This is a genomic window from Allobrachymonas denitrificans DSM 15123 (genome assembly GCF_900110225.1).
In the GTDB taxonomy this organism is placed as follows: domain Bacteria; phylum Pseudomonadota; class Gammaproteobacteria; order Burkholderiales; family Burkholderiaceae_C; genus Brachymonas; species Brachymonas denitrificans.
The window spans coordinates 229,058-272,278 of record NZ_FOCW01000002.1 but is presented as its reverse complement, the minus strand read 5'-3'; the positions used below and the strand labels follow the sequence as shown (position 1 = coordinate 272,278).

40 protein-coding genes and 1 other RNA gene (1 of these 41 running past the window's edge) are annotated in these 43,221 nt (G+C 64.8%); 21 read left to right on the top strand and 20 right to left on the bottom strand.

Annotation, left to right across the window (positions count from 1 at the left end; genetic code table 11):
- The coding region (locus BMW28_RS07695; protein WP_143280560.1) for a transposase at window positions 1–230 on the top strand (230 nt) is incomplete at its 5' end.
- Between the two features lie 231 nt (window positions 231–461).
- Here the strand turns inward: BMW28_RS07695 and ssrA are convergent.
- The 6 genes from ssrA to ompA form a co-directional block, all read right to left on the bottom strand.
- Window positions 462–848: a transfer-messenger RNA gene (ssrA, locus tag BMW28_RS07690) on the bottom strand.
- A gap of 97 nt (window positions 849–945) precedes the next feature.
- Window positions 946–2,127: a hypothetical protein gene (locus BMW28_RS07685; protein ID WP_143280559.1), complete on the bottom strand. Its 1,182-nt coding sequence runs from the start codon at window positions 2,125–2,127 to the stop codon at window positions 946–948.
- Window positions 2,128–2,239: 112 nt separating this feature from the next.
- Window positions 2,240–2,743, bottom strand: a complete 504-nt coding sequence (locus BMW28_RS07680; protein ID WP_143280558.1) for a hypothetical protein — start codon at window positions 2,741–2,743, stop codon at window positions 2,240–2,242.
- Entirely contained in the window at window positions 2,740–3,423 is a 684-nt protein-coding gene (gph, locus tag BMW28_RS07675) for a phosphoglycolate phosphatase (RefSeq protein ID WP_091816148.1), read from the bottom strand. Before gph ends, BMW28_RS07680 begins: the two co-directional genes overlap by 4 nt.
- Window positions 3,424–3,525: 102 nt before the next feature.
- Window positions 3,526–4,263 (bottom strand): bifunctional 2-polyprenyl-6-hydroxyphenol methylase/3-demethylubiquinol 3-O-methyltransferase UbiG, encoded by a 738-nt coding sequence (gene ubiG / locus BMW28_RS07670; RefSeq protein ID WP_091816145.1) that lies wholly within the window; start codon window positions 4,261–4,263, stop codon window positions 3,526–3,528.
- A gap of 100 nt (window positions 4,264–4,363) precedes the next feature.
- Window positions 4,364–4,951 carry an outer membrane protein OmpA gene (gene ompA, locus BMW28_RS07665; RefSeq protein ID WP_091816142.1) on the bottom strand — a complete coding sequence of 196 codons (588 nt, stop codon included), beginning with the start codon at window positions 4,949–4,951 and terminating at the stop codon, window positions 4,364–4,366.
- Window positions 4,952–5,213: 262 nt separating this feature from the next.
- Here ompA and gyrA point away from each other — a divergent pair, with 262 nt between their 5' ends.
- The 10 genes from gyrA (at window position 5,214) to lapB (ending at window position 17,950) form a co-directional block, all read left to right on the top strand.
- Window positions 5,214–7,889: a DNA gyrase subunit A gene (gene gyrA / locus BMW28_RS07660; protein ID WP_091816140.1), complete on the top strand. Its 2,676-nt coding sequence runs from the start codon at window positions 5,214–5,216 to the stop codon at window positions 7,887–7,889.
- A 77-nt stretch (window positions 7,890–7,966) separates the two neighbouring features.
- Entirely contained in the window at window positions 7,967–8,536 is a 570-nt protein-coding gene (locus BMW28_RS07655; protein WP_091816137.1) for a DUF2059 domain-containing protein, read from the top strand.
- 16 nt (window positions 8,537–8,552) lie between these two features.
- Window positions 8,553–9,689, top strand: a complete 1,137-nt coding sequence (serC, locus tag BMW28_RS07650) for a 3-phosphoserine/phosphohydroxythreonine transaminase (protein WP_091816133.1) — start codon at window positions 8,553–8,555, stop codon at window positions 9,687–9,689.
- Between the two features lie 32 nt (window positions 9,690–9,721).
- Window positions 9,722–10,810 (top strand): prephenate dehydratase, encoded by a 1,089-nt coding sequence (pheA, locus tag BMW28_RS07645; RefSeq protein WP_091816130.1) that lies wholly within the window; start codon window positions 9,722–9,724, stop codon window positions 10,808–10,810.
- 21 nt (window positions 10,811–10,831) lie between these two features.
- Complete coding sequence (locus BMW28_RS07640; RefSeq protein WP_091816127.1) at window positions 10,832–11,716, top strand: prephenate dehydrogenase; 885 nt, start codon at window positions 10,832–10,834, stop codon at window positions 11,714–11,716.
- Window positions 11,717–11,726: 10 nt separating this feature from the next.
- The gene (locus BMW28_RS07635) at window positions 11,727–13,829 is read left to right on the top strand and encodes a bifunctional 3-phosphoshikimate 1-carboxyvinyltransferase/cytidylate kinase (RefSeq protein WP_091816125.1); all 2,103 of its coding nucleotides are present in this window, start codon (window positions 11,727–11,729) and stop codon (window positions 13,827–13,829) included.
- 223 nt (window positions 13,830–14,052) lie between these two features.
- Window positions 14,053–15,738 (top strand): 30S ribosomal protein S1, encoded by a 1,686-nt coding sequence (gene rpsA / locus BMW28_RS07630; protein WP_091816122.1) that lies wholly within the window; start codon window positions 14,053–14,055, stop codon window positions 15,736–15,738.
- Between the two features lie 170 nt (window positions 15,739–15,908).
- A complete protein-coding gene (locus BMW28_RS07625) occupies window positions 15,909–16,226 on the top strand; it encodes an integration host factor subunit beta (protein WP_091816119.1) in 318 nt (105 codons plus the stop codon).
- A gap of 203 nt (window positions 16,227–16,429) precedes the next feature.
- Window positions 16,430–16,786 carry a LapA family protein gene (locus BMW28_RS07620; RefSeq protein ID WP_091816116.1) on the top strand — a complete coding sequence of 119 codons (357 nt, stop codon included), beginning with the start codon at window positions 16,430–16,432 and terminating at the stop codon, window positions 16,784–16,786.
- 3 nt (window positions 16,787–16,789) lie between these two features.
- Window positions 16,790–17,950, top strand: a complete 1,161-nt coding sequence (gene lapB / locus BMW28_RS07615) for a lipopolysaccharide assembly protein LapB (protein ID WP_091816114.1) — start codon at window positions 16,790–16,792, stop codon at window positions 17,948–17,950.
- Window positions 17,951–18,048: 98 nt separating this feature from the next.
- On the opposite strand, the gene BMW28_RS07610 is transcribed toward lapB, so the two are convergent.
- Together BMW28_RS07610 and BMW28_RS07605 are read right to left on the bottom strand one after the other, a co-directional pair.
- Window positions 18,049–18,798 (bottom strand): SIMPL domain-containing protein, encoded by a 750-nt coding sequence (locus BMW28_RS07610; RefSeq protein ID WP_234970067.1) that lies wholly within the window; start codon window positions 18,796–18,798, stop codon window positions 18,049–18,051.
- Between the two features lie 54 nt (window positions 18,799–18,852).
- Window positions 18,853–19,182, bottom strand: a complete 330-nt coding sequence (locus BMW28_RS07605) for a hypothetical protein (protein WP_091816109.1) — start codon at window positions 19,180–19,182, stop codon at window positions 18,853–18,855.
- A gap of 264 nt (window positions 19,183–19,446) precedes the next feature.
- Between BMW28_RS07605 and ompR the strand changes: the two genes are divergently transcribed.
- Window positions 19,447–20,184: an osmolarity response regulator transcription factor OmpR gene (gene ompR, locus BMW28_RS07600; protein ID WP_091816107.1), complete on the top strand. Its 738-nt coding sequence runs from the start codon at window positions 19,447–19,449 to the stop codon at window positions 20,182–20,184.
- A 137-nt stretch (window positions 20,185–20,321) separates the two neighbouring features.
- Complete coding sequence (locus BMW28_RS07595) at window positions 20,322–21,794, top strand: sensor histidine kinase (RefSeq protein WP_091816104.1); 1,473 nt, start codon at window positions 20,322–20,324, stop codon at window positions 21,792–21,794.
- A 99-nt stretch (window positions 21,795–21,893) separates the two neighbouring features.
- On the opposite strand, the gene ispF is transcribed toward BMW28_RS07595, so the two are convergent.
- Both ispF and ispD read right to left on the bottom strand, forming a co-directional pair.
- Window positions 21,894–22,397 (bottom strand): 2-C-methyl-D-erythritol 2,4-cyclodiphosphate synthase, encoded by a 504-nt coding sequence (gene ispF, locus BMW28_RS07590; protein ID WP_091816102.1) that lies wholly within the window; start codon window positions 22,395–22,397, stop codon window positions 21,894–21,896.
- A gap of 40 nt (window positions 22,398–22,437) precedes the next feature.
- Window positions 22,438–23,190: a 2-C-methyl-D-erythritol 4-phosphate cytidylyltransferase gene (gene ispD, locus BMW28_RS07585; RefSeq protein ID WP_234970066.1), complete on the bottom strand. Its 753-nt coding sequence runs from the start codon at window positions 23,188–23,190 to the stop codon at window positions 22,438–22,440.
- 251 nt (window positions 23,191–23,441) lie between these two features.
- Between ispD and mfd the strand changes: the two genes are divergently transcribed.
- The 4 genes from mfd to BMW28_RS07565 all read left to right on the top strand — a co-directional run bounded on the left by mfd (window position 23,442) and on the right by BMW28_RS07565 (window position 29,778).
- Entirely contained in the window at window positions 23,442–27,074 is a 3,633-nt protein-coding gene (gene mfd / locus BMW28_RS07580) for a transcription-repair coupling factor (protein WP_091816096.1), read from the top strand.
- Window positions 27,075–27,193: 119 nt separating this feature from the next.
- Window positions 27,194–27,913 carry a response regulator transcription factor gene (locus tag BMW28_RS07575; RefSeq protein ID WP_200785756.1) on the top strand — a complete coding sequence of 240 codons (720 nt, stop codon included), beginning with the start codon at window positions 27,194–27,196 and terminating at the stop codon, window positions 27,911–27,913.
- Window positions 27,914–27,924: 11 nt separating this feature from the next.
- A complete protein-coding gene (locus BMW28_RS07570) occupies window positions 27,925–28,701 on the top strand; it encodes a hypothetical protein (RefSeq protein WP_091816093.1) in 777 nt (258 codons plus the stop codon).
- Between the two features lie 9 nt (window positions 28,702–28,710).
- Window positions 28,711–29,778, top strand: a complete 1,068-nt coding sequence (locus BMW28_RS07565) for a sensor histidine kinase (protein WP_091816090.1) — start codon at window positions 28,711–28,713, stop codon at window positions 29,776–29,778.
- Window positions 29,779–29,856: 78 nt separating this feature from the next.
- On the opposite strand, the gene BMW28_RS07560 is transcribed toward BMW28_RS07565, so the two are convergent.
- The 8 genes from BMW28_RS07560 to BMW28_RS07525 all read right to left on the bottom strand — a co-directional run bounded on the left by BMW28_RS07560 (window position 29,857) and on the right by BMW28_RS07525 (window position 35,446).
- On the bottom strand, window positions 29,857–30,384 hold the full coding sequence (locus BMW28_RS07560; RefSeq protein ID WP_091816088.1) for a nitrous oxide reductase accessory protein NosL: 528 nt from the start codon (window positions 30,382–30,384) through the stop codon (window positions 29,857–29,859).
- Between the two features lie 6 nt (window positions 30,385–30,390).
- Window positions 30,391–31,017: a nitrous oxide reductase accessory protein NosL gene (locus tag BMW28_RS07555; RefSeq protein WP_091816085.1), complete on the bottom strand. Its 627-nt coding sequence runs from the start codon at window positions 31,015–31,017 to the stop codon at window positions 30,391–30,393.
- Window positions 31,018–31,174: 157 nt separating this feature from the next.
- Window positions 31,175–32,182 carry a hypothetical protein gene (locus tag BMW28_RS07550; RefSeq protein WP_091816083.1) on the bottom strand — a complete coding sequence of 336 codons (1,008 nt, stop codon included), beginning with the start codon at window positions 32,180–32,182 and terminating at the stop codon, window positions 31,175–31,177.
- Entirely contained in the window at window positions 32,183–32,860 is a 678-nt protein-coding gene (locus BMW28_RS07545; protein ID WP_091816080.1) for an ABC transporter ATP-binding protein, read from the bottom strand. It lies immediately after the preceding gene.
- A 10-nt stretch (window positions 32,861–32,870) separates the two neighbouring features.
- Window positions 32,871–34,007, bottom strand: coding sequence for an ABC transporter permease (locus tag BMW28_RS07540; protein WP_091816077.1), 1,137 nt, complete (start codon window positions 34,005–34,007; stop codon window positions 32,871–32,873).
- Window positions 34,004–34,288 carry a hypothetical protein gene (locus tag BMW28_RS07535; protein ID WP_091816075.1) on the bottom strand — a complete coding sequence of 95 codons (285 nt, stop codon included), beginning with the start codon at window positions 34,286–34,288 and terminating at the stop codon, window positions 34,004–34,006. Before BMW28_RS07535 ends, BMW28_RS07540 begins: the two co-directional genes overlap by 4 nt.
- On the bottom strand, window positions 34,288–34,896 hold the full coding sequence (locus BMW28_RS07530) for an SCO family protein (RefSeq protein WP_091816072.1): 609 nt from the start codon (window positions 34,894–34,896) through the stop codon (window positions 34,288–34,290). The genes BMW28_RS07535 and BMW28_RS07530 overlap by 1 nt, the downstream gene beginning before the upstream one ends.
- 169 nt (window positions 34,897–35,065) lie before the next feature.
- Window positions 35,066–35,446, bottom strand: coding sequence for a DUF2946 family protein (locus tag BMW28_RS07525; protein WP_091816069.1), 381 nt, complete (start codon window positions 35,444–35,446; stop codon window positions 35,066–35,068).
- A 250-nt stretch (window positions 35,447–35,696) separates the two neighbouring features.
- Between BMW28_RS07525 and BMW28_RS07520 the strand changes: the two genes are divergently transcribed.
- The 3 genes from BMW28_RS07520 to BMW28_RS07510 all read left to right on the top strand — a co-directional run bounded on the left by BMW28_RS07520 (window position 35,697) and on the right by BMW28_RS07510 (window position 39,388).
- A complete protein-coding gene (locus BMW28_RS07520; RefSeq protein WP_091816066.1) occupies window positions 35,697–36,827 on the top strand; it encodes an NAD(P)/FAD-dependent oxidoreductase in 1,131 nt (376 codons plus the stop codon).
- Window positions 36,828–36,882: 55 nt separating this feature from the next.
- Entirely contained in the window at window positions 36,883–37,584 is a 702-nt protein-coding gene (gene serB / locus BMW28_RS07515; RefSeq protein ID WP_091816233.1) for a phosphoserine phosphatase SerB, read from the top strand.
- A 223-nt stretch (window positions 37,585–37,807) separates the two neighbouring features.
- Window positions 37,808–39,388, top strand: coding sequence for a mechanosensitive ion channel (locus tag BMW28_RS07510; RefSeq protein WP_091816064.1), 1,581 nt, complete (start codon window positions 37,808–37,810; stop codon window positions 39,386–39,388).
- A 182-nt stretch (window positions 39,389–39,570) separates the two neighbouring features.
- On the opposite strand, the gene BMW28_RS07505 is transcribed toward BMW28_RS07510, so the two are convergent.
- On the bottom strand, window positions 39,571–40,635 hold the full coding sequence (locus BMW28_RS07505; RefSeq protein ID WP_091816061.1) for an NAD(P)H-dependent flavin oxidoreductase: 1,065 nt from the start codon (window positions 40,633–40,635) through the stop codon (window positions 39,571–39,573).
- Window positions 40,636–41,005: 370 nt separating this feature from the next.
- Here BMW28_RS07505 and BMW28_RS07500 point away from each other — a divergent pair, with 370 nt between their 5' ends.
- Window positions 41,006–41,569 (top strand): redoxin domain-containing protein, encoded by a 564-nt coding sequence (locus BMW28_RS07500; RefSeq protein ID WP_143280557.1) that lies wholly within the window; start codon window positions 41,006–41,008, stop codon window positions 41,567–41,569.
- Here the strand turns inward: BMW28_RS07500 and ppc are convergent, their stop codons facing one another.
- On the bottom strand, window positions 41,570–43,221 hold the 3' portion of the coding sequence (gene ppc / locus BMW28_RS07495; RefSeq protein WP_091816056.1) for a phosphoenolpyruvate carboxylase. It continues 1,165 nt past the right edge of the window; 1,652 of the gene's 2,817 nt are visible here — the last part of the coding sequence; its start codon lies beyond the right edge, outside the window; its stop codon occupies window positions 41,570–41,572. It abuts the gene before it with no gap.

The window sequence follows — 43,221 nt, the reverse complement described above, 5'->3', positions numbered from 1 at the left end:
ACCCGTTGCATCCGTTGTACAGCCAGTTCAACAAGAAGATCGGGGCGATCCGCTTCAAGGTGGAACAGGCGTTCGGGACGATGAAACGCAGGTTCAATCTGGCGCGGGCGCGGTACTTTGGGACAGCAAAGGTGCAGGCGCAGATGTGTTGGGCGGCCTTGGGGATGAACCTGCTGAAGGCGCACCGCAAGTTGAAAGCGATGGAGCTTGCGGGGGTAGGTGCGCCCTGAGAGGGCAAATGGAGCTCCCAAAGTGGCTCACAGCCACTTCGGGGGGCATGAAATCATGCAAAACGCGACAAAATCAGCATGATTCTTGCTTCGGCCGGATGATCGGCGAGGTTATGCAGCGGTCTTGACTTCGCAGGGGTGGCGCTCGCGAGGCCAGGCCCGAAAACCGCGCCAACACTGGGGGAACGGGCAAAAAAAATCCCAACCGATGAGGGTTGGGATTTTGGGTATTGGTGGAGCTGGCGGGATTTGAACCCGCGTCCACAAGCCTTCTTCGTCCGGTTCTACATGCGTAGCCAGCTGATTTGATCTCACCCGTCATGCCGCGCAGTGGCACGCTGCACAACAGGCCAGTCCCCTTGAATCTCGCCACACGTCAAGGAACACGACGCATGGCCAGTCAATGTGAATTAACCTTGCAGCCGGGATCGGTCAGCTTGCGCCAACCAACCCTTGCCCAGCCCATTGACCGACTGTTGCAAGGCCCGCTGGATTAAGCAGCGAGTGCGAAACGTTCGTCGTTTGCAGTTACTTTTTTGAATCGAGATTAACGAGCGTGACCCAAGCTCGACATGCTCCGCAACGCTTCCGAACCCATGTCGAAACCAATGCAGCCCCAAGAGGGTGAATTGTACGTGACCCTGTCGCTGCTGTCACCCCTGTCCTGACAGTTGCTTGCAAGCCTTGCATCCTGTCATGCCTGCCGGCAACACGGTCAGGGTGCCAGGCCGTGCATCTGCGCAAACGCCTCCCGCTCACGCACCACATCCTGGCGCGTCACACACTGTGGCAGGGACGACGCCCTGGCAGCATGCTGCTGACGCCAGTTGCGCACACTCGCACTCTGGTAGGGATCGGCAATGGTGTATCCCACACGGTCGGAACAATTGCCCCCCCCTGCATCACACTGCCGCAAGGTGCTGGCATAGATCACCCGCCCGTCCCGCGTGATGCCCGGAAAGGCGCTCGCCATCAGCCGTTCCCCCGGCCGTGACGCTGGCGGTGCCAGATTGAAGGCCTGCTTCAGCGCACGGCTGTACCACCAGATCTGCCCGCGATACTCGTACGCCAGATCGCCGCCCTGCCCCGCCTTGCCGGGAAAGCCGAACACCGTCTTGCCACTGGCATGCGCAAACGCATCACGCAGCTCACAGCCCTTGCCATCCTCGCCAAAGCCGAACACGCGCATGGTCGCCTTGCCCTGCACCGGCATCTGGGGCATGGCCGCATACTCTCGGCCATCCACCGAAATCATGGGCAAGGCATACATGCTGCCATCCACCCGCACGCGGTCACGGCACAGGTACTGCGTCCCCGTGTCAGCCGTCACGCGCTGCTGCTGCACATCCACCGTGATCGTCCGTGTGGACAATGCGCCCTGCCCCTGCGTTTCGTCATCACCACCCGCATTGGGCCAGCTGAACGATCGGATGCGGATCTCGCCGGGGCGACTCCCCGGCAATTCCGCTGCCGCCGCGTAGAAGCCCGTCATGCCGCCACGGAACAAAGGGCGTGCCTTGCCCTGCTGCTGCAGCACATCCGCCAGGCGGTAGTGCTCGCCCGTCATGTCCACCAGATAGCGCCAGCTGCCCTGCACCGGAAAAGCCTCGTTGGACAAGGGCGTGCGATAGCCACGCACCACCGTCCCTGCAAAGGCCGGCAACTCCATCACGCTCACATTGCCCAGTTGCGCGCCGGAATAGGAGCGCAACACGAAGCGGCCATCCGGACTAATCCGCTCATAGCTGCCCAGCGCGGCCACAGTCTTGCCCGCCGCATCACGCGACACGCCGGCAACATCGCCCGTCAGTTCGACAAAGGTACTCGGAGCGATGCAGGCCTGCGGCGAAACCGCTCCCTGCGCAGCGACGGCGCCCGTGGTACCTGCGAGGAGCATGCCCAGCATCCAGTGACGCAACACAAAGGCTCCCGCATGGGCATTCCATGCCGCACCTTGCACGGCTGCTGCGCTACCAGACATCCGTACAGACACCCGCGATTCGTCCATGTCAGTCCGCCTTCTGTTCCACCGTACGCATCATGCGAAGCCGGATCCCCTGCCGCCAGTACGGCATGGGCATGGCCGCCACCAGCGGCCGCGGGTGATAGCCCCCCTTGCGCACCACCCAGGCCGTGGGAAAGTGGCGATAGGCATCCTGCTGCACCAGGCTCTCGCTGCACAAGGGCACGCTTCCGGCCAACGCCTCTGCGGCAGCCGGCGTCTGCTGGCGCAAGCGCTGCAAGGCCTGCATCACCTCGCCCGCCGGCACGCGATGGTCATGCACGGGCACCAGCTTCAGTCCCTCCTGCCGCGCCACCAATTGCACCTGATCCGCATGCACGGCAGACAGCACCATGCGTGGCGACCAGACATACAGCAGAACCGGTTGTGTGCCCGACTGCTGCTGCAGGGCCTGCCACTGCGCCTCATCCAGACAGGACTCGGCCCGGATGGCCGGCGACATCAGGACGGCGGCACTGGCCAGAACCCCGGCTACCCACTGACGAGTCATGCCGCGCACACCATGCCCAGCACATCCAGCGGCTGCGCCGCCTCGGCCTGCGCACCCCAGCTGGAAATGTCATGCTCACCCAGATAGCCCCAGGCAGCAGCCACGCAGGGCATGCCGGCAGCCCGCGCCGCCTCCATGTCGCGCCGGTCGTCGCCCACGTACAGGCACGCCTGCGGCGGCAAGGCCAGACGCCGCGCCGCCTCCAGCAGCGGCTCCGGATGCGGCTTGGCATGCGGCGTGGTATCTCCACCAACCAGCACAGACGCGCCCTGCAGCAAGGGCATCTGCCGGCACATCGGCACGGCAAAGCGCTCGGTCTTGTTGGTAACCACGCCCCAGGCCAGCCCGCGCTGCTGCAGGTGTTCCAGCAAGGCCTCGATGCCGTCAAAGGCATATGTGTTGTCCAGCAGATGGGTCTCGTAGCTGCGGAAGAACTCCTCGCGCATCTCGGGAAACAGCGGATCCTCGGGCGTCATGCCGAAGGCGATGCCCAGCATGCCACGCGCTCCGGCACCAGCCATCGGACGGTAGGTATCCAGCGGCAACGAGGGCATGCCCCGTGCCGTGCGCATGCGATCCACCGCCGCCCCCAGATCGGGCGCACTGTCCACCAGAGTGCCATCCAGATCAAAAAGAACGGCGCGAATACCGGGAAAAAACGGAATGCCGGATTTATCCATGGATTAACATCGAATATCAAACTCGGGCGAATCAGGATAATCCCTGCCCCAAAACGGTAATTTGACACACCACCCTGAAAATCATGATGGTGGGTGCGCGATTCAAGCCGGTTTGCGGCACGCCAGCATGTAGTTGACGTCGATGTTGTCACTCAGCCAGTAGCGCTGCGTCAGCGGGTTGTAGTGCAGGCCGCGCGTGGCCGCTGGCACCAGACCGGCCAGGCGGCACTCGCGCATCAGCTCGCTGGGCTGGATCATGCGCGCATACTCGTGCGTGCCACGCGGCACCAGGTTGAGCAGATACTCGGCCGCCACAATGGCCAGCAGAAAGGCCTTGGGATTGCGGTGAATGGTGGAAAAGAACACCCAGCCGCCCGGCTTGACCGCTTCGGCGCAGGCGCGCACCACCGAACCGGGGTCAGGCACATGCTCCAGCAGCTCCATGCAGGTCACCACATCGAACTGGCCGGGCTGCTCACGCGCCAGATCTTCCGCACTGATCTGGCGATAGCTCACATTGTTCACACCCTCTTCCAGGGCGTGCAGTTGCGCCACGCGCAGGGATTCTTCCGCCAGATCAATGCCCGTCACCTGGGCACCCACCTGGGCCATGGACTCAGACAGGATGCCCCCGCCACAGCCCACATCCAGCACGCGCAAGTCCTTCAGGCGCTGGAATTCCTGCACCCAGCCCAGCCGCAGCGGGTTGATGGCATGCAGCGTGCGCAGCACCCCGTCACGATCCCACCACTGATGGGCGAGGTCGCCGAATTTGGAGATCTCGGCCTGATCCACGTTGGCAGCAGGCGCGGCAGAAGAAGTGATGTCCGTGTTTTCCATGAGGCCGATTGTGCCTCAAAAGCAGGCGCCCGCCTGCCCGGAGCAGGCAATAAAAAAGCCCCGCCAAGCGGGGCTTTTTGCGTCTGCGGAAGCAGAAGGATTAGCGGGTGCCAACCACTTCGATTTCCACGCGACGGTTCTTGGCGCGGCCTTCGGCAGTCTTGTTGGTAGCAACAGGCTGCTTCTCGCCCTTGCCTTCCACGTACACGCGCTCGGCAGCGATGCCCTTGGAAACCAGGTAGTTCTTCACGGCGTTGGCACGACGGATGGACAGAGCCTGGTTGTAGGCGTCGGAACCGATGGAGTCGGTGTGGCCGGTGGAGATGATGGCTTCGATGTTCAGGCCCTGGATCTTGCTCACCAAGTCATCCAGCGTGGCCTTGCCAGCCGGCTTCAGCACGGACTTGTCGAAGTCGAAGAAAGCGTCAGCAGCGTAGGTCACCTTGGCTGCAACAGCTTCGGGTGCCTTGGGAGCTTCAGCAACCGGAGCGCCGCAAGCCGGGGAAGCGGCAGTAGCGGGGGTCCAGTAGTTGTCTTGCCAGCACAGTTCGTTCGTGCCGTTCATCCAGATCAGGTTGCCGTGGTTATTGCGCCAGTTGTCACCGGTAACGGTAGACGGAGCGGCAACAGCAGCACCTGCCATGGCGACAGTTGCGAACAACACAGCTACTTTATTCAGTTTCTTCATGTTTATCCTCTTGATAAATACCACAGCAGGAGCTGCACGATTATGCGAGTTTCGGATGCGGTTGAGCGTAACCCGTCGAGCCGATTGTGCCACAGCACGCATTCACTGTAACCGCACTCCACGCGCTGCGCGCAGGGGCCTTCCTGAAATCACGCTCTTTGTTGCATCATTGCCACATGGGCTGCAGCAATGCCCTCAAATATACCTCATCCCGTGTGCAGCTAAAATGTCATATTCCCACGAATAATCGGCCCTTCTACGCATGACTGAATTCGCCAAAGAAACGCTGCCCATCAGCCTCGAAGAGGAGATGCGCCGCAGCTACCTGGATTACGCCATGAGCGTGATCGTGGGGCGTGCCCTACCCGACGCACGCGATGGTCTCAAGCCGGTGCACCGCCGCGTCCTGTTCGCGATGCACGAGCTCAACAACGACTGGAACAGGCCCTACAAGAAGTCGGCCCGTATCGTCGGTGACGTCATCGGTAAATACCACCCGCACGGTGACAGCGCTGTCTACGACACCATCGTGCGCATGGCGCAGGACTTCTCCCTGCGCCACATGCTGGTCGATGGCCAGGGCAACTTCGGCTCGGTCGACGGCGACAGCGCCGCGGCCATGCGTTACACCGAGATCCGTCTGGCCAAGATCGCGCACGAGATGCTGGCCGACATAGACAAGGAAACGGTCGACTTCGGCCCCAACTACGATGGCAGCGAGCAGGAACCCCTGGTACTGCCGAGCAAGCTGCCCAACCTGCTGATCAACGGCTCCGCCGGTATCGCGGTGGGCATGGCCACCAACATTCCGCCGCACAACCTCAACGAGGTGGTGGATGCCTGCCTGCACATGCTGGCCCACCCGGATGCCAGCGTCGATGACCTGATCGAGATCATCCCGGCGCCTGATTTCCCCACCGCCGGCATCATCTACGGCATCCAGGGCGTGCGCGAAGGCTACCGCACCGGCCGCGGCCGCGTGGTCATGCGTGCGCGCTGCCATTTCGAGGATATCGACAAGGGCCAGCGCCAGGCCATCATCGTCGACGAGCTGCCCTACCAGGTCAACAAGAAGACACTGCAGGAACGCATCGCCGAACTGGTGCACGAGAAGAAGATCGAGGGCATCAGCCACATCCAGGACGAGTCCGACAAGTCGGGCATGCGCCTCGTGATCGAACTCAAGCGCGGCGAACTGCCCGAGGTGGTACTGAACAACCTGTACAAGCAGACGCAGTTGCAGGACACCTTCGGCATCAACATGGTGGCGCTGGTCGATGGCCAGCCCAAGCTGTGCAACATCCGCGATCTGGTCAGCATATTCCTGCAGCACCGCCGCGAGGTGGTCACGCGCAGGACGATCTTCAACCTGCGCAAGGCACGCGACCGCGGCCACGTGCTGGAAGGCCTGGCTGTTGCACTGGCGAACATCGACGAATTCATCCGCATCATCCGCGAGTCCCCCACCCCGCCGGTGGCCAAGGCCGAGCTGATGGCTCGTAGCTGGGACAGCTCGCTGGTGCGCGAAATGCTCACCCGCGCCCGCGAGGACGGCTCGGTGGTTTCCGCCGACGACTACCGTCCCGAAGGCCTGGGCCGCCAGTACGGCCTGCAGGGCGATGGCCTGTACCGCCTGAGCGACGTGCAGGCGCAGGAAATCCTGCAGATGCGCCTGCAGCGCCTGACCGGTCTGGAACAGGACAAGATCGTTGCCGAATACAAGGACGTGATGGCCGAGATCGAGGATCTGCTCGACATCCTGGCCAAGCCCGAACGCGTCAGCACCATCATCAGCGACGAGCTGACTGCCGTGAAGAACGAATTCGGCCAGACCAAGGTGGGCGCACGCCGCAGCCAGATCGAGCACAACGCCCAGGAACTGGGTACCGAAGACCTGATCACCCCGACCGACATGGTGGTGACGCTCTCGCACACCGGCTATATCAAGAGCCAGCCGCTGTCCGAGTACCGCTCCCAGAAGCGTGGCGGCCGCGGCAAGCAGGCCACCACCACCAAGGACAACGACTGGATCGACCAGCTGTTCATCGCCAACACGCACGACTACATCCTGTGCTTCAGCAACCGCGGCCGCCTGTACTGGCTCAAGGTATGGGAAGTGCCGACCGGCAGCCGTGGCTCGCGTGGCCGCCCCATCGTCAACATGTTCCCGCTGGAAGACGGCGAGAAGATCACCGTGGTGCTGCCGCTCACCGGCGACATGCGCACCTTCCCGGCGGATCACTATGTGTTCATGGCCACTGCCCAGGGTACGGTCAAGAAGACGGCGCTGGACGAGTTCAGCAACCCGCGCAAGGCCGGCATCATCGCCGTGGGCCTGGATGATGGCGACTACCTGATCGGTGCCGCCCTCACCGATGGCGAACATGACGTGATGCTGTTCAGCGACGGCGGCAAGGCCGTGCGCTTCGACGAGAACGACGTGCGTCCCATGGGCCGCCAGGCCCGCGGCGTGCGTGGCATGACGCTGGAAGAAGGCCAGAGCGTGATCGCCATGCTGGTGGCCGGCGACGAGTCGCAAAGCGTGCTGACCGCCACCGAAAACGGCTACGGCAAGCGCACCAGCATCGTCGAATACACGCGCCACGGCCGTGGCACCAAAGGCATGATCGCCATCCAGCAGAGCGAACGCAACGGCAAGGTCGTTGCCGCCACGCTGGTGCATGCCGACGACGAAATCATGCTGATCACCGACCGTGGCGTGCTGGTCCGTACCCGCGTGGCGGAAATCCGCGAACTCGGCCGCGCCACCCAGGGCGTGACGCTGATTGCGCTGGACGAAGGCGCGCAGCTGATCGGCCTGCAGCGCATCGTCGAGAACGATGCTGCCGAGGACCAGAACGGTTCGGAATCCGATGACATGGACGCCGATGCCAGCCCCGATACCGAAGCGGACGACACAACTACACCGGACGCATGACAATGCTATGCTCATAGGCAAAGAGGGTTGTCATCCGGCAGCCCTGCCTGAGCACTTTTGAACGAAAGACCCCCCCCATGAAGCAAGCCCGTTTCCTGTCCTTCCGTTCCGCCACCGCCGGCTGCGCGCTGGCCTTGGCCGCGCTCGCCGTGAGTGCACCGGCCCAGGCACAGGACGCCACCCGCAAGGAGCTGGCCACCCGCATCGTCAACCTGCAGAAGGCACACGACATGGATGCGCTGATCGGCCAGCTGGCCAACTCCGCCACGCAGACCGTGGTGTCGACCTGGCTGCCCAAGCTGGACCAGGTGCCGCAGGCCCGCCAGAAGGCCGCTGCAGACCAGCTGGATGCCGAACTGAAGAAGTTCAACGAAGACAACATCCGCACCATCAAGAACCGCAACGAGCGCGTGAGCCTGGACGTGCTGGTGCCGGCCTATGCCGAGCGCTTCACGGCCGACGAACTGCGTCAGCTGGTGGCCTTCATGGAATCGCCCGTGATCAAGAAGTACTACGCCGCCAACCCGCAACTGGCCAACATGCTGGCCCAGAAGCTGGTGGATGCCACCCGCGCCGATGTGGAAGCCCGCATCAAGGCCTTCGACACGCGCGCTGCGCAGATCATCGGCAACGCCTCCAAGAAGTAATCCCCTGCCCCGAGCCATGACAGATTCCGCGCTTCGTCCGTACAACTTCTCCGCCGGCCCGGCTGCCATTCCCGAGCCCGTGCTGCGGCGCGCCGCTGCCGAGATGCTCGACTGGCCCTTCCCCGATGGCCGCCGCAGCGGCATGGGCGTGATGGAGATGAGCCACCGTGGCGAAGCCTTCGGCATCATCCTGCAGCAGGCACTGGACGATCTGCGCGAACTGCTGGCGATTCCGGACAACTTCCGCATCCTGTTCATGCAGGGCGGCGGCCTGGCCGAAAACGCCATCGTGCCGCTCAACCTGAGCCATGGCGAAGCCGCCAGTTTCGTCGTCACGGGTGGCTGGAGCCAGAAAAGCCATGCGGAAGCCGGCAAGTTCTGCCAGGCACGACTGGCGGCCAATGCCGCTGTGCAGGACGCATCGGGCGCGACGTCGTACACCCACATTCCGGCGCCGGAAAGCTGGCAGCTGGACGCGGGCAGCCGCTACGTGCACATCTGCAGCAACGAAACCATTCACGGCGTGGAATTCCATCAGCTGCCCGACCTGGCAGCGCTGGACTGCAATGCCCCGCTGGTGGTCGACTTCTCGTCCAACGTCGCCTCCCGCCCCATGGACTGGAGCAAGGTCGGCCTGGCTTTCGGCGGCGCCCAGAAGAACCTTGGCCCCGCCGGCCTGACACTGGTGGTGGTGCGCGAAGACCTGCTCGGCCAGGCCATGCAGCACTGCCCGAGCGCCTTCGACTACACGCTGGTGGCGAAGAACAACTCCATGTACAACACGCCGCCCACCTACGGCATCTACATGGCCGGCCTGACCTTCCAGTGGATCAAGGCCCAGGGCGGCGTGGCTGCGCTGGAGGCCCAGAACATCGCCAAGGCGCAGCTGCTGTACGACTTCCTCGACAGCTCCAGCTTCTTCAGCAACCGCGTGGACAAGGCCTGCCGCTCGCGCATGAATGTGCCCTTCTTCCTGGCAGACGAAAGCCGCAATGCCGACTTCCTGGCCGGTGCCCAGCAGCGCGGCCTGCTGCAACTCAAGGGCCACAAGTCGGTCGGCGGCATGCGCGCCAGCATCTACAACGCCATGCCCATGGCCGGCGTGCAGGCACTGGTGGACTACCTGCGCGAGTTCGAAGCCAAGCACGCCTGATTCCTCCCTCCAACCCTTTAGCAGTATTTCCCATGACCCGCTCCATCGCCGACCTGCGCGTCGCCATCGACGCCGTAGACCAACAACTGCTGCAACTGCTGAACGATCGGGCGGCGCTGGCCAATGAGGTCGGTGACATCAAGCGCAAGGAAGGCTCGCAGGTATTCCGCCCCGAGCGCGAAGCGCAGGTGATCCACACCCTGCAGCAGAGCAATCCCGGCCCGCTCAAGGGCAACAACGTCGCCAACATCTGGCGCGAGATCATGTCCGCCTGCCGCGCGCTCGAGGCGCCGCAGCGCGTGGCCTACCTCGGCCCCGCCGGAACTTTCAGCGAGCAGGCTGCCGAAGCCTTCTTCGGCGTCAGCATCGACCATGTGCCCTGCGCCAGCTTCGATGAAGTGTTCGATGCCACCACCTCCGGCCGTGCCGATTTCGGCGTGGTGCCGATGGAAAACTCCACCGAGGGTGCGGTCACCCGTTCGCTCGACCTGTTCCTGACTTCTCCGCTGCACATGATCGGCGAAACCAGCCTGCTGGTACGCCACAACCTGCTGTGCAGCCAACAGACGCCGCTGGAAGAAATCGAGGCCGTGTACGCGCACCCGCAGGCGCTGGCGCAATGCCAGAACTGGCTGAGCGTGCATGCCCCGCAGGCCGAGCGCCACGCCGCCTCCAGCAACGCCGAAGGGGCGCGCATCGCCGCCAGCAACCCGAAGTGGGCCGCCATTGCCAGCCTGCGCGCCGCCTCGCAGTTCGGCCTGCATGTGGTGGCTCCTGCCATCCAGGACGAGGCCTACAACCGCACGCGCTTCGCCGTGATGTGCCTGCCGCAGACGCTGGCCATGCCCGAAGCCTCCGGCAACGACTGCACCAGCCTGGTGCTGTCGGTGGTGAACCGACCGGGTGCCGTCTATGAATTGCTGGAGCCGCTCAAGCGCCACAATGTGTCCATGACGCGCTTCGAATCGCGTCCGGCGCGCAGCGGCCAGCAGTGGGAATACTTCTTCTACATCGACCTGGTCGGCCACATCAGCGAACCGCATGTGGCGGCCGCCCTGGCCGACTTGCGCCCGATCTGCGCCTACTACAAGGTGCTCGGGTCCTACGCCATCAACGGCTGACGCCACAGACGGAGCAGTGCAATGTTTCACCGACTGGCCCTGATCGGTTGCGGACTGATGGGCGGATCGCTCTCGCTGGCCATGCAGCGTGCCGGCCTGGTGCAGAACGTGATCGGCTACAGCCCGAATCCCGCCACCGTGCAGGAAGCGCTGCGCCGCGGCGTGCTGACCGAAACTGCCGGCTCGGCCGGACTGGCCGTAGCCCATGCGGATCTGGTGGTGGTGGCAGTCCCGGTCGCCGCCACCGGCAGCGTGCTCAAGCAGATTGCCGGTCAGTTGCGGCCGGATGCGGTCGTGACCGATGTGGGCTCCACCAAGCAGAACGTGATCGATGATGCCCTGGAGGCGCTGGGGGCCCGTGCCGGCCAGTTCGTGCCGGCCCACCCCATCGCCGGCAAGGAAGTGGCCGGCGTGGCGCATGCCGACCCCGACCTGTACCGCGACCGCCTGGTCATCCTCACACCCGCCCGCCACACGCGCATCGGTCCGCTGCAGCAGATCACCAACCTGTGGGAAGCGCTCGGCTGCAAGGTGCAGACCATGACGCCGCAGGCGCACGACGCCGCCTTTGCCGCCGTCAGCCACCTGCCACACATGACCGCCTTTGCACTGATGCACAGCATCCTGCACCAGGACGATGCCGCCGACACGCTGGCGCTGGGCGGCTCCGGTTTCCGCGATTTCACCCGCATCGCCGCCGGCGACCCTGCCATGTGGCGCGACATATTCCTGTGCAACCGCGAGGAAATGCTGCGCCAGACCGAGCAGCTGATTGCCTCGCTGCATGTGTTCACCGACGCCATTGCCAAATGCGATGGCGAAGCGCTGCACGCGCTGATCAGCGAAGCCAGCGAAGCGCGCAGCCAGTGGCGCATGATCACACGCGACGAAAACGCGCGGCTCTGAACGGACTTCCATGAGCAAACCCCTCTTCCTCGACATTCCGCCCCTGCTCGCCGCCAACGGCACCGTACACCTGCCCGGCTCCAAGAGCATCAGCAACCGCGTGCTGCTGCTGGCCGGCCTGTGCAGCGGCAGCACCACGCTGCACGGCGTGCTCGATTCGGACGACACGCGCGTGATGCTGGCTGCGCTGGAGCGAATCGGTTGCGAAGTGGTGCGCCAGGGCACGACGGCGCGCATCACCGGCATCGGCGGCCGTCTGCCGGTACAGGCCGTGCAGCAGGAGCCGATCGAACTGTTCCTGGGCAATGCCGGCACTGCCATGCGCCCGCTCACCGCCGCACTGGCCATGCTGCAGGGCCGCTTCCTGATGACCGGCGTGCCGCGCATGTACGAGCGCCCCATCGGCGATCTGGTGGACGGCCTGCGCCAACTGGGTTGCGATGTGGAATACGCCGGCACGGAAGGCTACCCACCGCTGCGCATCGGCCCGCGTGCCCTGCCCACGGCCAACGCCAACGCCAACGCCAACGCCAACGCCGCCAGCACCCTATTCGCACAGCACTCCAGCCTGGTGCGCGTGCGTGGCGACGTCTCCAGCCAGTTCCTCACAGCCCTGCTGATGGCCGCCCCCCTGGCCGGCCACACCATCACCTTCGAGATCGACGGCGAGTTGATTTCCAAGCCCTACATCGCCATCACGCTCAACCTGCTGCAGCGCTTCGGCGTGACGGTGCAGCGTGACAGCGATACCGGCTGGAAGCAATTCACCGTCGAAGCCGGCGCCATGTACCAGTCGCCGGGCGAACTGCATATCGAGGCCGATGCCTCCTCCGCCAGCTATTTCATCGCGCTGGGCGCCATCGCATCGGATCCGGCGCAAGGCCACAGCATCACGGTGCAGGGGGTAGGTGCCGACTCGATCCAGGGCGACATCCGCTTCATCGAAGCCGCCGAGGCCATGGGCGCCAGCGTGAGCAGCACGCCCGACAGCATCACCATCCAGCGCGGCCAGTGGCCGCTGCGCGCCATCGATCTGGACTGCAACCACATTCCCGACGCCGCCATGACGCTGGCCGTGATGGCCCTGTACGCCGACGGTACCACCACGCTGCGCAACATCGCCAGCTGGCGCGTGAAGGAAACCGACCGCATTGCCGCCATGGCGCGCGAGCTGCGCAAGCTGGGCGCCAGCGTGGAGGAAGGCGACGACTACATCCGCGTCACGCCGCCCGCCAGCGCCGCAGACTGGCGCCACGCCAGCATCCACACCTACGACGACCACCGCATGGCCATGTGCCTGTCGCTGGCGGCATTCAACCCGGCGAGCCGTTCGGTGCGCATCGAGGATCCGGCCTGCGTCGGCAAAACCTTCCCGCACTACTTCGATGCCTACTTCGGCGTGTGTCAGGCAGACCCTGCCCATGTTCCGGTGCTGTGCGTCGACGGTCCCAGCGCCAGCGGCAAGGGCACGCTGTCCACGCATCTGGCCAAGACGCTGGGCTACCACCTGCTCGACTCGGGCGCGCTGTATCGCATCGTCGGTCTGGCTGCTCGCCGCACCGGCCTGCTGCAGGACGAAGGCGAGCCGGATGCCGAAGCCATCGCCCGCCTGGCCGCCAGCCTGTCGATCCGTTTTGCCGACGGCTGCGTCTGGCTGGATGGCGAGGACATCAGCGACGCCATCCGCACCGAACAGGGCGGCATGGACGCCTCCACTGTCTCGGCCATGCCCGCCGTGCGCACGGCGCTGGTGCAGTTGCAGCACAGCTTCCGCAAGGCACCCGGACTGATCGCCGACGGCCGCGACATGGGCACCGTGATTTTCCCGGATGCAACACTCAAGGTGTTTTTGACGGCCAGCGCAGAAAAACGTGCCCAGCGCCGCTATAACCAATTGATTTCCAAAGGTTTTGCCGCTAGAATTGATGACCTCCGCGCGGACCTGCAGGCGCGCGATGCACGCGACACCTCGCGCGCAGTCGCTCCCTTGCAGCCCGCGCAGGATGCCCTGCCCCTCGACAACTCCGACATGGACGTGAAAACCTCCGTCCAGTTGGTATTGGACTGGTGGCAGGACAGACAGCCTTTTCCGGCTCCCGAGGCACACGGCTAAGCCGCGCTGCCCACGGACCGCAGGGCTGCCGCTGACCCGGCAGCCCTGTTGCCATTGAAGGGACTGTCTTTTTCGTACCGCCGGCGAGGCTGCAGCGCCCGCCGGAGGATTGTGTGAATCAACCAACCCCCGCGATGTTTTCCGCATCGCACACAACCCCTGCGAGCGACAAGTGGCCTGCAATGGTGCACGCCGCGTTCCCGTCCGCAGATCAGGAACCTACATGTCTGAATCTTTTGCTGAACTCTTTGAAGAATCGTTGAAGCGCGCCGAAATGCGTACCGGTGAAGTGATCACCGCCGAAGTCGTGCGCGTCGAGCACAACCACGTCGTGGTGAACGCCGGCCTCAAGTCCGAAGCCTACGTGCCGATCGAAGAGTTCAAGAACGACCAGGGCGAAGTCGAAGTGCAAGCTGGCGACTTCGTTTCCGTGGCCATCAGCAGCGCCGAAAACGGCTTTGGCGAAACCATCCTGTCCCGCGACACCGCCAAGCGTCTGGCCTCCTGGCTGGCCCTGGAAAAAGCGCTGGAATCCGGCGACTTCGTCACCGGCACCACCAGCGGCAAGGTCAAGGGCGGCCTGACCGTGCTGGTCAACGGCATCCGCGCCTTCCTGCCCGGCTCCCTGGTTGACACCCGTCCCACCAAGGACCTGACTCCCTACGAGAACAAGACCCTGGAGTTCAAGGTCATCAAGCTGGACCGCAAGCGCAACAACGTGGTGCTGAGCCGCCGCGCCGTGCTGGAAGCTTCCATGGGCGAAGAGCGCGAGAAGCTGCTCGCCACCCTGAAGGAAGGCGCCATCGTCAATGGCGTGGTCAAGAACATCACCGAATACGGTGCGTTCGTTGATCTGGGCGGCATCGACGGCCTGCTGCACATCACCGACATGGCATGGCGCCGTGTCCGCCACCCGAGCGAAGTCGTTCAGGCTGGCCAGGAACTGACCGCCAAGGTCCTGAAGTTCGACGCCGAGAAGAACCGCGTCTCCCTGGGCCTGAAGCAGCTGGGCGAAGATCCGTGGCTGGGCGTTTCCCGCCGCTACCCGCAAGGTACCCGCCTGTTCGGAAAGGTCACGAACATTGCCGACTACGGCGCGTTCGTCGAGCTGGAGCCGGGCATCGAAGGCCTGGTGCACGTGTCCGAAATGGACTGGACCAACAAGAACGCTGCTCCGAACAAGATCGTCTCCATGGGCGATGAAGTCGAAGTCATGGTGCTGGAAATCGACGAAGACAAGCGTCGTATCAGCCTGGGCATGAAGCAGTGCAAGGCCAACCCGTGGCAAGAGTTCGCGCAGAACGTCAAGCGCGGCGACAAGGTCACCGGCCCGATCAAGTCCATCACCGATTTCGGTATCTTCGTGGGCCTGCCCTCCGGTATCGACGGTCTGGTGCACCTGTCCGACCTGTCCTGGAACGAGACGGGCGAAGCTGCCGTGCGCAACTACAAGAAGGGCCAGGAAGTCGAGGCCGTGGTGCTGGGCGTGGACGTCGAGCGCGAGCGCATCTCCCTGGGCATCAAGCAGCTGGATTCCGACCCGTTCACGACCTTCGTGTCCGTGAATGACAAGGGCCAGTCCGTGACCGGCAAGGTCAAGAGCGTGGATGCCCGTGGCGCCGAAATCGATCTGGGTGAAGACGTGGTGGGCTATCTGCGCGCCAGCGAAATCAGCCAGGATCGCGTGGAAGACGCCAGCCAGGTGCTGAAGGTCGGCGACGAAGTCACCGCCGTGATCACCAACATCGACCGCAAGAGCCGCAACGTGTCCCTGTCCATCAAGGCCAAGGACGCTGCCGACCAGCAACAGGCCATGGCCGAGCTGAACCAGGGCGCTTCCGCGACCCACGCCGGCACCACCAGCCTGGGCGCCCTGCTGCGCGCCAAGCTGGACAACAGCAACAACTGATCCGCGTGATCTCCGCAAGGCACTTTCGGGTGCCCTGCGGACACCCGTGCAGCCTCCGGGCTGCCGGGTCTGCTGTGCTGCAACCCTCCCGTTTCTTTTGCAACCCGAGGGCTTGCACAACCTGACGGCACCCGCCCGGTTATGCAAGCCTTTGATTTTCTTCCGGACCCATGACCCGCTCTGACCTCGTTGACGAACTGGCTGCCCGCTTTCACCAGCTGCCCCACCGTGATGCCGAAATGGCGGTAAAGACCGTGCTCGATACCATGGCCGATGCGCTGGCACGCGGCCACCGCATTGAGATCCGCGGCTTTGGCAGCTTCTCGATCAACCACCGTCCGGCGCGCATCGGCCGCAATCCGCGCAGCGGCGAGAGCGTCGAGATCCCGGAAAAGCGCGTGCCTCACTTCAAGCCGGGCAAGGCCCTGCGCGAGGCGGTGGACCAGCCCTTCCGCGAATCGGCCGAGGGCAGTACGCCAGAGGCCTGATCCCTCCTTTCCCACGGCGCGTGACACAGCGCCTGGGCCACCATCGCCCCCCGCGACGTGGCGGTCTTTCCGGAGACACCAGCAGGCAAGGCAGCTCCTGCTTCCCCTTTCTTCCACACGGCAGGTGAACGCATACAATGCTGACATTGCCGTTGCGGCCCCAGTCAGGAGCCGCACACCGGCGCGCTGACCAGGACTCCGGCATGAAATACCTGCTCTGGCTGCTCAAGGCAGCCATCTTCTTTGCTTTGTTCGCCTTTGCGCTGAACAACCAGCAGAACGCAACCGTCAACTTCCTGTTCGGCTATGCCCTCACCCTGCCGCTGGTGCTGGTGATCCTTGGCAGTTTTGCCCTGGGTGCCGTGCTGGGCGTGCTGGTGATGGTGCCGCGCTGGTGGCGTCAGCGCCGTGATGCCCAGGTGGCGCAGAAGCAGGTGCGCCACGTGGAGCAGGCCTTGGCAACCGGTTCGCCGCGCAGCGAAGCGCCTGCCGAAGCTCCGGCCCCCGATCTGGAACGGCACAAGACCGACCCTTCCCTGCCCATCCACTACGGGCCCTGATTCATGGAAACGGAATTTCCCGTCTGGCTGCTGCTTGCCCTGCCCGTGGCCTTTGGCCTCGGCTGGCTCGCATCCCGCCTCGACCTGCGCCAGTTGCGCGCCGAAAACCGCAGCGCGCCCAAGGCCTACTTCAAGGGCCTGAACTACCTGCTCAACGAGCAGCAGGATCAGGCCATCGACGCCTTCATCGAGGCCGTGCAGAAGGATCCCGACACCTCGGAACTGCACTTCGCGCTGGGCAACCTGTTCCGCCGGCGCGGCGAGTACGAGCGCGCGGTGCGTGTCCACCAGCACCTGCTGGGCCGCGCCGACCTCAGTTCGGTCGACCGGGATCGCGCCCAGTATGCGCTGGCGATGGACTTTCTGAAGGCCGGCCTGCTCGACCATGCCGAAACGGCACTGCGCGTGCTCGAGAACAGCCCGACACGCCGCAACCAGGCGCAGATGGCGCTGCTGGGCATCTACGAGCGTTCGCGCGACTGGGAGCTTGCCGGCAAGGCCGCCGAAGCGCTCGAGCAGGATGGCGAAAACGACTTCAGCAAGCGGCGCTCGCACTTCCTCTGTGAGCGCGCCGATGCGGCCCGCAAGCAGGGCGATCTGGCGGCGGCGGCTGCCTTGCTGCAGCAGGCACTGGAGACCGCCCCCGAGGCCGCACGCCCGCGCCTGCTCCAGGCCGAGCTCGAGTTGCAGCAAGGCCACCCCGGGCAGGCCTACGCCCGCCTGCAGGCTGCCATGCAGGAGCTGCCCGCCTTTGCCCCGCTGATGGCTGGGGGCTTGGCGCGGCTGGCCATCGAAACCGGCCAGATCGCGCCTGCCCGCGCGCAACTTGAAGCGGCGCAGAAGCAGACACCCTCTATCGATCTGGTGGAAGCGCTGGTTCAACTGGATCAGGCAGAAAACCCCGAAGCCGACAGCAGTCCGCGCTACCTCACGCACCTGCAGGAGCACCCTTCGCTGATCGCTGCCACACGTTGGCTCGATCTGGAAAAGCTGAAGGAAGACGAAGCCAAGGCCTGTGTGGACCGCGCGCTGCAGCATGCCATCCGCCCGCTCGCGCGCTACCGCTGCGCGGCCTGCGGCTTCGAGGCGCAGCACCACTACTGGCACTGCCCCGGTTGCCAGAGCTGGGACAGCTACCCGCCACGGCGGGTCGAGGAGCTCTGACCACCCCGGCAAATCCGAAACAGGCACCGTGAGCGATGCCGACAAGCAAAAGGGGCTGCATCAGCAGCCCCTTTCACATGGATGGAAGCGGAAATGCCTCAGCGCATCTGCACCGAGCCATTCACCACCATGCGCACGGTGGACTTGCCCGGTGCAACCGGCACCGGAGCGCTTTCCATGTCGGCCGAGGCCTTCATGGCCATCATGCGCGGAGCGCCATAGCCGCCCTCGGAATTGATCGACACTTCGCGCAGCGTGTAGCTGCTGAAGCCAAAGCTGCGCGTGATCGACTGCGCCTTGTCACGGAACGCATCGATGGCCAGCTTCTGCGCCTGCATTTCGCTGTCGCGGCGCAATTCCTTGCTGATGTCAAAGCCGGCGTTGGCCACCGTCATGCTGGTGATCCTGCCCGCGGTGGAACTGATGCGCGCCATGTCCTTGCCACTGAGCACGACCTCGGCGCTGCCCTGCCACTGGCTGATCTTGCCATTGCGGTCATGGCTTGGATAGAGGCTGAAGTTGCCGGTATGCACGTCCATCGCATCAGGACGGGCCTGCGCCTGTGCCACCTTGAGCGCCGCGTCCACGGCCTGCTTGAGCTGGTTCTGCACTGCCTGGGCATCGCTGCCCTGACGTGTGGTGCTCAGAACCAGGCGCAGCACGTCCTGCTGCACCTCGACGCTGCCCTCTGCCGACAGCTGCGCCACGTTGCTGGGCACGTACGCTGCGCCCGCAGAAACGCCCTGCGCCGCTGCCGCCAGCGGCAAGGCAGCCAGTGCCGCGGCGGCAAGCCACTGCTTGCGCTGGCGATGCATGCGACCCAGGGATCCAGTGGAAAAAGTGCCCATGAAAAACGTCCTTCCTCAAAAAAACAGGCCCGCTTGCGCGGGCGGCGGGATGCTTCAGCGTGAGCGCAACTTGCGCCCGTTGGCCCGGGCATGCTCCCGGATGGCCTTGCGCAACTCCTGGAGTTCGCGCGGAGACATGCGTTTGGGCTGGATGGTGGTCATGCAGTCCTGGGGCGTGTTGAGCGTCTGGCGCAGATCGTCCTGCACCGGCGGGCCGGGGAACTGCTTGCCCACATCCGGTGTGGGGCACTGTGCCCACACCGCCGGACTGGCCAGACCTGCCGCCAGCAGCGCCGGAACGGCAAGCCACTTGCCCCAGGCACGCTTGCCGCCTTTCATCGCCGTGGCCCGCTGGATCACGATACCTTCCTTGTCTGTTTTCATTGCTACTGCCTTGTTCCTGCCTGTCCGAACGCCAAGCCTGTACCGTGCCAGCCAATTCTTGCGACACACTTGCATGGCAACCCGGCCGAGTCCGGTGAATTCCCCTAGCTTAGCGGTCTGGCCCGAGGATACAAGGCACGATTCGGTCAGAAAGGAAATGGCCCCGCAAGATGTGTAACAGTGTGAAAAGGCAATGAAAAATGGGTGGTTTTTTGACTTTTGCGGCCTAACATCCGTCTGTGTTACAAATTCACGGAGGACAAGATGACTCAGGCCAACACCCGTGCCGACAAGATCGTGGTGGTCGATGACGACGCCCGTATCCGCGATCTGCTGCGCCGCTACCTGAGCCAGGAAGGCTTTGAAGTGATGGTGGCCGAAGACGGCAAGAACCTCAACCGCATCCTGCTGCGCGAAACCGTCGATCTGATCGTGCTCGACCTGATGCTGCCCGGCGAGGACGGCCTGTCCATCTGCCGCCGCCTGCGCGCTGCCAACGACAAGACCCCCATCATCATGCTGACCGCCAAGGGCGAGGATGTGGACCGCATCGTAGGCCTGGAAATCGGCGCCGACGACTACCTGGGCAAGCCCTTCAACCCGCGTGAGTTGCTGGCGCGCGTGCACGCCGTGCTGCGCCGCCGCCCTGCCGTGGAGGCGCCCGGCGCCCCCTCCACCGAGACCGAGGTGGTGAGCTTCGGCAGCTTCGTGTTCGACCTGAGCGCGCGTACGCTCAAGAAGGATGGCGAGGACCTGCCGCTGACCACCGGCGAATTCGCCATGCTCAAGGCGCTGGTGCGCCACCCGCGCCAGCCCCTGTCGCGCGAAAAGCTGGCCCAGCTCGCCCGCGGCCGCGAGTTCGAGCCCTTCGACCGCAGCCTGGACGTGCAGGTCTCCCGCCTGCGCAAGCTGATCGAGACCGACCCCGCTTCTCCGCGCTACATCCAGACCGTGTGGGGCGTGGGCTACGTGTTCGTGCCGGACGGTGGCGGCAACTCCTGAGGCCGCACGCCCATTACGCGGAATCCCCTGCATCGCACGCATGATTCCGCACTCACCCGGAGCACGGTGCGCCTGCTGACGGCGCGCGGCTCCGGCAGTCCGTCTCCGCTGCTGGCAACAGCGTTTCGCCGCCTTTCATGAGCAAAGACACATTCTCTTCCCTGACCCGCCTGCTGGCGCCGCGCTGGTCTGCGCAGCATGAAGCCATTGCAGACAGTCAGGAGGAAGTTTCTGCACCAGCGCCCGCGCAGCCGGCTGGCGAAGCCGGTGCCGTGCCGTATGTGGTGCCGCGCTGGGGCCTGAACCTGTTCTGGCGTACCTTCATCATGATCGGCCTGCTGCTCACCATGAGCACCATCGGCTGGCTGATGACCATCCGCTCGCTCGACTTCGAGCCGCGCGCCACGCAGACCGCGCAGCAGATCGCCTCGCTGGTCAACCTGAGCCGCGCGGCGCTGGTGTATTCGGATTCCATCACCCGGCTGGCGCTGATGAAGACACTGGCCGAAGAGGAAGGCGTGCGCATCCTGCCACGCGAACCCGACGACCGGATCGAGATCATCAACCGCGACCAGCTGGACGAGCGCGTGACCGAGGAGCTGCAGGAACGCCTGGGCCCGCGCACGGTGGTGGCCAGTGCCGTGAACGGCGAACAGGGCCTGTGGATCGGCTTCGATATCGACAATGACGCCTACTGGCTGCTCACCGACCAGTCGCGCGTGACACCTGTGGGCGGCACCACCTGGCTGGTTTGGATGCTGATGGCTGCTGCCCTGTCGCTGGCGGGTGCGGCGCTGATGGCGGGCCTGGTGAACCGGCCGCTCAAGCAGCTGTCGATTGCCATCGGCAAGATTCGCCAGGGGGACTTCAACGCCGGCCATCTGGACGAGGCGGTGTCCACCAAGGAATTGCGTGAGGTGAACATCGGCTTCAACCGCATGGCCGAGCAGATGGCCAAGGTGGAACAGGAGCGCGCCGTGATGCTGGCCGGCATCTCGCACGACCTGCGCACGCCGCTGGCCCGCCTGCGGCTGGAGGTGGAGATGAGCGTGTCCGACGAGGAGGCGCAGAAGTACATGGCTGCCGACATCGAGCAGGTAGACTCCATCATCAACAAGTTCATGGATTACGCCCGCCCGGATTCCATGCAGCTGACCACCGTGCAGCTGGCGGAAGTGGTGCAGACCAGCGCCTACCCCTATCTCAATGCGGAAGACATGCGCCTGAATGTCCAGGTGCCGGGCAACCTGCGGGTGAAGGCGGATGAAGTGGAGCTGGCGCGCGTGGTATCCAACCTGCTGGAGAATGCACGCCGCTATGGCAAGAGCAAGGATGCAGCCTACTCCGAAGTGGAAGTGGTGGCCCGCGCCGAAAGCGGTTATGTGCTGCTGCAGATCTTCGACCGCGGCTCCGGTGTGCCCGAAGCCATCCTGCACCGGCTGACGCAGCCCTTCTACCGCGCCGACGAGGCACGCACTTCTGCTGCAGGCAGCGGGCTGGGCCTGTCCATCGTGAAGAAGGTGGTGGAGTACATGGGCGGCACCCTCATGCTCAGCAACCGCAAGGAAGGCGGGCTGCAGGCCGATCTGCGGCTGCCGCGGGTGAAATGATGCTGCCGACGGAAAGCCATGCGCTTTCCTGTCCATCCGGCATGCAGGGCACCCATTCAGGAGCCTGCCTCTTGCGTCTACTCTCCCGACGGTCTCGGCTCAGACAGGAAACAGCAGGACCACGGCGCGCGCTTCCATGCTGCGCTCCTCACCGACCGGACCCAGTTTCTCCGCCGTCTTTGCCTTGACATTCACCTGCACCGCCGTAATGCCCAGGCAATCCGCCACCGATTGCGCCATGGCGGCTTTGTAGGGCGCCAGTTTCGGTTTCTGGGCGATGATGGTGCAGTCCACATTGCCCACCTGCCAGCCGGAGCCTTTCACACGCTGCATCGCTTCGCGCAGCAGCACGCGCGAATCCGCGCCCTTGAAGGCCGGATCAGTGTCGGGGAACAGGGTGCCGATATCGCCCATGCCGGCAGCACCCAGCACCGCATCGGTGATGGCATGCAGCAGCACATCGGCATCGGAATGGCCGAGCAGGCCCATGGGATGCGGAATCTGCACGCCGCCCAGCCAGAGCGGACGGCCTTCTACCAGCTGGTGCGTGTCCCAGCCTTCGCCGATGCGGATCGGGGGAAATGGGGGTGTCGATGCGTTCATGGCAGGCATTGTCGCATTGCCAGCCATGACCGCGCCTGCCTCATGCAGCCCGGGCGCTGTTCTGCCTTGCCAGCAGCACCGCTTCAGCCAGGGTGAAGTCCTCGGGATAGGTGACCTTGAAGTTCCAGCCACTGCCCTGCACGAGCAAGGGCTGCAGGCCCAGCCGCTCGATGGCGCTGGCCTCGTCGGTGATGTGTTCCGGAGCATGCTGCAGGCCGGATTCCAGCGCCTGCAGCAGCACGCCGAGGCGGAACATCTGCGGCGTCTGCGCGAGCCACTTGTCGTCGCGCGGAACGGTGGCGGCAACACGGGCGGGTACGTCGGCCGGCAGACCGTTGCGCGGCAACTCGCACTTGAGCGTATCCGGCAGGGGAACGGCCAGCAGGCCTCCCGTTTCATCCTGCGCGCAAGCCTCGATCAGGCGCTCGATCTGTTCGCGCGTGATCAGGCAGCGTGCGGCATCGTGTACCAGCACCCAGTCGTCCGGTTGCGCCCCCTGCTCACGCAGTGCCAGCAGGCCGTTGCGCACGCTTTCGGCGCGGCTGGCACCGCCGGTGGGTGTTGTCATGAAGCGGCGGGCCGGCACTTCGGGCGGCGCGGTGTGCTGTGCAAACCAGTCGTCTCCCGGCGCGAGGACCAGCAGAGTCTCGGTGATGGCGGGGCAGGCAGCGAATGCCGCCAGCGTGTGCCAGAGCATGGCGCGGCCGGCGATGGGCTGGTATTGCTTGGGAATGGCCGTGCCGGCACGACTGCCGGTGCCGGCGCAGGGGATGACAGCGTAGATGTCGGGCATGCGCGGATCTTTCATTGGGTGCAGATGCTAGTTTGCCAGAGCAGATCGGCCCCGCCGGATCCCTTGCAGCACTTTGCACTCCCTTACCGATGGTTCCATCCGGTGTTTGCGCATGGCTGCAGCGGGCTCATGGTCTGACGCAGCCGGCGTGCTCCCTGCCGGCAGATGCTGCCAGGTTTTACAATGCCTTGTCTCCCCCCGCGCCCTGCCCAGGCCGCGGGTATTGGTGTTTTGTCCCTGCTGATTCGTCCATGCAACTGCCCAAGCTCACTCCCGGCCAGCGCTATACCCTGCCCCGCCCCATCGCCTCGGCCGATGCCGCCCTGCTGGCGCAGCTGGCGGCGCGCGACAAGCAGGCAGGCCGCTGCACGGCCATCGTCACGTCCGACGCCAGCGATGCGCAGCGCCTGCTGGACGAGCTGCCCTTCTTCGAACCGGGCCTGCGCTGCGTGCTGTTTCCCGACTGGGAAACCCTGCCCTACGACAGCTTCTCGCCGCACCAGGACCTGATCAGCGAGCGGCTGGCGACGCTGTGGCGCATCAGCCAGCATCGGGCCGAGGATGGTGCCGATGTGGTGCTGATTCCGGCCACCACGGCGCTGTACCGGCTGGGGCCGCCTTCCTTTCTGGCAGGCTACACCTTCCATTTCCGCACCGGGCAGACGCTGGACGAAGCAGCCCTCAAGAGCCAGCTCACCATGGCCGGCTATGCGCATGTGAGCCAGGTGGTGAGCCCGGGTGAATATGCCGTGCGTGGCGGCCTGATCGACCTATTCCCGATGGGTGCGCCGCGACCTTATCGCATCGACCTGTTCGACGACGAAATCGACAGCATCCGCACCTTCGATCCGGACACGCAGCGCAGCCTCGATCCCGTGACGGAGGTGCGCCTGCTGCCGGGGCGCGAGTTTCCGATGGACGATGCGGCGCGTGCCCGCTTCCGCCAGCACTGGCGCGAACTGCTGGAGGGCGACCCGACACGCAGCCGCATCTACAAGGACATGGGGGCCGGCATTGCCACGGCCGGCATCGAGTACTACCTGCCGCTGTTCTTTGACGAGACGGCGACGGTGTTCGACTACCTGCCGGTCGACAGCACGGTGGTGCTGCATGATGACCTGGAGGCGCCGTTCCAGCGCTTCTGGCAGGATACGCGCGAGCGCTACCGTTTGCTGGCGGGGGATCCGGAACGGCCGGCCCTGCCGCCGGAGACGCTGTTCCTGAGTGCAGAGCAGTTCTACCGTGAGGGCAAGCGTTTTGCGCAACTGGCCTTGCGCCCGGCGAGTGCGATTGCCCTGGCTTCCGACTCGGCAAGGGCTGCAGGTAGTACCGGGAGCGATGCTGAGCCTGCAGGAGCGGCACTGGCATCGGATGCTGTCCCTTCCGCCGCGCGGCAGGACATGCGGGCCGACCCTGCAGCCACCCAGGCAGAAGCCGTCAGCCACTACGCCGAATTCTCGCTGCTGCCGGATGTGTCCGCCACACGCGGCACGGACGACCCGCTGCTGCGCCTGCAGGCGCATATCCGCACCACACCGCACCGCGTGCTGATGCTGGCCGAAAGCGCCGGCCGGCGTGAAAGCCTGCTGGACTTCCTGCGCGCCAGTGGCGTGCAACCGGTGGCCACGGATACCCTGGCCGAATTCCAGCAGAGTGACGAGAAAGTCGGCCTGGCCACGTCCACGCTGGTGCAGGGCTTTGCCTGGAACGAGACAGCCATCGACCTGATCACCGAGGCCGAACTGTTTGCCGGCAGTAGCGGCGTGCAGCACCGCAGGCGCCGGCGTCAGGAGCAGGCCAGCGATGTCGAGGCACTGATCAAGGACCTGAGCGAGCTGAAGGTGGGCGATCCGGTGGTGCACAGCGCACATGGCATCGGCCGCTATCAGGGCCTGATCAACATGGATGTGGGCCAGAAGAATCCGGATGGCACGGCTGCCCTGCAGGAATTCCTGCATCTGGAATATGCGGCCGATGCCACCCTGTATGTGCCGGTGAGCCAGTTGCACCTGATCAGCCGTTATACCGGCGTGAGCCCGGACGAGGCGCCGCTGCACAAGCTGGGCGGCTCGCAATGGGAAAAGGCCAAGCGCAAGGCCGCCGAGCAGGTGCGTGACAGCGCGGCCGAGCTGCTGAATATTTACGCACGCCGTGCCGCGCGCGAGGGGCATCCGTTCCGTTTTTCGATGGCGGATTACGAGGTGTTTGCCAGCGATTTCGGCTTCGATGAAACCGCCGACCAGCTGGCGGCCATTCATGCGGTCATTCAGGACATGGTCTCGCCACGGCCGATGGACCGCCTGGTGTGCGGCGATGTGGGTTTTGGCAAGACCGAGGTGGCCTTGCGCGCCGCGTTTGTGGCGGTGACGGGTGGCAAGCAGGTGGCCTTTCTGGCGCCGACCACGCTGCTGGCCGAGCAGCACTACCAGACGCTCAAGGACCGCTTTGCCAAGTGGCCGATCAAGGTGGCGGAGATCTCGCGCTTCCGCTCGGGCAAGGAGGTCACTGCGGCCGTCAAAGGCATCACCGAGGGCACGGTGGATATCGTGGTCGGTACGCACAAACTGCTGTCCAGCGAGGTGCAGTTCAAGAATCTGGGTTTGCTGATCATCGACGAGGAACACCGCTTTGGCGTGCGTCACAAGGAGCAGATGAAGCAGCTGCGCGCCGAGGTGGACGTGCTGACGCTGACCGCCACGCCGATTCCACGCACCATGGGCATGGCGCTGGAAGGCCTGCGCGACCTGAGCGTGATCGCCACCGCGCCGCAGCGCCGTCTGGCCATCAAGACCTTTGTGCGCAGCGAGAACAGCGGTGTGATCCGCGAGGCCGTGCTGCGTGAACTGAAGCGCGGCGGACAGGTCTACTTTCTGCACAACGAGGTGGAAACCATCGAGAACCGGCGTCAGAGGCTGGAAGAAATCCTGCCCGAAGCGCGCATTGCCGTGGCGCATGGCCAGATGCCGGAGCGCGAGCTGGAGCGCGTGATGCGCGAGTTCGTGGCGCAGCGCTACAACATCCTGCTCTGCTCGACCATCATCGAGACTGGCATCGACGTGCCCAGCGCCAACACCATTCTGATCAGCCGCGCCGACAAGTTCGGTCTGGCGCAGCTGCATCAGCTGCGCGGTCGCGTCGGCCGCAGCCACCACCAGGCCTATGCCTACCTGATGGTGCCGGATATCGAAGGCCTGACCAAGCAGGCGGCGCAGCGGCTGGATGCCATCCAGCAGATGGAGGAACTGGGCAGCGGTTTCTACCTGGCCATGCACGATCTGGAGATCCGCGGCGCCGGCGAGGTGCTGGGCGAGAACCAGAGCGGCAACATGATGGAGATCGGCTTCCAGCTCTACAACGAGATGCTGGCCGAAGCCGTGAAGCAGTTGAAGGCCGGCAAGGAGCCGGATCTGCTGTCGCCGCTGCAGGCCGTCACCGAGATCAACCTGCACGCCCCTGCCCTGCTGCCGGACGATTACTGTGGCGACGTGCATCTGCGCCTGAGCTTCTACAAGAAGCTGGCCACGGCCAAGACCAGCGAGCAGGTGGACCGCCTGCTGGAGGAACTGGTGGACCGCTTCGGCAAGCTGCCGCCGCAGGCAGAGACACTGGTCAACGTGCACCGCCTGCGCGTGCTGTCACAGCCCTACGGCGTGCTGAAGGTGGAGGCAGCGCCGACGGTGATCACCATCACCTTCAAGCCGAATCCGCCGATCGACCCGATGGCCATCATCCAGCTGATCCAGAAGAACAAGCATGTGAAACTGGCCGGCAACGAGAAGCTGCGCATCGAGCGTTCGCTGGAGAAGCCGCTGGATCGTGCCATGCTGGTGCGGGACATCCTCAGAAGCCTGGGACAGCCGCTTGCTGAAAATGCCGCGGCCTGAGGTGCAACTACCCTGTTTCTGGGGATTGACGCCCCGCGGGACAATCTCCTAAGGTCCAACAGTCGGCAACGCGCCTTGTGAGGGGCGCATGGTCCGGTTGTCTGTCTGCTTCGTTCTTCATGCCCATGTCCATTCTCAAGTCTCCCAGCGTCGACTATCTGCCAGCCCCCGTGCTGATCGTGGAAGACGAGCCCCTGATGCGCGCCAAGCTGCTGCACCTGTTGCTGGAACTGGGCTATGAGGAGAACGCGCTGGTCTTCGTGACCCGTCTGGCGGAAGCGCGCAGCTGGCTGGCACAGAATCCGGCCGCGCTGGCCCTGGTGGATCTGGGCCTGCCGGATGGCAACGGGCTGGAGCTGATTGCCGAGATGCGCGAGAGCGACCCGGCCCTGAGCATTCTGGTGGTCTCGTCCTGGAGCACAGAGGAGATCATCCTGCAGGCGCTGCAGGCGGGCGCCACCGGCTATGTGCTCAAGGAGCGCGATGACATGGAGATGGCACTGTCCATCCGCAGCGTGCTGCGAGGCGGTGCGCCGATCGACCCCTTCATCGCGCGCCGCATCCTGCATCTGCTGCAGGCCACCCCTCCCAAAGCCGAAAAACCCAGCCCGCCACCGACCCAGGAGCACAATCCGGACCACGAGGAAACGCTGACCCGGCGAGAATCTGGCATTCTCCAGCTGGTGGCCGAAGGCCTGAGCAACCGCGAAATCGCCGAACGCCTGTTTCTCTCACGACATACCATCGAATGCCACATCAAGCACATCTACCGCAAGCTGGCTGTTTCCGGACGCACACGGGCCGTCTACGAAGCACGTGCGCGTGGCTTGCTGTCCTAATTGCCTGCTGGTTGGCCTTTGCTGCACTGCCGGTCCGGGCTGCGACCAGCACATCAACCGCCAGCGCGGCAGCCTGTACTCCAGAAATTCGTTCGATCCAGGCCGCCCGCGCGCCTGAAAACCCGGACCAGCGCCCGACCAGCGGCTGGGTGGATGTGACGCTGCCCGACCAGTGGATCCAGCGCTGGCCCGGCTATGGCGGCACGGTCTGGTACCGCATCGCCTGGCGCAATCCCTGCGAGCCGGCAACCGGCGTCACACTGGCTTCGCTCAGCCAGGCCGGGGCGTTCTATCTCAATGACACCCTGCTCTGGCGCGACACGAATCTGGAGGAGCCGCTGTCCCGCAGTGCCAACATGCCACGCTACTGGGTGTTGCCGGCCTCGTCGCTGCAAGCCGGCGAGAACCTGCTCTGGTTCCGCGTCACCGGGGTGGAGTTCCAGACGCCCGGCCTGGGCAAGCTGCAACTGGGCGACCCTGCCTCCATGCTGGCCCTGCATCAGAAGCAGACGGGGATGCAGCGCGGCTGGCTGCAGGCCGATGTGGTGGTGTCGGCCACCCTGAGTGTGCTCAGCCTGCTGGTCTGGTTGCTGTACCGGCGTGCCCGGGAGTTCGGCTGGTTCGCCCTGCTGACTGCCTCTTGGGTGGCCTTTGCTGGCACCCTGCTGATGACATCGCCCTGGCCCTTCCCCGACACTGCCACTCTGGAGCGCTTCTTCATGAGTGCGCTGGTAGTTTACGCGGTCTGCTTCTGCCTGTTCACCTGGACCTTTGCCGGACTGACCTGACGGCGCGCGTTGCAGGCTCTGCTGATTCTGGCTGCCGCGATGCTGCTGACGCACTGGCTGATTCCGATCCCCTGGCTGGGATATTCGTCCCTTTCGATTTTCCTGCTGTGCAGCCTGCTGATTCTGGGCAATGCCCTGCTGCTCCAGTGGCCGCTCTGGCGCAAGCGCAATTTCAGCCGCGTGCTGCTGGCCATCTGGCTGCTGGCGGTGCTGGTGGTCGGTGTCCATGACCTGATCGCGGTGCTATTCTTCCCCGCCCGGATGGAACTGCTCACGCCGTACACGGGCGTCGCCACCCTGCTGTGCATGGGCGTGATCATGGCGCTGCGGGTGGCGCGTGACTTGCGGCGCATCACGCGCTTCAACAAGGAACTGCAGGAGCGCGTCGACGCAGCACGCGCGGAGCTGCAGGCGGCCAATGAACGCCAGCTGCTGGTCGAGCGCGAACGCTCCCGGCTGAAGGCCCGCATGGACCTGACGCATGACCTGCACGACGGACTTGGCAGCTCGCTGATGCGCGCCATGGGCAGCGTGCGACACGCCCCGGCCCCGATGAGCAACGACGCCTTTCTGGGCTATCTCAAGGTCCTGCGCAATGACCTGAGGCAGATTCTGGATGCCGAAGCCGGTTCGCAGGCCAAGGCGCCGGGGACTCCATCGCAGTGGCTGGCACCGATCCGGCACCGTTTCGGCATGCTGTTCGACGAACTGGCGATGGACGCCCTCTGGAACATGCCGGACGCCTGGCCTTGGCAACCCGAAGCGCGCCATTGCATGGCGCTGGCCCGCGTGCTGGAAGAAGCGCTCACCAACATCGTCAAGCACAGCAAGGCCACGGAGGTGTGCGTGGAACTGAACGCCCTGCCCGCATCGAACGGCATGCAGCTCCACATCCGCGACAACGGCCGGGGCTTCGATGCGGCCCTGATGGAAACCGCCGGCATGGGCATCGGGCTGCAAAGCATGCGGGCGCGCATCGAGCGGCTGGGGGGAACGTGGCAGCTGGACTCCGGCGAGCAGGGAACCCACATCCGGATCACGCTGCCGGACATGTCTTCAGAAAACGCCGCGACCTGAGCACCGGCTCCCGCCACCGCAACGCGGGCAGGCTGCACCCGGCAGCCTTGTCCACGAAACGATGCGTAGCCGGCCTGTTTACTGGAACTGTCCCTTGTCCAGCTTGCCAGGCCACTGTGCCGTGACATCGGCAAAGCGCATGATCTTCCTGCCCTTGTGGTCCTTGAGAAAGTCGCGCGCATCGGCCTCGGTGGCCAGCGGCACGAATTCATGCCCCATGGGGCCGAGCACGTCGGAGCCGATCACGTACCAGGCCTTGCGCGCATCGACCTTGTCGAGGTTGTAGTACTCGGTCACGGCGATGGTGACCATGTCCTCTGCCTTCTGGCGCGGAGCGTACTTGGCCAGGTTGTGCAGGAACTTGAACATGTCCTTGGCACCGTCGAAATGGTGCGTCTGGCCGTTTTTCCAGAGCACGGTAGCCACCCAGGCCGGGTACTTGGACACGACCATGCCGCACACCGGGCACAGGTCCATCGGTGCCGGCTTGGGCACCTTCACCACCGGAGCCGCCACGCCCGGCTGCCCCGCGGCGTGCACCGGAGCAAGGGCCACGGCAGCCAGCAAACCCAGCGTGGCGCGGCGGTTCAGTCGGACGTAGGACATGGTGGATTACCCTTTCTTCTGCTGTTCAGCCATGCGCTTGCGGCGCTCTTCGCGGTTCTTGCGGATCATGCTCACATCCGTAGACAGATCGGCATAGGCAGCGGCCAGTGCCTGGTCGAAACCGACGATCTCGCCGCCATTGGCCTTTTTGGATGCCTCGGCAGCGGCCCGAGTTCCGTAAGCCACCTTGGAACGCTTTGTCATCACGCCCTTGATGCTGCTGCCCACCAGGAAGGCGGCCTTGTCCACTTCCACCAGCGGCTTGACCTCGGCACTGGAGGCATTGTCGCCCACCCAGATCATCTTGGGCTGGCGGTCGATGTTCAAGCCCAGGCTCAGTGCCGAGCAGTGGATGGAGCAGGTGCCGTCCACCAGATCATCACCGTACTGGATCAGCATGCGGCTGTGGCTGTACTGGGTACGGTCCATGCCGCAGTAGGGGCACTTGGGATACTTGGCCAGCTCGTTCTGCAGGGGATTGGCATCCGCTGCCTTCTTCGGGATGAACTGGTTGGGCGTGCCATCGGTCGGGCAACCGGCTTTCTGGGCAACAGCAGGCGTCTGTGCACAAGCCGTGGCCATGACGCCGGCACCGCCGAGCATGGAAAGTTCTACGAAGCTGCGACGTTTCATGAAAGTTCTCCTTGAAGGTACGAGTGGTGTGCCGGTTTATTGCGGGAACCGGCTTCCCGTGAAATGCCTTGGGAAAGACCCCATGCACCGTCCGCAGCACGCGACAACGTGCCGCCCCTGCAGAAGTGCGTCCAGTGCATGGCAAGTGCGACAAGCCTCATGCGGCCTCCAGCAGGATCAGCCCCGACTGCCACACCATTCCCAGCGACAGCAGCAGGTAGAAGCCGAAGCCCAGCAGCGCCACCCAGGCCAGGCGCCGCGCCAGCACGGGCGCCACACCCTGCAGGCTGGGCAGATGCTTCACCCGACCCAGAATGCCGACGCCAATGCCGGCCGCCGTGGCCGCAAACAGCGGGATGTAGATCAGATAGCCGCGGTAACCGTATTCGGGCTTGAGAATGCAGAACGGACAGTGGTGATGCGGATGCTCGTAGATGTAGAGCGAGAGGAAGGAGATGATGCCGGTAATGGCCACGACGAAGGCCGCTGCACTCAGCACGCCAAGCAGCCCGGCTGCCCTGCCCCGCCAGATCTGCCAGGCGGCTGCCGCCATCGCCAGCAGCAGCGTGAGCGCATACACCCACAGCGTCGGTCCCGGCGGCAGGCCGGCCAGGTCACCGCCCAGATCGGTGGCTTCCACCGAGAACAGGCTGCCGCAGCAGGAAGTGATCACGTCGGCACTCAGGTTGCCGAAATACAGCCATTGCAGCCCGAAACTCAGCGCCACCGCCGGCAGCAGCACCGCCACCATCAGCACGAACTTGAGGCGCGTGAGCGGATAGTCCGGCGCCCGCGCATCGGCCGCATGCAGCACCAGCCAGCCGCTGGCCAGAAAGAACACCGCCAGTTGCGCATACAGCGCCGGAAAGCCATAGCTGTTGGCCTGCAGTGTGCCCACCGCGCACATGGCGCCGACAAACTGCACCGCCATGCGGTCGGCATTGAACACGAACAGCAGCAGCGAGGCCATCTGCACCACCAGCACAAAGCCCACCAGCGTGGACAGCAGATAGGTACGCCGCTCCAGCACCAGCTGCAGCCGGCTGCCGCTGCGCAGATCCCAGTGCCGCACCAGCTGCAGCACCCAGGGCGATGCCACCAGCAAGGCCGCCAGCCCCAGACCGGAGGCCAGCAGCAAGGCGAGGATGGCCGGCTGGAAGAACATTCAGCGCACCTCCTGCACCTGGCCGTCGCGCAGGCCGACGCGCTGCTGCACCAGCGGGCTGTCCAGCACCAGCGGATCGTGGCTGGAGAGGATGACCGTGGTGCCCTGGGCGTTGAGACGGCCCAGGATGTCCAGGCATTCCTTCGCCAAAGCGCTGTCCAGGTTGGCCGTGGGCTCGTCGGCGATCAGAATGTCCGGCTGGTTGATCAGCGCGCGCGCAATCGCCACGCGCTGCTGCTCGCCACCGGAGAGCGTCTGCACCAGCGCGCCACTGCGGTGCGACAGGTTGAGCTGGGCCAGCAACTCCTCGGCCCGGTCCAGCAGCATGCGGTACGGCAGCCCCGTGGGATAGGCCGGCACCATCACGTTGTCGCGCGCGCTCATGCCGGCGATCAGGTTGAACTGCTGGAACACGAAGCCGAAACGCTCGCGCCGCAGCGCCGTCAGAAAGCGCTCGGGCAACGAGGAGATATCCTGCCCGTCCAGCCGCACACGGCCGCTGGTGGGACGCGCCAGGCAGCCGATCAGGGTCAGCAGCGTGGTCTTGCCGGAGCCGCTCGGGCCGTGCAGCGCAATCACCTTGCCGCGCTCCAGCGTGAGCGACACGTTCTTCAGCGCCGTGTAGGCATTGGGCTGGCCTTCGTGGAAGGACTTGGTGATGTCGACGAGTTCAAGCATGGCAATGTCCTCAGGCCCGCATCACGGCATCGGGATCGGTGATGGCCGCGCGCCAGCTCGGCACCAGCACCGCCGCCGTGAACGGCACCACGGTAAAGAACAGCAGCGTGAACAGCTGCAGCCCGTCCACCTCGGGGCGCAGCGCAAACTCCGGATAAAGCACCGCCCAGCCCTGCAGCACCGGGCGGAACAAGGCCCCGCCCGCGTGGAACACATGCCAGTAGGCCAGCAGATAGCCGGCCAGGAAGGCGGTGAAGGACACCAGCAGGCCTTCCCACAGCTTCATGCGCAGCACGTCGCCGGTTTCCCAGCCGACGGCTTTCAGGATGCCGATCTCGCGCCGCTCCTGGGCCGACAGGCCGGAAGCCTTGTCCCAGGCCAGGATGGCGAACGCCAGCAGCGCACCGGACAGCACCGCCAATACCATGCCCTCGCGCCAGTCGAACACCGAGGCATAGGTGCGCAGAATCTCCTCGCGCAGGATGGGACGGGAATCCGGCAGCGCCTCGGTCACCTTGGTGGCCACGTTGCGCACTTCCTTGGGGTTGGCGACGGTCAGGGCAATGTCGGTGTAATACCCTTCGGGGAAATTGAACAGGCTGCGGAAATCCTGTTCGGACATCAGCACCAGATCCGCACTCATCAGCTCGGTGGGCTGCGGCAGCACCTGCGCCACCTGGTAGCTGATGATGGTGCCGGCATAGTTGCGGAAGGCAATCGGGTCGCCCGCCTTGATGCCCCGTGTGCGTGCCATGGCCGGCCCGACCATGATGGTGCCCGGCTCGGGCGCAGCCACGGACGGCACCATGAAGGTGTAGTTGGCCTTGACCACGCTGTCGTAGTAGTAGCCCCACAGGCGCAGCTGCTTCTCGCGCACGCCACGGATGCGGCCCATCTTCTCGATGTAGTCCGGCGGAATCAGGTCGGTGCGGCCGGCCACCAGCTTCTGCACCACCACCTCGGGCGCATGCTGCAGCACGCGCGCGCTTTCCTGACGCAGCGCGTGGGTGAACAGCATGACGGAGGCCAGCACGAACACCAGCAGCGTGTACACCACCCACAGGCCGATGGCACGGCCTTTCTGGCGCGCCATGGCGGCGAGCACATAGTCGATCAGGTAGCGTTGTCGGGCAAGCCAGGCGTTCATGGGCGGGGCGCCGGCAACAGGGAGCCGGTGGGGAAGTGGTCAAAGGCCAGGGGGTGATCCTGGAAGGGGGTGTGGCGGTCGGCCTGCGAAAGGTGGCGGCCGTACCGCGCCTCGGTCATCAGGGCGGGATCGGTCAGGCCCAGCTGGCGCGTGAGCGCCTGCGTCTGCTGCAGGCCGCTGTCGCTAACGTGGTCTGCCAGCGCCACTTCGAGCAGGCTGGCACCCATGGCCAGCATGCCAGCCGCCAGCAGGCCCAGCGCCACGCTGGACGGGCGCGCCATCACAAAGCCTCGCGCAGGCTCTTGCGCATGGGTTCGGCCTGGGTGCCGTAGGGAATCAGCTTCACCAGCCGGCCCTTGGCGTTGACGAGGCCGGTATGGGCGGTATGGTCGACCGCGTAGACATCGCTGGCTGCACCCTCGGCCGGCTTCTGCAGCACGTAGTAGACGCGGAAGGCCTTGGCGATTTCCTTGAGCTTGGGCTCGGTGCTGCGCAGCGCCAGCACATCGGGATGGAACAGCTTGACGTAGCTGCTCAGCACTTCGGGCTGATCACGGTTCGGATCAAGCGTGACGAACACGGCGCGCATCTTGGCGCGCTCTTCGGGGCTCAGGCCGGTCAGCACCTGGGCCACCACGGACAGGCTGGTGGGGCAGATGTCGGGGCAGCGCACATAGCCGAAGAACACCAGCAGCGCCTTGTCCTTGAGCGTATCGAGGGGCAACTCGCCCTGGGAACCATAGAGCCTGGCAGCCGGATCGGCCTGCCACAGCATCTTGCCGCTCTCGGCGGCATCGGTCTGTCCATCGCCGCAGCCGGCGGCCAGTACGGTCAGGCCGGGCACGGCCAGCAGAAAACTGCGACGGGAAAATTCTGAATGAACCAGCATCACACCCCCAGAAATCCCGCAGCCGAGCACAGCTCTGCGCAGGGGGCAAACAAATCAGAGGAAAACGGCAGCCCATGACACAAGGCCCCGTCAACGAGGGGCCTGATTTGCGCGGCAGGTCTGTGCACCCTGTCGGGGCATCACAGTAGAAAGAGGGAGTTAGCGCAGATCAGGCCAGATGGATCTGCGCGGGGGGCGCTCGTGTTGGCGCATGCTTTCGGAAGGCAGACGTGCCTGTCGGTGGCGTATCCTGCGCTATCCAGCTCTGGCTGACCGCAACCCTGGGAAGGAGCATACCCTGGGCAATGGGCTCACCTGGCAGTGGAGGAGCGCTCGCCAGCACGCAATAGGGGCAGGACCCCATCATGCCGGATGCCGGCGCGCCGTCTTCGTCCGGGGAATTCTGGGCGTTCCATGGCATGGAGTACATGCCATCGACCGTACAGATGACGATATCGGCGGGATTCAGGGCCACCCCCGCCAGCCGTGCCACGAAGCCGGCGCTGAACACGCTCGACATCACTTGCACGAACATGGCCAAAGCCATCATCCAGAGAGCCAGACGATGGGCCTTGTTCTTTCGGCAGAGAGGGGGATACCGGAAACCTTGCACCACGAAACCATTCTAATCACAAGTTTTGTAAGTGTCCCGAGGGTTGACACACTTCAAGGTGCTTTCTTGTCCGCGATCAACCCCGCATGTAACGCCAGAGTCTCCACACGGCCTGCAGGTAGCACTGCAGCCGCAGTTGGCACTCTCCCCGGCACGGTGCTATCGTGCGCGCATCCAGGGAGAAACCATGTCACAGACTGCTGACGTCATCATCATCGGCGCAGGCATTGCCGGCGCTTCGGCCGCGCACTGGCTGGCACCGCATGCACGCGTGCTGCTGCTGGAGCGCGAATCGCAGCCCGGCTACCACGCCACCGGCCGCTCGGCGGCCCTGTTCATGGAGAGCTACGGTCCGCCGCAAGTGCGCGCCCTCACCCGCGCCAGCCGCGCCTTTCTCGAAAACCCGCCGGCAGGGTTTGCCGAGCATCCCCTGCTCACGCCGCGCGGCACGCTCATCGTTGCCGCGCCCGGGCAGGAAGCGGAGCTGCAGGCCGAATGGGACACCCTGCACGGCCAGTGCCCGCATCTGCGTCGCGTTTCCGTGGAAGAAGCACTGGCCTTGCTGCCCGTGCTGCGACCGGAGCAGGTGGCAGGCGCGCTCCACGATGCCGATCCCTGTGACATCGACGTGCATGCGCTGCACCAGGGCTATCTGCGCAGCCTGCGGCAGGCGGGCGGCACACTGGTGAACCATGCCGAAGTGACCGCCCTCACCCGCACGGGCGATACATGGCGCGTGGACACCAGCGCCGGCACTTTCGAAGCGCCGGTCGTGGTCAACGCTGCAGGTGCCTGGGCCGACCCCATTGCACGCCTCGCCGGCGTCAGGCCGCTGGGGTTGCAGCCGCACCGGCGCTCGGCCTTCACCTTCGCCCCGCCACCCGGAGCCCACATCCAGGCCTGGCCCATGGCCATCGGCGTGGCCGAGGACTGGTATCTCAAGCCCGATGCGGCCCAGCTGCTGGGCTCTCCCGCCAACGCCGACCCGGTCGAGCCGCACGACGTGCAGGCCGAAGAGCTGGACGTGGCCATCGGCATCGACCACATCCAGCGGATGACCACACTGGAGATCCGTCGCCCCAGCCACACCTGGGCCGGCCTGCGCACCTTTGCGCCCGATGGCGAGATGGTCAACGGCTTCGACCCCGAGGTGCCGGGCTTCTTCTGGGTAGCCGGCCAGGGCGGCTATGGCATCCAGACCAGCGCCGCCATGGGCATGGCCGCGGCGGCGCAGCTGCTGGGCCAGCCGCTGCCCGATGCCTTGCTGCAGCAGGGCGTGCTTGCCGAAAAGCTGTCACCCGCGCGCTTCCGGACCTGAATTGTCACACCCCTCCTTCTACAATAGAGGGATTCCCATCCGCATGCAGCCCATCATGAGCCAAGATTCTTCCCTGGTCGTCCGCGAGCAACCCGTCCTCAAGAACCTCTCCGATTACAAGCTGATCGCGTTCGACATGGATTCGACGCTGATCAATATCGAGTGCGTGGACGAAATTGCCGCAGCCGTGGGCAAGAAGGAAGAAGTGGCGGCCATCACCGAGGCTGCCATGCAGGGACTGATCAGCGACTACAAGGAAAGCCTGCGCCAGCGCGTCGCCCTGCTCGAAGGCGTGCCCGAGAGTGCCCTGCAGCAGATCTACGACGAGCGCCTGCGCCTGAATCCCGGCGTGGAAGCGCTGATCCAGGCCTGCAAGAACGCCGGCCTCAAGATCCTGCTGGTGTCTGGCGGCTTCACCTTCTTCACCGAGCGCATCCGCCAGCGTCTGGGCATCGATTTCACGCGCGCCAACCTGCTGGAAGTCGTGGACGGCCAACTCACCGGTCGCATGATCGATCAGGCCTGGGGCGATATCTGCGATGGCGCGGAAAAGGCCCGCACCCTGCTGGAAGTGGCCACGCTGATGGGCATTCCGCCCGAGCAGACCATTGCCATGGGCGATGGCGCCAACGACCTGAAGATGATGGCCGTGGCCGGCCTGTCCGTGGCCTACCACGCCAAGCCCGCCGTGCGCAACCAGGCCATGGTGGCGATCAATGAGGGCGGACTGGACCGTCTGCTGGAAGTGCTGGGCTGATCCTGCCCACCGTCCGGGCGACAGCGTGAAAAAGCCCCGTTCCGTGCGCAAACGCCATCCGCATTAAGCATTTCCGGGGCTATCCCGGTCGTCCCTGTCACACCCCTGTGCTATGGTGAAACCCGAAGCTGCCTGAGGCGGGGGCCTGCCCCGTCTCGCAGCGGTTTCATCTTCGCTGCGCGTTCGCGCGCTCCGTACAAGCATCAGAGGAGGGACGTCATACATGGATACCACCGCCTTCACCACGGCCATGCAGAACACGGTCGGCTCGCAGTTACCCCAGATTCTGGGCGCGCTGGCCATTTTTGCCATCGGCTGGATCATCGCCATCATTGCACGCGCCGGCGTGCGTCGTCTGCTGGGCATGAGCAAGCTCAACCAGCGCATCAACACCAGCACCGGCCGCCAGGTCGATGCCGAATCGCCGATCGCCATTGCGGTGTTCTGGCTCATCCTGCTGGCCGCCGTCGTGGCTGCACTCAGTGCACTGAACCTGTCCACCGTGTCGGCGCCGCTGGCCGTCATGCTGACGGACGTGCTGCGCTATCTGCCGCGCATCTTTGCCGCGGGCGTGATCGGTCTGGTGGCCTGGGTGGTGGCCACGCTGATCAGGATCGGCGTGAGCAAGGCCCTGAACGCCACGCGCCTGGATGAGCGCCTGAGCGCCGAAGCCGGCATGGCGCCGGTCAGCCACAACGCGGGCAACGTGGCCTTCTGGCTGGTGATCCTGCTGTTCCTGCCGGCCATCCTGGGCGCGCTGGAAATGACCGGCCTGCTGCAACCCATGCAGGCCATGCTCGACAAGACACTGGCCATGGCGCCCAACATCCTAGCCGCCCTGATGATCGGTGTGGTGGGCTGGATCGTCGCACGCATCCTGCGCGGCCTGGTGAGCAACCTGCTGGCTGCCATGGGGGCCGACAATCTGGGCAACAAGCTCGGCCATACCGCTGCGCAAGTGGCTGCCACCGAAGCGCCTGCCAACGGCCTGCGCCTGTCCAGCCTGGGCGGCACCATCGTCTACATCATGGTGCTGGTGCCGGCGCTGATCGCCGCACTCGATGCCCTGAAAATCGAAGCCATCAGCCGCCCCGCCACGGACATGCTGCAGCAGTTCCTGACCGCCGTGCCGCACATCATCGCCGCCGTCGTCATCGTGCTGCTGACCTGGTACGTGGCGCGCTTTGCCGCCATGCTGCTGCGCTCGCTGCTGCAGAACGTGGGTGCCGATGCGCTGCCCGCCAAGCTCGGCATGCAGCGCATGTTCAGCGGCAGCCTGCTGCCCTCCAACCTGGCCGGCAGTCTGCTGATGTTCTTCGCCATGCTGTTTGCCGTGGTCGAGGCGGCCAACCAGCTCGGCTTCACCCAGGTGAGCGACCTGCTGACCACTTTCACCGCCTTCGGCGGCGACATCCTGCTGGGCAGCGTGATCATGATCATCGGCTTCTGGCTGGCCAACCTGGCCTACCAGGCGCTGAGCCGTGCCGATCATTCTTCCGGCCTGATCGCCAACATCGCGCGTTTTGCCATTCTGGGTCTGGTGATCGCCATGGGGCTGCGTGCCATGGGTGTGGCCAACGAGATCGTCTATCTGGCCTTCGGCCTGACGCTGGGCGCCGTGGCCGTGGCTGTGGCCCTCGCCTTTGGTCTGGGTGGCCGCGAAGCGGCTGCGCGCCTGGCCAACCAGTGGGTGGACTGCTGCTTCAAGGGCGCCTGCAAGAAGGACAGTGCGCTGGTGCTGCCGGATGAGGCTGTCGCCGCCAAGCCCGCTGCGGACAACGAGGGCCAGCCGCCGCTGGTCTAAACGTCTGAAGTAGCTGCAAACCGGCTGTGTTCCTTGGGAGACAGCCGGTTTTTCCTTGTGCAACGCAAAGGAGTTCGCCCACCGGGAATATAGCCGTTCATGACGCGCACAACTGAAGAGCAGCAATCACGTCTCGGCAGAATCCACTGTCCATGCACGCAGGCGCGAGCGCCATCACGGGCTCAGTCTTGCCGCCACTCCCTGACCAGCAACTCCACAAGCTCTGCCGCCGGCATTTCCCTAGCCAGCGGAGCGCCCTGCCCTGCCCACTGCGCGGCAAACTCGTGATTGCCCTGCTGACTGGCAGCCGCATGCAATTGTTTGGCGGCATCGTAGGCCATGGGATAGCCGGCCGCTGGCGGACTGCCCGTTGCCTCGCCGTGCGCAATCAGGCGGTTCACCATGCCACGCGCCGGACGGCCGGAAATGGCCGCCGTCAGTTGCGTGCGCGCGGCGCGTTCACTCCTGAGATTCTGGCGATAGCTGGCATTGGCCGCCGATTCGGGACACAGGATGAATGCCGTGCCGAGTTGCACAGCAGCAGCCCCCAGATCCAGCATGGCGCGGATGCCGGCACCGTCCATGATGCCGCCAGCCGCAATCACCGGCAGCGCCGTCTGCCTGACCAGCATGCGCACCAGCACCGCCGTACTCCAGCGCTCGTCCACCGCCTCGGGATCGAACATGCCGCGATGCCCGCCTGCCTCGATGCCCTGGGCCACGATGGCATTGACGCCAGCCTGCTCGATCAGCGCAGCTTCCTGCAGATTGGTCGCCGTGGCCATGGTGAAAATGCCCGCTTCGCGCAAGGCCTCGATAGCCGCCGCCGATGGCAGACCGAAATGGAAACTCACCACGGCAGGTCGCAGTTCAAGCAGCATCTGCAAGGCAGATGCATCCTGCACGAAGGTGGGATAGATCTCGTTCAGCGTCGCCGGCAGGTCTGCACCCACCTCGGCGAACAGCGGTGCCAGATGCTGCAGCCACGCCGCTTCGCGCACTGCATCACGCTGCGCCGGGGCGTGGCAAAAGACATTAATGTTGAAGGGCTTGTCGGTCAGGGCGCGTGTGTCCTTAATCATCTGCCGCGCCTGAGCAACCGTATTGGCTCCGATGCCGAGTGAGCCCAGACCACCGGCGTTGGAGACAGCGGCGGCCAGGGCAGGCGTCGAGGTTCCTGCCATCGGGGCCTGGATGATGGGGTACGTGATGCCCAGGCGCGCAAGAAATTCAGGGGACGAAGCCATGCGTGTTGCTCTCATTCAATGGAGTTCAAAGCAACCCTGATGGTAAATCCGCCGTGCAAGTCCCTGTTGCCAGCCTTGCCAATGACGTTGACATCCGGACTGGTCAGAGCACATCTTGCCCACCACTTCAACGACCCATATGTATAGGAAACCCGCCATTTTTATACACGTCAGCTTCGACATGTATAGAAAATCGGGTTTTGTATACACATGATCTGAGCGACTCTCTCAACTCTGAAGACGAGGGAATAAGTGATTGCTCTCCTGCATCGTGTCAATTCCCGCATCAGCTTCGTTCGCAGCCGCATTCGCGGCTCAGGTATTACCGCTGCACACGTTTTCAGCCAGCTTCGCCGCTATGCTTTCCCGCATGCAAGAACCGAACGAGTCATCCTCCACTCCTTCCCTCCCCTCCCCCTGGCGCCGTCGCGCCCGCTCCTGGGCCATCAACATCGCCATCCTGTTCGCTGCCTTTCTCGCCGCCCATCTCTGGCAGACGCGCAACATGGCGTCGGGGCAGGCGCCCGAGGTGCAATTCGAGCGTGCCGTGACGGCCGGCAACAGCCAGACGCTTACCCAGTGGCGCCAGCAGCATGCCGGCGAGCCGGTGGTGCTGTATTTCTGGGCCACCTGGTGCCCGATTTGCAAGCTGGAGCAGGGTTCGGTGGATGCGCTGGTGCAGAAGTATCCGGTGCTGCCGATCGCCATGCAGTCCGGCCCCGCCAGCACGGTGGCGGCCTATGAGCAGAAAAGCGGGCTGCGCTGGAACAGCGCCATGGACCCGCAAGGCGACATCGCACGCACCTTCGGCGTGAATTCCACCCCCAGCTTCATCATCCTGGCGCCGGATGGCACCATCTCCAGCCGCACCGTGGGGCTGACGAGCAACTGGGGGTTGCAACTGCGCCTGCTGTGGGCGCGGATTGCCGGGTGATCAACCCGTATTGCGCAGCCCCGCCGCAATCCCGTTCACCGAGATATGGATGCCGCGCTTCAGGCGCGCGGGTTGCTGCTGCCATGCCGGCAAGGCCAGCTCGGCGGCATCGGGCGCGCCGTTTTCCTTGCTGGCCCGATAGCGGCGCATCAGTTCCACCTGCAGGTGGTTGAGCGGATCGATGTAGGGGAAACGGTGCGCAATCGAACGCGCCAGCGCCGGGTTGTGCGCCAGGCGATCCCGCTCGCCGGTAATCAGCGCCAGCATGTCCTGCGTGGCATCCCATTCGGCGCGGATGGCCCCGAAAATGCGGCGTCCCAGCGCCTGATCCGGCACCAGCTCCACATAGCGCTCTGCAATCGGCATGTCGGTCTTGGAGAGCACCATATCCAGGTTGGACAGCACGGTGGCAAAGAAGGGCCACTCGCGGTACATGCCCTGCAGCGTCTGCAGGCGCTGCGCATCGGGCGTATCGCCACCGGCCAGCAGCCACTGGCGCACGCCGCTGCCAAAGCCGGCCCAGCCCGGCAGCGCCACGCGCGACTGGCCCCAGCTGAAGCCCCAGGGAATCGCGCGCAGATCCTCGATGCTGCGCAGCGCCTTGCGGCTGGCCGGGCGTGAGCCGATGTTCAGCTCGGAAATCTCGCGCAGCGGCGTGGCGGCAAAGAAGTAGTCGGTAAAGCCCGGCGTTTCGTACACCAACGCACGGTAGGCGCCAAAGCAGGCATCGCTGATCTGCTGCGCGGCTTCCAGATACTCCGGCGGCACGGGCTGCGCAGGCTCCAGCAGGCTGGCTTCCAGCGTGGCGGCGACCAGCGTTTCCAGGTTGCGGCGGCCGATTTCGGGGTTGGCATACTTGGAGGCGATCACCTCGCCCTGCTCCGTCAGGCGGATCTGGCCGTTCACGGTGCCGGGGGGCTGCGCCAGAATGGCCTGGTAGCTGGGGCCACCGCCACGCCCCACGGTGCCGCCACGGCCGTGGAACAGGCGCAGCTTCACGCCGTGCTGCGCGCGCAGCGGATCGAACAGCGTCAGTAGTTCCTGCTCGGTCTGGTACAGGTTCCAGTTGCTGGTGAACATGCCGCCGTCCTTGTTGCTGTCGCTGTAGCCGAGCATGATGTCCTGCTCGGCGCCAGAGGCCAGCACCATGTCGAGCACGCCGGGCAGCGCATACCACTCGCGCATGATGCGGGTGGCGGCCTGCAGGTCGGCAATGGTTTCGAACAGCGGCGAGACGATCAGGCGGCTGCTCACCTGCTCCGTGCCGAATCCACGCAGCAGGCCGGTTTCCTTCATCAGCACCATCACTTCCAGCAGGTCGCTCACGTCCTCGGTGTGGGAAATGATGTAGTGGCGCAGCGCGTGGCGGCCATACTGCTCCAGATGCTGCAGTGCAGACTGGAACACGGCCAGCTCGCCGTGCACCTTCTCACTGTAGTCGGCATGCGGCACCTGCAGCGGGCGCACATCCGCCAGCACCTGCTGCAGGCAGGCGCGCTTGCCGGCTTCGTCGAGGGCGCTGTAGTCGTCCTGCAATTGCGCCACGCGCAGCAGTTCGGCCACCACGGCCTCGTGTTCCTCGGAGTTCTGGCGCAGGTCCACCGTGGCCAGATGGAAGCCGAACACCTCCACCGCACGCAGCAGTTCGGACA

Coding starts and splice junctions, on each gene's coding strand:
- BMW28_RS07685 (WP_143280559.1), bottom strand. CDS start 2,127: ATGCTCCTCGCAGGTACCACGGGCGCCGTCGCTGCGCAGGGAGCGGTT.
- BMW28_RS07680 (WP_143280558.1), bottom strand. CDS start 2,743: ATGACTCGTCAGTGGGTAGCCGGGGTTCTGGCCAGTGCCGCCGTCCTG.
- gph (WP_091816148.1), bottom strand. CDS start 3,423: ATGGATAAATCCGGCATTCCGTTTTTTCCCGGTATTCGCGCCGTTCTT.
- ubiG (WP_091816145.1), bottom strand. CDS start 4,263: ATGGAAAACACGGACATCACTTCTTCTGCCGCGCCTGCTGCCAACGTG.
- ompA (WP_091816142.1), bottom strand. CDS start 4,951: ATGAAGAAACTGAATAAAGTAGCTGTGTTGTTCGCAACTGTCGCCATG.
- gyrA (WP_091816140.1), top strand. CDS start 5,214: ATGACTGAATTCGCCAAAGAAACGCTGCCCATCAGCCTCGAAGAGGAG.
- BMW28_RS07655 (WP_091816137.1), top strand. CDS start 7,967: ATGAAGCAAGCCCGTTTCCTGTCCTTCCGTTCCGCCACCGCCGGCTGC.
- serC (WP_091816133.1), top strand. CDS start 8,553: ATGACAGATTCCGCGCTTCGTCCGTACAACTTCTCCGCCGGCCCGGCT.
- pheA (WP_091816130.1), top strand. CDS start 9,722: ATGACCCGCTCCATCGCCGACCTGCGCGTCGCCATCGACGCCGTAGAC.
- BMW28_RS07640 (WP_091816127.1), top strand. CDS start 10,832: ATGTTTCACCGACTGGCCCTGATCGGTTGCGGACTGATGGGCGGATCG.
- BMW28_RS07635 (WP_091816125.1), top strand. CDS start 11,727: ATGAGCAAACCCCTCTTCCTCGACATTCCGCCCCTGCTCGCCGCCAAC.
- rpsA (WP_091816122.1), top strand. CDS start 14,053: ATGTCTGAATCTTTTGCTGAACTCTTTGAAGAATCGTTGAAGCGCGCC.
- BMW28_RS07625 (WP_091816119.1), top strand. CDS start 15,909: ATGACCCGCTCTGACCTCGTTGACGAACTGGCTGCCCGCTTTCACCAG.
- BMW28_RS07620 (WP_091816116.1), top strand. CDS start 16,430: ATGAAATACCTGCTCTGGCTGCTCAAGGCAGCCATCTTCTTTGCTTTG.
- lapB (WP_091816114.1), top strand. CDS start 16,790: ATGGAAACGGAATTTCCCGTCTGGCTGCTGCTTGCCCTGCCCGTGGCC.
- BMW28_RS07610 (WP_234970067.1), bottom strand. CDS start 18,798: ATGGGCACTTTTTCCACTGGATCCCTGGGTCGCATGCATCGCCAGCGC.
- BMW28_RS07605 (WP_091816109.1), bottom strand. CDS start 19,182: ATGAAAACAGACAAGGAAGGTATCGTGATCCAGCGGGCCACGGCGATG.
- ompR (WP_091816107.1), top strand. CDS start 19,447: ATGACTCAGGCCAACACCCGTGCCGACAAGATCGTGGTGGTCGATGAC.
- BMW28_RS07595 (WP_091816104.1), top strand. CDS start 20,322: ATGAGCAAAGACACATTCTCTTCCCTGACCCGCCTGCTGGCGCCGCGC.
- ispF (WP_091816102.1), bottom strand. CDS start 22,397: ATGAACGCATCGACACCCCCATTTCCCCCGATCCGCATCGGCGAAGGC.
- ispD (WP_234970066.1), bottom strand. CDS start 23,190: ATGCCCGACATCTACGCTGTCATCCCCTGCGCCGGCACCGGCAGTCGT.
- mfd (WP_091816096.1), top strand. CDS start 23,442: ATGCAACTGCCCAAGCTCACTCCCGGCCAGCGCTATACCCTGCCCCGC.
- BMW28_RS07575 (WP_200785756.1), top strand. CDS start 27,194: ATGCCCATGTCCATTCTCAAGTCTCCCAGCGTCGACTATCTGCCAGCC.
- BMW28_RS07560 (WP_091816088.1), bottom strand. CDS start 30,384: ATGTCCTACGTCCGACTGAACCGCCGCGCCACGCTGGGTTTGCTGGCT.
- BMW28_RS07555 (WP_091816085.1), bottom strand. CDS start 31,017: ATGAAACGTCGCAGCTTCGTAGAACTTTCCATGCTCGGCGGTGCCGGC.
- BMW28_RS07550 (WP_091816083.1), bottom strand. CDS start 32,182: ATGTTCTTCCAGCCGGCCATCCTCGCCTTGCTGCTGGCCTCCGGTCTG.
- BMW28_RS07545 (WP_091816080.1), bottom strand. CDS start 32,860: ATGCTTGAACTCGTCGACATCACCAAGTCCTTCCACGAAGGCCAGCCC.
- BMW28_RS07540 (WP_091816077.1), bottom strand. CDS start 34,007: ATGAACGCCTGGCTTGCCCGACAACGCTACCTGATCGACTATGTGCTC.
- BMW28_RS07535 (WP_091816075.1), bottom strand. CDS start 34,288: ATGGCGCGCCCGTCCAGCGTGGCGCTGGGCCTGCTGGCGGCTGGCATG.
- BMW28_RS07530 (WP_091816072.1), bottom strand. CDS start 34,896: ATGCTGGTTCATTCAGAATTTTCCCGTCGCAGTTTTCTGCTGGCCGTG.
- BMW28_RS07525 (WP_091816069.1), bottom strand. CDS start 35,446: ATGATGGCTTTGGCCATGTTCGTGCAAGTGATGTCGAGCGTGTTCAGC.
- BMW28_RS07520 (WP_091816066.1), top strand. CDS start 35,697: ATGTCACAGACTGCTGACGTCATCATCATCGGCGCAGGCATTGCCGGC.
- serB (WP_091816233.1), top strand. CDS start 36,883: ATGAGCCAAGATTCTTCCCTGGTCGTCCGCGAGCAACCCGTCCTCAAG.
- BMW28_RS07510 (WP_091816064.1), top strand. CDS start 37,808: ATGGATACCACCGCCTTCACCACGGCCATGCAGAACACGGTCGGCTCG.
- BMW28_RS07505 (WP_091816061.1), bottom strand. CDS start 40,635: ATGGCTTCGTCCCCTGAATTTCTTGCGCGCCTGGGCATCACGTACCCC.
- BMW28_RS07500 (WP_143280557.1), top strand. CDS start 41,006: ATGCAAGAACCGAACGAGTCATCCTCCACTCCTTCCCTCCCCTCCCCC.